The organism is Mycobacterium sp. NPDC003449 (assembly GCF_053588415.1).
Genome location: NZ_JBSFPX010000043.1, coordinates 1 through 41,235 on the forward strand (window position 1 = coordinate 1; position 41,235 = coordinate 41,235).

Annotated in this window: 37 protein-coding genes and 1 pseudogene; 16 read left to right on the plus strand and 22 right to left on the minus strand. The window is 66.1% G+C overall.

The window, feature by feature from the left end; all coding sequences use genetic code 11:
* Nucleotides 1-103: 103 nt before the first annotated feature.
* Nucleotides 104-601: an alcohol dehydrogenase catalytic domain-containing protein gene (locus ACWDTP_RS13815; RefSeq protein WP_450020514.1), complete on the minus strand. Its 498-nt coding sequence runs from the start codon at nucleotides 599-601 to the stop codon at nucleotides 104-106.
* Between the two features lie 2 nt (nucleotides 602-603).
* A complete protein-coding gene (locus ACWDTP_RS13820; protein WP_450020516.1) occupies nucleotides 604-1,002 on the minus strand; it encodes a PaaI family thioesterase in 399 nt (132 codons plus the stop codon).
* Between the two features lie 87 nt (nucleotides 1,003-1,089).
* On the opposite strand from ACWDTP_RS13820, the gene ACWDTP_RS13825 reads away from it, so the two are divergent.
* Complete coding sequence (locus ACWDTP_RS13825; RefSeq protein WP_450020518.1) at nucleotides 1,090-1,668, plus strand: TetR/AcrR family transcriptional regulator; 579 nt, start codon at nucleotides 1,090-1,092, stop codon at nucleotides 1,666-1,668.
* Between the two features lie 115 nt (nucleotides 1,669-1,783).
* The gene (locus ACWDTP_RS13830) at nucleotides 1,784-2,416 is read left to right on the plus strand and encodes a cysteine hydrolase family protein (RefSeq protein WP_450020520.1); all 633 of its coding nucleotides are present in this window, start codon (nucleotides 1,784-1,786) and stop codon (nucleotides 2,414-2,416) included.
* A 92-nt stretch (nucleotides 2,417-2,508) separates the two neighbouring features.
* Here ACWDTP_RS13830 and ACWDTP_RS13835 read toward each other — a convergent pair whose 3' ends face one another.
* From ACWDTP_RS13835 to ACWDTP_RS13860, 6 genes are read right to left on the minus strand one after another with little or no spacing between them, the layout of a single operon-like run.
* The gene (locus tag ACWDTP_RS13835; protein WP_450020522.1) at nucleotides 2,509-3,963 is read right to left on the minus strand and encodes an amidase; all 1,455 of its coding nucleotides are present in this window, start codon (nucleotides 3,961-3,963) and stop codon (nucleotides 2,509-2,511) included.
* Between the two features lie 39 nt (nucleotides 3,964-4,002).
* A complete protein-coding gene (locus ACWDTP_RS13840) occupies nucleotides 4,003-4,767 on the minus strand; it encodes an HpcH/HpaI aldolase family protein (RefSeq protein ID WP_450020524.1) in 765 nt (254 codons plus the stop codon).
* A gap of 48 nt (nucleotides 4,768-4,815) precedes the next feature.
* Nucleotides 4,816-5,619, minus strand: coding sequence for an ABC transporter ATP-binding protein (locus ACWDTP_RS13845; protein WP_450020526.1), 804 nt, complete (start codon nucleotides 5,617-5,619; stop codon nucleotides 4,816-4,818).
* A gap of 9 nt (nucleotides 5,620-5,628) precedes the next feature.
* A complete protein-coding gene (locus ACWDTP_RS13850) occupies nucleotides 5,629-6,402 on the minus strand; it encodes an ABC transporter permease (protein ID WP_450020528.1) in 774 nt (257 codons plus the stop codon).
* Nucleotides 6,399-7,199, minus strand: coding sequence for an ABC transporter permease (locus tag ACWDTP_RS13855; RefSeq protein ID WP_450020580.1), 801 nt, complete (start codon nucleotides 7,197-7,199; stop codon nucleotides 6,399-6,401). The genes ACWDTP_RS13850 and ACWDTP_RS13855 overlap by 4 nt, the downstream gene beginning before the upstream one ends.
* 19 nt (nucleotides 7,200-7,218) lie before the next feature.
* Nucleotides 7,219-8,310, minus strand: a complete 1,092-nt coding sequence (locus ACWDTP_RS13860) for an ABC transporter substrate-binding protein (RefSeq protein WP_450020530.1) — start codon at nucleotides 8,308-8,310, stop codon at nucleotides 7,219-7,221.
* A 300-nt stretch (nucleotides 8,311-8,610) separates the two neighbouring features.
* Between ACWDTP_RS13860 and ACWDTP_RS13865 the strand changes: the two genes are divergently transcribed.
* A complete protein-coding gene (locus tag ACWDTP_RS13865) occupies nucleotides 8,611-9,483 on the plus strand; it encodes a PaaX family transcriptional regulator (protein WP_450020532.1) in 873 nt (290 codons plus the stop codon).
* Between the two features lie 16 nt (nucleotides 9,484-9,499).
* Here the strand turns inward: ACWDTP_RS13865 and ACWDTP_RS13870 are convergent, their stop codons facing one another.
* From ACWDTP_RS13870 to ACWDTP_RS13900, 7 genes are all read right to left on the minus strand, one after another.
* On the minus strand, nucleotides 9,500-10,657 hold the full coding sequence (locus ACWDTP_RS13870) for an acyl-CoA dehydrogenase family protein (protein ID WP_450020534.1): 1,158 nt from the start codon (nucleotides 10,655-10,657) through the stop codon (nucleotides 9,500-9,502).
* Nucleotides 10,657-11,484, minus strand: coding sequence for an enoyl-CoA hydratase family protein (locus tag ACWDTP_RS13875; protein ID WP_450020536.1), 828 nt, complete (start codon nucleotides 11,482-11,484; stop codon nucleotides 10,657-10,659). Before ACWDTP_RS13875 ends, ACWDTP_RS13870 begins: the two co-directional genes overlap by 1 nt.
* Nucleotides 11,481-12,632, minus strand: coding sequence for an acyl-CoA dehydrogenase family protein (locus ACWDTP_RS13880; protein WP_450020537.1), 1,152 nt, complete (start codon nucleotides 12,630-12,632; stop codon nucleotides 11,481-11,483). The genes ACWDTP_RS13875 and ACWDTP_RS13880 overlap by 4 nt, the downstream gene beginning before the upstream one ends.
* Nucleotides 12,629-14,995: a bifunctional salicylyl-CoA 5-hydroxylase/oxidoreductase gene (locus tag ACWDTP_RS13885; RefSeq protein ID WP_450020539.1), complete on the minus strand. Its 2,367-nt coding sequence runs from the start codon at nucleotides 14,993-14,995 to the stop codon at nucleotides 12,629-12,631. Before ACWDTP_RS13885 ends, ACWDTP_RS13880 begins: the two co-directional genes overlap by 4 nt.
* A 97-nt stretch (nucleotides 14,996-15,092) precedes the next feature.
* Entirely contained in the window at nucleotides 15,093-16,721 is a 1,629-nt protein-coding gene (locus ACWDTP_RS13890) for an AMP-binding protein (protein ID WP_450020541.1), read from the minus strand.
* A 109-nt stretch (nucleotides 16,722-16,830) separates the two neighbouring features.
* Entirely contained in the window at nucleotides 16,831-17,229 is a 399-nt protein-coding gene (locus ACWDTP_RS13895; RefSeq protein WP_450020544.1) for a RidA family protein, read from the minus strand.
* Between the two features lie 31 nt (nucleotides 17,230-17,260).
* Nucleotides 17,261-18,007: an SDR family NAD(P)-dependent oxidoreductase gene (locus ACWDTP_RS13900; protein WP_450020546.1), complete on the minus strand. Its 747-nt coding sequence runs from the start codon at nucleotides 18,005-18,007 to the stop codon at nucleotides 17,261-17,263.
* Between the two features lie 123 nt (nucleotides 18,008-18,130).
* Between ACWDTP_RS13900 and ACWDTP_RS13905 the strand changes: the two genes are divergently transcribed.
* The 4 genes and pseudogenes from ACWDTP_RS13905 (at nucleotide 18,131) to ACWDTP_RS13920 (ending at nucleotide 19,854) form a co-directional block, all read left to right on the plus strand.
* A complete protein-coding gene (locus tag ACWDTP_RS13905; RefSeq protein ID WP_450020548.1) occupies nucleotides 18,131-18,343 on the plus strand; it encodes an enoyl-CoA hydratase-related protein in 213 nt (70 codons plus the stop codon).
* A pseudogene (locus ACWDTP_RS13910) lies at nucleotides 18,309-18,644 on the plus strand (enoyl-CoA hydratase-related protein); the annotation flags it as partial. The gene ACWDTP_RS13905 and the pseudogene ACWDTP_RS13910, both read left to right, overlap by 35 nt.
* A gap of 88 nt (nucleotides 18,645-18,732) precedes the next feature.
* A complete protein-coding gene (locus ACWDTP_RS13915; RefSeq protein WP_450020584.1) occupies nucleotides 18,733-18,921 on the plus strand; it encodes a hypothetical protein in 189 nt (62 codons plus the stop codon).
* 12 nt (nucleotides 18,922-18,933) lie between these two features.
* On the plus strand, nucleotides 18,934-19,854 hold the full coding sequence (locus tag ACWDTP_RS13920; protein ID WP_450020550.1) for a 3-hydroxyacyl-CoA dehydrogenase family protein: 921 nt from the start codon (nucleotides 18,934-18,936) through the stop codon (nucleotides 19,852-19,854).
* A gap of 115 nt (nucleotides 19,855-19,969) precedes the next feature.
* Here ACWDTP_RS13920 and ACWDTP_RS13925 read toward each other — a convergent pair whose 3' ends face one another.
* The 4 genes from ACWDTP_RS13925 to ACWDTP_RS13940 are packed head-to-tail and all read right to left on the minus strand — an operon-like array spanning nucleotide 19,970 to nucleotide 25,259.
* Nucleotides 19,970-21,142: an amidohydrolase family protein gene (locus tag ACWDTP_RS13925; protein WP_450020552.1), complete on the minus strand. Its 1,173-nt coding sequence runs from the start codon at nucleotides 21,140-21,142 to the stop codon at nucleotides 19,970-19,972.
* The gene (locus ACWDTP_RS13930; protein WP_450020554.1) at nucleotides 21,129-22,424 is read right to left on the minus strand and encodes an aspartate aminotransferase family protein; all 1,296 of its coding nucleotides are present in this window, start codon (nucleotides 22,422-22,424) and stop codon (nucleotides 21,129-21,131) included. The genes ACWDTP_RS13925 and ACWDTP_RS13930 overlap by 14 nt, the downstream gene beginning before the upstream one ends.
* Nucleotides 22,421-23,914, minus strand: a complete 1,494-nt coding sequence (locus tag ACWDTP_RS13935) for an APC family permease (protein WP_450020555.1) — start codon at nucleotides 23,912-23,914, stop codon at nucleotides 22,421-22,423. The genes ACWDTP_RS13930 and ACWDTP_RS13935 overlap by 4 nt, the downstream gene beginning before the upstream one ends.
* Before the next feature lie 25 nt (nucleotides 23,915-23,939).
* A complete protein-coding gene (locus ACWDTP_RS13940) occupies nucleotides 23,940-25,259 on the minus strand; it encodes a glutamine synthetase family protein (RefSeq protein ID WP_450020557.1) in 1,320 nt (439 codons plus the stop codon).
* 114 nt (nucleotides 25,260-25,373) lie between these two features.
* On the opposite strand from ACWDTP_RS13940, the gene ACWDTP_RS13945 reads away from it, so the two are divergent.
* From ACWDTP_RS13945 to ACWDTP_RS13960, 4 genes are read left to right on the plus strand one after another with little or no spacing between them, the layout of a single operon-like run.
* Complete coding sequence (locus tag ACWDTP_RS13945) at nucleotides 25,374-26,168, plus strand: class II glutamine amidotransferase (RefSeq protein WP_450020559.1); 795 nt, start codon at nucleotides 25,374-25,376, stop codon at nucleotides 26,166-26,168.
* Between the two features lie 5 nt (nucleotides 26,169-26,173).
* Nucleotides 26,174-27,022: a MurR/RpiR family transcriptional regulator gene (locus ACWDTP_RS13950; protein ID WP_450020561.1), complete on the plus strand. Its 849-nt coding sequence runs from the start codon at nucleotides 26,174-26,176 to the stop codon at nucleotides 27,020-27,022.
* Between the two features lie 16 nt (nucleotides 27,023-27,038).
* Nucleotides 27,039-27,662 carry a TetR/AcrR family transcriptional regulator gene (locus tag ACWDTP_RS13955; protein ID WP_450020563.1) on the plus strand — a complete coding sequence of 208 codons (624 nt, stop codon included), beginning with the start codon at nucleotides 27,039-27,041 and terminating at the stop codon, nucleotides 27,660-27,662.
* A gap of 25 nt (nucleotides 27,663-27,687) precedes the next feature.
* On the plus strand, nucleotides 27,688-29,394 hold the full coding sequence (locus tag ACWDTP_RS13960; RefSeq protein WP_450020565.1) for a VanW family protein: 1,707 nt from the start codon (nucleotides 27,688-27,690) through the stop codon (nucleotides 29,392-29,394).
* Nucleotides 29,395-29,409: 15 nt separating this feature from the next.
* Here ACWDTP_RS13960 and ACWDTP_RS13965 read toward each other — a convergent pair whose 3' ends face one another.
* Nucleotides 29,410-30,516 carry a methyltransferase gene (locus tag ACWDTP_RS13965; RefSeq protein WP_450020567.1) on the minus strand — a complete coding sequence of 369 codons (1,107 nt, stop codon included), beginning with the start codon at nucleotides 30,514-30,516 and terminating at the stop codon, nucleotides 29,410-29,412.
* Nucleotides 30,517-30,649: 133 nt separating this feature from the next.
* On the opposite strand from ACWDTP_RS13965, the gene ACWDTP_RS13970 reads away from it, so the two are divergent.
* Genes ACWDTP_RS13970 through ACWDTP_RS13980 form a run of 3 tightly spaced genes read left to right on the plus strand, consistent with a single transcriptional unit; the run spans nucleotide 30,650 to nucleotide 36,172 of the window.
* The gene (locus ACWDTP_RS13970) at nucleotides 30,650-32,122 is read left to right on the plus strand and encodes a DUF3375 domain-containing protein (protein WP_450020569.1); all 1,473 of its coding nucleotides are present in this window, start codon (nucleotides 30,650-30,652) and stop codon (nucleotides 32,120-32,122) included.
* Nucleotides 32,119-32,829, plus strand: a complete 711-nt coding sequence (locus ACWDTP_RS13975) for a DUF4194 domain-containing protein (protein ID WP_450020570.1) — start codon at nucleotides 32,119-32,121, stop codon at nucleotides 32,827-32,829. The genes ACWDTP_RS13970 and ACWDTP_RS13975 overlap by 4 nt, the downstream gene beginning before the upstream one ends.
* On the plus strand, nucleotides 32,822-36,172 hold the full coding sequence (locus ACWDTP_RS13980; RefSeq protein WP_450020572.1) for an ATP-binding protein: 3,351 nt from the start codon (nucleotides 32,822-32,824) through the stop codon (nucleotides 36,170-36,172). The genes ACWDTP_RS13975 and ACWDTP_RS13980 overlap by 8 nt, the downstream gene beginning before the upstream one ends.
* Nucleotides 36,173-36,265: 93 nt before the next feature.
* Here the strand turns inward: ACWDTP_RS13980 and ACWDTP_RS13985 are convergent, their stop codons facing one another.
* A complete protein-coding gene (locus ACWDTP_RS13985; protein ID WP_450020582.1) occupies nucleotides 36,266-37,081 on the minus strand; it encodes a MaoC/PaaZ C-terminal domain-containing protein in 816 nt (271 codons plus the stop codon).
* 12 nt (nucleotides 37,082-37,093) lie between these two features.
* Entirely contained in the window at nucleotides 37,094-38,443 is a 1,350-nt protein-coding gene (locus tag ACWDTP_RS13990; RefSeq protein ID WP_450020574.1) for a 3-oxoacyl-ACP reductase, read from the minus strand.
* A gap of 109 nt (nucleotides 38,444-38,552) precedes the next feature.
* Between ACWDTP_RS13990 and ACWDTP_RS13995 the strand changes: the two genes are divergently transcribed.
* Nucleotides 38,553-39,854, plus strand: a complete 1,302-nt coding sequence (locus tag ACWDTP_RS13995; RefSeq protein ID WP_450020576.1) for an acetyl-CoA C-acetyltransferase — start codon at nucleotides 38,553-38,555, stop codon at nucleotides 39,852-39,854.
* Between the two features lie 400 nt (nucleotides 39,855-40,254).
* Nucleotides 40,255-41,163 (plus strand): TIGR03564 family F420-dependent LLM class oxidoreductase, encoded by a 909-nt coding sequence (locus ACWDTP_RS14000; protein WP_450020578.1) that lies wholly within the window; start codon nucleotides 40,255-40,257, stop codon nucleotides 41,161-41,163.
* Nucleotides 41,164-41,235: the final 72 nt, after the last annotated feature.

Genomic DNA, 41,235 nt, shown 5'->3' on the forward strand with positions numbered 1-41,235 from the left:
CGAGGCACGAAACGCACCGCCGAAGGACGCCTCGTCGAAGGCCAGGTCACCACGAACTGGAAACAAGCCCTCGCCCAACTCGCCCTGGCCTACCCCGAACGAATCAACCCCTACCTCTAACCCAACCAGCACAACTACTTACACAAACAACTTGACAGGCTCCCGGATCAACCGTGTCTGGCACGGCGACGAGGTTGAACCGCGCCCACGGCACCCGCACCAGTTCGTCGAAAAGTCCACCCCATTGCCCACCGGCGGGCGCGCCGAACGACGCGAGATGCGGAACGTTCTCGCATGCCCCGGAAAACCCGCCCACACAGCTTGGGCAGCGGCCGCAGCTGATGTGCCATGGGACGATAACCAGGTCACCAGGTCTCAGATCTCCCGGATCGTCACCCACCGATACGATCTCGGCTACCGCTTCGTGGCCAATCGCGAACGGCGGCTGAAATGAAGATTGACCCGCGACGATGCGGCGATCCAAATCGCAGGTCGACGATACGATCGGACGCACGGTTACGTCATGGTCAGCTTTCAACTGAGGCTCGGCGACGTCTTGCCACTGCAGTTTGCGGGCGCCGGTAACGACAAGGCTCTGCATCTTTAGGCTGCCGTCCGCATCAACACGGTCTGTACGACCACCGCGCACAACTCGCCGTTGGCGTCGCTGACCGTGACCTGAACCACCACACGCCGGGGCCCGACGGCCACAGCAGTGGCCGATGCCTCAGCGTCCCCGCGCAATGCCTGCACGAAGTGGGTAGTCGAGTCGACAGTCACTGGAATCGCGCCGTGCGGTCCGTTCGCACTCGCGAAGACCGCCGCGCAGACATCAGCCAAGCCCATGATGGCACCGCCGTGCAATCCGCCACCGACAGTCGACAGGGATTGATCCTCCGGCAATCGAGCAACGACAGCCTGTGCGGCGATCTGGTTGAACTCCACGCCCAGCGTTGCGACATATGGTGCCATCGACCGCACCTGCTCGGAAGTCAACTCCATATTTGGACGCCCCTGTGAATGAATCTATCTAGATGGCTCTCTCTAGAGATGCCACTCTACAGAGAGTCGTCGGTACCGTCTATCCCCATGGCGCGAAAGCTTCATGACACCGACGGCATACTTGATGCGGCCGCACGCTTGCTTGAATCCGGTGGAATCGGTGCTGTCACTATGGTCGGCGTGATCAGGGAAGCGGACGTTCCGAGTGGGTCGGTCTATCACCGGTTTCCCGACCGACCCGCGCTGCTCGCTGCGCTGTGGAATCGCACTATCGACCGGTATCACGGTCCGGCCTACCCGCTTTTCGAGAACGACCCTGTTGATGCCGCGGTGGCGCTAGCCGGGTTCACGGTCGAATGGTGTCAGGCCCACCCGGGTGATGCCGCTGTTCTAATGACCGGGTGCGCACAGTTCGATATCCAGGCCTGGCCGGTGGAGGCGCGTACCAATCGAGACGCCGAGAATGAACGCTGGGACAACGCGATTCGCGGACTTGTCCGACGGCTTAAGGCGTGTACCAATCTGTCTGGCATGGAGATCGCATTGGTTGTAGTCGACCTCCCATATGCCGCCGTACGAAGGTTCCTGAGCAGTGGTGTGGATATTCCCGGCACGCTGGCCAAGTCCGTAGCAGGAATCGTTCGCCAATCGCTGACATCGCACTGAACGTGAGTAGCCCCGGCCACGCCTTTCGGGCCAGTTCCAGCATTATGCGCATAGTTGACGATCGTCGCAAAAGCGTGATACATATTGCCTGGAAATCGCGAAGGAGAAAGTGGCCATGGGCTATCGCATCGACAAGCTGAACCCCCGACACACGGCCCTACTGGTTATCGACATGCAGCACGACTTCCTCGCGCCCGGCGCACCATTGGAAACGCGCGCCGGGCGAGAGATGATTCCCACTCTGAACGGGATGGTCCGATTCTCGCGAGACAAACAGATTCCGGTCATCTTCACGGCCCACGTCCACCACGAAGATGGCTCAGATATGGGCCTGTTTGCGGACCTGTACCCGCCGATCGCCGAGCGTGCCGCGCTCATCGATGGAACACCGGGCGCTGAAATCTACGCTGAGGTCGACGCGTTGCCCAGCGACCGGCTCCTTCGAAAGCATCGGTATAGCGCCTTCTACGCAACAGAATTGGACATGATCCTCCGTGGTCTCGGGGTGACAGACGTAGTGGTCACGGGCGTCACCACCGAGGACTGCGTGCACGCCACAGCGCGCGACGCCATGTTTCGGAACTTCCGGACGGCCGTTGTCGCTGACGCGACCGGCACCTACGACCATCCGGACCTCGGATTTGGCGCCATGTCTGCTGAACGGGTCCATCAGGCCACACTCGTTGTACTGGCTCAATCCACGGCCGCAGTTATCGACTCGGACGAGTACTACCGGCTGTTCGATTAAGCAGTGAACTGGCAGACTATCGCACTCGACAACGGCGCCACCCCGGCCTGCCAAACCCAGGTGGGGACATTGTGCGGCAGCTTCGGGCCGCGTTACCGTGTGTTCGCACTTGGGACTTCCCGCAACACCGGCGGCACCATCCGATCTTTCCAAGGTGCGGCTTGCTCGAGTTGCATTGCGAGCGAGAGGAGTAAGGCTTCGTCGCCCATCCCACCGACGAACTGCACGCCCAGCGGCAACCCTGCGGATGTCGACCCGAGCGGCAGACTGATTGCCGGCTGCCCGGCCATGTTGAACGGCACCATGAACTGCATGTCCGCGAGGAGCCGGTCGTGATAGCTGTCGAGACTGGATGACATGTCGTACCACCCGAGAGGCCGGCCGGTGACGGGCATGACCGGGGTGATCACCGCGTCGAACGACAGTTGGTCCACGATGAGCTGCCGGCCCACCTGCCGCAACTTTTCGGTGTCGAGGGCGTAGTCGACCGCGCTGAACTGACGGCCGAGCTCGATCATCTGCCACGTCACGGGCTCGACATCTGCAGACGTGACTTGACGCCCCATCGCCTGGCCGGCGCCCTCGAACATCATCGTTGCCGTCACAGCCGAAATACGAACGAAAAACTCCCTGATATCGGACCAGTCGTAGCGCAAATTGAAGTCCACGATCTCGTGGCCGAGGGTCGCGCACAGCGCCGCTGCTGCCTCGACGGCGGCGCGGACCTCCGAATCCACTGCCTCGCCGTCCGGACGTGTGAGCATGACGCCAATACGCAAGCGGTCCCGCGGGATTGCCGCGCTCTCGAGAAAAGATACACCGGGCATTGCCAGCGCATACGGCTCCCCGGGAAGTGCGCCACCGGCCACATCGAGGTAGGCCGCCGTATCGCGCACGGTCCGGGTGACGCAGTTGAACACTGCCGATCCGGACCAGAGATCGACAACTCCGGGACCCAACGTCGTGCGTCCGCGGGAGATCTTGAGACCGACGAGTCCGTTGATTGCGGCGGGAACGCGGATCGAACCGCCGAGATCGCTCGCGTCGCCGATCGGAACCATGTGCGTAGCAACCGCAACAGCCGAACCGCCGCTCGAACCGCCGGGCACGAGAGCCTCGTCCCAAGGATTCAATGTCGGACCGTGGAAAACGGGCTCGGTTGAGTAACACCAACCGTTTTCCGGGACGTTCGACTTTCCGACCGGAATGATGCCGGCGGCCTTGACACGCCGTGCGATCTCAGAATCAGACGAGGCGACGGGACCGGCATAGAACGAGCATGAATTGGTGGTCGGCATCCCCGCCCAGTCAAGAGCAAGATCTTTCGCGACAAATGGCACTCCCGCAAGGGCGCTGCTCGCGGGAGCGACATCGCGCGCCAGCTTCCGCGCGTCGTCGTACGCCTTATGCACCACGGCGTTGAAGTGCGGGTTCAGTTTCTCGATGCGCTCGATGGCCTCCTCCAGCACTTCAGCCGCCGACACCTCGCCGGCCGCGATCAACCCGGCGATTCCGACGCCGTCTTCCTGATCGATCATCTTCGTCATGGTGTTCTCACTTTCGATGCTGGACAACGGGACCGGAGTTCAATCAACGAGAATCCCGAGGGCGCGTGTGCGTTCCGCCTCTGCGTACTCACCGAGAAACGAGACGTCGCCGCTGAGCAGGAAGAACGTCGCCCCGAGTTCCCGCCAGCGCGGCAGGTCGTGCCCGGTCAGAGAGAAGGTCCCGCTGAGCTTACCTGCGCGCTTGACCTCGCCGAGGATTTCGGCCACCGCCGCGGTGTGCCTCTCCGAACCCATGGTGATACCCATGGACACCGCAAGGTCGCCCGGTCCGACGAAGACAATGTCGACACCGTCGACACTGGCGATGTCGTATGCGTTCTTCAGACCCAGTTCGGTCTCCACCTGAACGATCAGGGCAACCGACGAGTTCGCCTCGCCGATGGAGGTGCCAATGTCCTTTCCGAACGCGGTGCTCCGACCTGGACCCGCACCGCGCTGCCCGTCGGGCGGATAGCGCACCAGATCGACACACGCTCGAGCCTGCTCTGCGGTTTCGATGCGGGGAACAACCACGCCGAGTGCTCCCGAATCCAGCGCACGTCCGATCTCCGGTCCGATGCCCGGCACCCGCACGAGTGCTGCCGCACCGAATGCGTCGGCAGCCCTGATCATGTTCTCGATGAGGTCAGGGCTGAGCGCGGTGTGCTCGGAGTCGATGCATACCGGATCGAACCCACGCCGCGCAAGGATCTCGACTGCCGCCGGGCTGCCGATACCCACGAAGGTGCCAAGGCCGACATCGCCGGCCAGGAGCCTGCGTATCGAGTCGCTTCTGCTGATCATTGTGAAAATCCTTTCGAGCGTGCCATATTCGGCTTCGCCGACGTGGAGTCAGTCGACTTTGAGCTGAGTAGTTCTGATGAGGCCGAGAATGTGCGATCGCAGCTCGCCGAACCTCGGATTCTCCCTGGTTTCGAACTGGTTTCGTTCGGGACCGAACTCGGTTGACACGATTTCCTGGACAGACGCGGGATTCTTCGACAGTACGACAACTCGATCCGACATGTAGACCGCCTCGTCGATGTCGTGGGTGACCACCACGACCGTGACGCCCTGATCTCGTTTGAGCGCGAGGGTGAGATCCTCCAGTTCGAGGCGTGTTTGAGCATCTACGGATGCGAAAGGTTCGTCCATCACCAGCACTTCGGGGTCAGTGACGAGCGCGCGAGCGATAGCGACGCGTTGTTGCATACCACCGGACAGTTGCCATGGGTATTTCTTTTCCGCCCCGGCGAGGCCGACGTCATTCAGTACGCGGGTGATCTGTTGCCGCCTGAGCTGCCGCTGCACTCCTCGCGCCCGCAGAGGAAGCTCGATGTTTCTCGAGACTGTCATCCATGGGAACAGCGACCGGGTGTAGTCCTGAAAAACAATTGAAATGCGCCCGTCGGGTCCTCGGAGTTGTTCGCCATCAAGGGAGACGGAGCCCGCGGTCGGAGGCATGAGACCGGTGAGGCATCGCAGGAGTGTCGTCTTCCCGGCCCCGGACGGCCCCACGATGCAAAGCAATTCTCCGTCGAGGATATCGACGGAGATGTCCGCAAGCACGTCAACGCGCTTGGATCCGCCGCCGTAGGACTTGCTCACGTCGTCGACGCGTAGACGGTGAATAGTGTCTTGGATGGACGCAGTCATCCCCAGCTCCTATCGGTCGCGTGCAACACGACTCATTTCGATGTGCCAGGCCAGGATGCGAGCCCGGGTGGCTTTGAAAAGCGCGGCGATCAGAAACCCGATGACGGACAGCAGCACGATGCCTGACCACACACCCACAGCGTCGAAGGTCGCCTGCGCCTGCATTGTCAGGTAGCCAATGCCGTGTGTTGCCGCGATCATCTCGCTGGCCACCATCAGCACCACGGAAATCTGTAGACCCGTCTCGAGCCCGCCGAATATCGCGGGCCCAGCAGCCGGTCCGTAGATATGCGTAATAGCATGAACGCGGCTGATTTTCAGTCCACGCGCCACATCGGTGAGCATGGGGTCGACGTTGCGAACGCCGTCCAGGGAAGCAATCAAGATCGGGAACAGCGAGCCCACGACGATGATGGCGACCTTCGATGCGTCGCCCGTACCGATGATGAGCACCAGGGGTGGGATGAGCATGATCGGCGGGGTGGATCGGAAGAAGTGCACCAGCGGCATAAGGAGTTGCTGAAGCCAGGTCACGCGACCGAGGGCCAGGCCGAGCGTCACCCCCGTCGCGGCGGCTACAGAGAAGCCGACCACAAGGTTTCTGAGGCTGGGCACCACATCCGTTGCGAAGTGCGCGAACAACCATGTGTCCTGGAATCTCGTCCAGATCTTCCCGGGTGGCGGAAAGAACGGGTTCGGCGAGCTCGACGTGTAAATGATGTACAGGGAGCACAGCACGCAGGGAAGTACCAGACCGAGGACCGCTCGCGAAACCAGCTTCATGGCTGTGTCCCTCGTCCCCAGTTGTCGCGGGTGACGATGCGCTGCGTTACAGCCAGCACAATGGTGAGCAGCACACCCAGCGCGCCCGCGCAGAGCGTCCCAGCGAAGACGGTTGAACCTTGACCACTTTGCTGAGCGATCAGGATGAGACGGCCAAGGCCAGGAGATCCCGCCAGCAAGCCAACCCCCACTGACATCATCAGCGCCGTGGCCGATCCGATGCGCAGGCCGGAAAGCAGGTAGGGAAGGATACTTGGCACTACTACCGAAAACTGCGTCCTGGCAGCGCTTAAGCGAAGCGCGCGTGCGGTGTCGAGCGCAACCGGATCAACATCGCGCGCTCCAGCCTGCACCTGAATGAGGATCGGCCACAGTGCGGCGATCGACGCAAGGAGCACGCCGAGATCACGGGTGGGACCGAGAGCCAGAAGTGCCAGCGGCAAGACTACGACCGGCGGTATCGGCTTGAGCACCTGTACTAGAGGATCGAACGCGGCCGAGATGGACGGTTTGAGACCCATTGCGAGGCCGAGCGCTGCACCGACCACCAGGGCGACGACTGTTCCGAGAGCGGCCATCACGAGGGTTTCACCGACGGTCTGCCAAAAAGTTCGGTCAGCGGACAAACGTGCTGCGGTGTGGATTGCCTCCGACGCCGTCGCGAGTCCTGCGGTGTTGCGGAGCGGACCGACAGCCACGAAGTACTGCCAGACCAGAAGCCAAACCCCAATCCCACATATACCGAGCACTGCAGGCCGGAAATTGGGCAGCTGACCTCGGGACTTCGACTTGAGCATGAACACTGGCTCAACCTGCCTACGAGTTAGGGCGATAGTTGCTCAGGTCCGGTTCCTTGCAGAGAGCTTCCGGGATGAGTAGGTCCTCCACTTCGGTCTTCTCGGAGAGAAGGTCGTACTTGAGCATCAGGTTCTGGAAGTTCTCGAGGTCACCCGTGGGCGCGCACGAGTAGAAGTAGGCGATGTTCGCGTTCTCGAACGTGCTGAACGGAACGTCCTGCGCCTGCGCGATTGCCCGCCGCACGCCGTCGTGGTTGGCGTTGGCATTGACGTTCGACTCACGCATGGCACAGTTGAAACGCGAAACCGTACCCGGGTTTTCGGCGACGTACGACTCCGAAGCAACCATCGAGGAGTTCAGGCCCTGGCGCAGTGCCTCCACCCCGACCCATGAAATGACCTGCGCACCGGCCTCGACAGCGCGGCCGAGGAACGGATCAGTGGTGTAGATGGCGTCGACCTTGCCGGCAAGGAATGCATTCAGCCCATCCGCAAGGGGCATGTTCAGGAACTTGACGGTGTCCGAGTCGCCGCCGTTGTCGTCGATCACAGCACGAGTCGCCAACTCTGACTGACCCTTGACGTCGATCAGGCCGATGGTATGGCCGCCGAGATCGCCGGGGCGGTCCAATCCGCTGTCAGTTTTGGTTACCAGCGCCGCGGCTTCGGTCTCCCACCCCGGCTCGCCAGCTTTCATCTTGTCGTAATACCCGGGGGCGATGCCTGCGAACGGTGCAACCATCTTCAGCGGGGCTCCGTTCGCATGTGCGGCGAAGAGCGAGATCGTCGGTGCGAATGCGAAGTTGCTCGTACCGCCCTGCACAGATGCCATCGCCGCAGCAATGTCAGCGACGGGCTGGATATTCACATCAAGGCCGTACTTCTCGAAGGTGCCGTCGTTGATCCCCATGTAGAGAGCGCCCGATGTCGTCAGTGGTAGCGCCGCCACAGACACCGTCGTCGTGGAGCTGGCACTCGTGGGGTCATCGCAGGAGAAGCTCTCCGTCGCGGCCCTGTCCGGCGCCGGCGAGTTGCTGGCGCCGCACGCCGACAGCAGTGCCACGGCAGCACAAGCAACGCTTAAGCCGAGCGAACCAAGTGGCGACCTCATGGGTGATCCTCCATCACAGGTGCTGAGTGCCTGACAGTCCGTCGAAACACGGTCCGACAATGACACGATTTAGTGACGTTCGTCAACAGCGCAACATAAATATTGTGGGACACACATTGCGGTTTCGGTCCCGCGTATACGAGCAGCCGATGTACGGCCGCCGTCCCGACGCTGCGGTGTGTGGGTAAATGTCGTTGACCCACGGGCGCATTCGACCGAGAGCGGCCGCGAGCCGAAGGCGATCATCGTGGAACCTCAACGGTCGTCAATTCTTCGGTATGAGAGAGGTACCTTGGTTACATGACGGTTACGACTTCTCAACAGCCACCGCGTGCCGGTGAAGGTCGCGACACCCGACTGGCCCAGCTCATCGTCTCGTTGTTCGGCCTGTATGCGCGTGCCGAGGGCAACTGGCTATCGGTGGCCTCGCTCGTGGCGATGAGCGCCGACCTGGGCGGGGACGGTCAGGCGACGCGATCGTCGATCTCGCGGATGAAGCGGCGCGATATTCTGCTGGGCGAACGCCGCGGCGGTGCAGCGGGCTATTCGGCGTCGGCGTCGACCCTTGACGTGCTCGCCGAAGGTGACGTCAGGATCTTTGAACGGCGGCGCGCGACCGTGGAGGACGGCTGGGTCCTCGTCGTCTTCTCAGTGCCCGAGGCCGAACGCGACAAGCGCCACGCACTGAGGGCCAATCTGACACGTCTGGGCTTCGGCACTGCCGCGTCTGGGGTGTGGCTGGCGCCGGGCAACCTGGCGGCCGAGACCCGTCATGCCCTTCAACGTCGAGATCTGCATCATTACGTCGATATCTTCACCAGCGATTACCTCGCATTCGGTGACCTGCGCACCAAGGTGACCGAATGGTGGGACCTCGATGAACTGGCCGCGCTCTACGCAGACTTTCTGCAGCGCTTCCGGCCGGCGTTGCACTATTGCACTGAAGGCACGCTCACTCCGCATGAGGCGTTCTGCGTCTACGTGCCCATGATCACGCAGTGGCGGCAACTGCCGTACCGTGATCCGGGCCTGCCGTTGGCGGTTCTGCCCCCCGCCTGGAACGGCGAGGCCGCCGGGGAGTTGTTCGACGCGCTGCATCGGACCCTCGCGCCCCTGGCGCAACGTCACGCGATGCGGATGATCCACGGCACCGCGACCAAGCCCTCCCGCTGAGGCACCGAACCGCGGGTCAACGGAAGGCGTGGATGCCGGTGAGCTTGCGGCCGATGCTTAACGCGTGCATCTCCTCGGTTCCTTCATACGTCGCGACCGTTTCAAGGTTGTTCATGTGGCGCATTACCGAGTGGTCCAACGTGATTCCGGCCGCACCGAGCATCCCCCGCGAGGTACGAGCGATGTCCAGGGCGGCGCGCACGTTGGCCAGCTTGCCGTGACTGACGTGTTCGGGGGTGATGGTGCCTGCGTCCTTGAGTCTGCCGAGTTGCACCGCGGTCAGGGCAGCATTGGTCAGCGTGACCGACATGTCGGCAAGTTTGCGTTGAGTCAGCTGGAAGGCCGCCAACGGCTTCCCAAACTGCTGGCGGGTCAACGTGTATTCCAGCGCCTCGCTGAAGCATGCGCGGGCAGCCCCGACGGCTCCCCAGACGATCCCGTAGCGGGCTTCATTCAGACACGACAGCGGGCCCTTGAGTCCCGCGGCTTCCGGCAACAGCGCTGACGCGGGCAGGCGCACATCGTCGAGCGACAACTCGGCGGTGACCGAGGCCCGCAGTGAGAGTTTCCGTTTGATGTCCCAGGCGGAGAAACCCGGGGTGTCAGTGGGGACGACGAATCCGCGTATACCGTCGTCGGTTTGCGCCCACACCACGGCGACGTCGGCGATCGTTCCGTTGGTGATCCACATCTTGGTCCCGTTAAGCACCCAGTCTTGGCGGTCGCGACGGGCGCGGGTCCGCATGGACCCCGGATCGCTGCCCGCGTCGGCTTCAGTCAGCCCGAAGCACCCGATCGCGTCGCCGGAGGCCATACGCGGCAACCATTCTCGGCGGTGCTCTTCGGAACCCCAGTGGTGAATGGCGAACATCGCCAACGAACCCTGCACCGATACCAGGCTCCGCAGACCAGAATCGACGGCCTCGAGTTCGCGGCAGGCCAACCCGTAGGCGGTTGCGCTGGTGCCGGCACATCCGTATCCCTGCAGATGCATGCCGAGCAGACCGAGCTTACCCAGCCCCAGGGCGACGTCGCGCGGAATGCTGCCGTGCTCATACCAATCGGAGATGTGAGGCGCCAGTTCAGATTGGGCGTAATCACGGACTGCCGCCGCGATTTGGCATTCATCTTGGCCCAGCAGATCGTCGATCTGCAGAAAGTCAACCGCATTCATCAATGCCCCCTCCATTCCGGTTGGCGCCGGTCGTTGAACGCCGCGTGGAACTCGGCGTGATCCTCGGTGGTCATCAGCAGCGCTTGAGTCATAGCGTCGAGTTCCATTGCTGCGGACATGGGCATGTCCAGTTCGCGGGTCAGCAGTGATTTCGTTTGGGCCAGTGCCAATGTCGGCCCGGTGGCAATACGGCCGGCCAGGGTCTGCACGGCGTCGTCGATTGCGGCGTCGTCGACGACCATCGAGGCCAGACCGTAGCGGTCGGCGGTGTCGGCGTCGATCGTGTCACCCAGCATCAGCAATGAAGTCGCCCGGCCCAGGCCCACCACCCGCGGAAGCAGGTAGGCCGCGCCCATGTCGCCGCCGGAGAGACCGACCTTGGTGAACAGGAACGCGAACCGACCGGACCGCCCGACGACGCGGAAATCGGCGGCCAGGGCGATCACGGCGCCGGCGCCGGCGGCCATCCCGTGAACCTTGACGATGATCGGGATCAGGCACTGCCGCATCGCGGCGATGACCTCTCCGGTCATCTTGGTGAACCCCATCAGCTCGCCGGGCTTCATCTTGATCAGCTCGCCGATGATCTCGTTGACGTCGCCGCCACCGCAGAAGGCCCGCCCGCGGCCTTGGATGACCAGCACCTTGATATCGCCGTGGTGGGGAAGCTCGGCGAGCAGATCCCGCAAATCGGCATAGGATTCGAACGTCAGCGGGTTGAACTTGTCGGGGCGGCTCAGAGTCACCGTGGCCACAGGGCCCTCGACGCTGAAGTCGAAATGTTTCCAGTCGGTGGTCAGCGGCACCGACGCTCGAAAACGGGTCATGGACGAGTCCCTTCGTTCAACAGTTGGCGTGCAATGATGGTGCGCTGGACTTCCGAAGCGCCTTCGTAGATCCGGGGCGCCCGCACGTCGCGATATAGGTGTTCCAGCAGATGCCCACGCTGCAGGGCGACTGCGCCGTGCAGTTGCACTGCTTGATCGACGATCTCCTGTGCAGCTTCGGTGGCGAAAAGTTTGGCCATCGCCGCCGAGCGGGTGATCTCACCACGGGCGGCGCCGTCGTCGTAGGTGCGTGCCGCGCTGTAGACCAGGAGCCGGGCAGCCTGCAACCTGGTCGCCAGGTCTGCCAGCTTGTGCGCAACGGCCTGTTGGTCGGCCAGCGGGCCACCGTAGACGTTTCTGGCCTTGACGTGACCCAAGGTAGCGTCGAGAGCTGCCTGCGCCATCCCCACGGCGAACGCACCGACACTGGGACGGAAGAGATCCAGCGTGCGCATCGCCACTTTGAACCCGGCGTCGACCGTGCCCAGAACGTCGCCAGGACCGACGTGCACCCCGTCAAAGTGCAGACGGCCGATGGCGTGTGGAGCGAGCAGTTCCATCGGGTGTCCCGAAAGCCCCCTGGCGGCGCCCGCGACGGCGAAGGCGGTAACGCCCCGGGCCCCCGCACCGGGGGTGGTGCGCGCGAACACGGTGTAGACGTCGGCGTCGGGCGCATTGGAGATCCACAGTTTCTCCCCCGACAGTCGCCAACCGTCGTGGTCGGGTTCGGCCCGCAGAGCCAGGGCGGCGGCGTCGGAACCCGCGTCCGGCTCAGTCAGCGCAAACGCCGCGACCGTCGTGCCGGCGACGACTCCGGGTATCCATCGCTCGACCGTCTGCGGTGCTCCTGATTGCAGAATGGGATAGCTGCCCAAACCCTGCAACGCCAATGCTGTTTCGGCCTCGGTGGATACCGCGGCCAGACTCTCCCGCAGCAGGCACAGCCGCATCGCCGCGGCATCGGTGGGCGGCTGATCGGGGTTTCCGCCGAAGAGGTCGCGTAGCAGACCCAACCGCCCCATCTCCTCGAGGAGGTCGCGGTTTACCCGTCCAGGCTCACCGGCCTCGACCAGCGAAAGTAGTCGTTGGGCGGCGTACCGGCGAACCTGCTCGGTGTAGGCGCGATCCGCGGCGCTCAGGGTGGTCATGAATCGTTCTCCGCAGTCGGCTGCCACCGGCGGTGCGATGTACCGGATTGCCCGCCGCGGATCAGCTGCAGGCGCGGCTTGGGACCGTCGCTGCGTCCGATCTGTGGTTTGCGCCGGCCCGCTCGCCACGGTTTGGGCCACTGCGCTCCCGGTCCCGCGTATTCCTGCTCGACCGCGGCGTGCAACGTCCAGCTCGGGTCGTAAAGGTGGACCCGACCGAGTGCGCACAAGTCCGCGCGACCGGCCAACAGCAGGGAATTGACGTCGTCGTGCGAGGAGATGACACCCACCGCGATGGTCGGGATGTCGACCTGATTGCGGATCTTATCGGCAAACGGTGTCTGGTAGGAGCGCCCGAACGCCGGCGTCTCATCGGGGGCCACCTGTCCCGAGGACACGTCGATCGCGGCCGCCCCCGCGTTCTTGAACGCCCGTGCGATGCGGACAGCGTCGTCCCCGCTGATACCGCCCTCCACCCAATCGGTGGCCGAGATGCGGACGGTCATCGGTTTGTGTGCCGGCCACACCGCGCGCATGGCGGTGAACACCTCCAGGGGGTAGCGGAGCCGGCCGTCGAGGTCCCCACCGTAGCGATCGGTACGGTGGTTGGTCACCGGCGAGATGAACGACGAGAGCAGATAACCGTGCGCACAATGTAATTCGATCAGGTCGAACTCGGCCCGATCCGCGCGTCGAGCAGCGTCGACGAACTCGTCGGTGATGCGTTCCAGATCGGCCTCGCCTAGCTCGCGGGGGATTTGGTTGACACCGGCGCGGTACGGAAGCGGCGACGGTGCGACAACCTCCCAGTTGCCCTTTTCGAGAGGTTGGTCGATCCCGTCCCACATCAGCCGCGTGGAGCCCTTGCGGCCGGAATGTCCGATCTGGATGCCGATTTTGGCCGGGGTCTGGTCATGGACGAAACGCGTCAACCGACGCCACTCCGAGCCTTGAGTGTCCGACCAGATGCCGGTGCACCCCGGGGTGATGCGCCCGGACTCGCTGACGCAGACCATTTCGGTCATGATCAGCCCGGCCCCGCCGAGAGCCTTGCCGCCGAGGTGGACGAGATGAAAGTCATTGGGCAGTCCGTCGACGGCGCGATACATGTCCATCGGGGACACCACAACGCGGTTAACCAGGTTGAGTCCACCCAGGGTGAAGGGTTGGAACATCGGGGGCGTATCGGCGTTGTGGTCGGGACTCTGCGCCGTGAACCACGCTGTGGTGCGTTCGACGAACTGGGGGTCACGCAACTGCAGGTTCTCGTAAGTGACGCGGCGACTTCGAGTTATGACGTTGAACGCGAACTGGACGGGGTGCTGGTCGACGTACTGGTCGAGGTTCTCGAACCACTCGAGGCTGGCCCGAGCGGCGCGTTGGGTCGACAGCACCACGGCTTTGCGTTCGGTCTCGTACTCCGCGAGCGCGTTGTCGACGGACTCGTTCTCCTGCAGGCAGGCAGCCAGCGACAGCGCGTCCTCCATGGCCAGCTTGGTACCCGATCCGATGGAGAAATGCGCGGTGTGGGCGGCGTCTCCCAGCAGAACGACGTTGTTGTGATGCCACCGTGCGTTGCTGACGGTGGTGAAGTTGATCCACTTCGAGTTGTTGGCCATCACCTCGTGGCCGTCCAGAACATCGGCGAACAACTCACGTACCCGCTGAATGGATTTCTCGTCGGATTCCCCCGGCTTGAGACCGTGTGCGGCGAACGCATCGAACCCCGCGGTGCGCCAAACGCGTTCGGTCATCTCGATGATGAAGGTGCTGCCGCTGTCGTCGTAAGGGTAGCCGTGGATCTGCATCACCCCGTACGGAGTCTCCGCGATGTAGAACTTGAACGCATCGAACACCCTGTCGGTGCCCAACCACATGTACTTGCAGGACTCGGTGCGCAGGGTGGGCTGAAAGGATTCTGCAAACGTGGAGCGCACGGCGGAGTTCACACCGTCGGCTGCGACGACGAGATCGTGAGTATCGGCCAGGCCCGCGATGTCGGGCGCCGGGGTCCGGAAGTACACCGGCACCCCGAGGGCACGGCAGCGCTGCTGGAGGATGTGCAAGAGTCGCTTGCGGCTCATCGCTGCGAAGGCGTGTCCGCCGCTGGTAATGGTCTCCCCTCGGAAATGCACGTCAATGTCATCCCATTGGGCGAACTCGCGCGCCATGCTGCGGTAGATCTCATCGTCGGCGTGCGCGATCCCGCCCAGTGTTTCGTCGGAGAACACCACTCCGAAACCGAAGGTGTCATCGGCGGCGTTGCGTTCCCAGACGGTGATGTCGTGATGCGGCCCGAGCTGTTTGGTCAGTGCCGCGAAGTACAGCCCGCCGGGCCCGCCACCGATCACAGCGATGCGCATGTCTGTCTCCTGTTCGGGGCTGGGCCCCTGTTGTGTGGTGCTGAAGTTGTGTTTCCGCCGTCGGCGCGTGCGTGCTCGGGTGCGGCACGTCTCGCGCTCAGATACCGGCTGATGAGTTCGGGGTGAGATCTTTGAGGCGGAAGCGTTGCAACTTTCCGGTCGGTGTCTTGGGTAGCGTGTCGACGAAGATCACACGCCGCGGGTATTTGTACGGCGCGATGGTTTGTTTGACGTAATCCTGTAATACGGTGACCATTTCGGCGTCGCCGATCGCGCCGTCGCGCAGGACGACGAATGCGGTGACCAGTTGGCCGCGGTCGGAGTCGGCGGTCCCGGTAACACCGCACTCGACGACGTCGGGATGTTGAACGAGCGCTTCTTCCACTTCGGGACCGGCAATGTTGTATCCCGATGAGACGATCATGTCGTCGTTGCGAGCCTGGTACCAGAAATACCCGTCAGTGTCCTGCACGAAGGTGTCGCCGGTGATGTTCCATCCATCGTGGACGTAGTCGCGTTGCCGGTCATCGGCCAGATAGCGGCACCCGGTGGGGCCTTTGACGGCCAACCGGCCGGGCGTTCCCGGGGGCACGGCGCGACCTTGGCCGTCAAGTATGGTGGCTACGTAGCCGGGGACGACATGGCCGGTGGAACCTGGTTGGATGTCACCGTCGGCGGCAGAGATGAAGATGTGCAGCATCTCGGTGGCACCGATACCGTCGATGAGCCGAACGCCGGTCGCCTCGAACACAGCTTGCCAGGTGCTGGCGGGAAGGTGCTCGCCGGCAGAGACAGCCCGCCGGAGCGTACCGAGCTTCTGCGCGTTTCCCGAAGACACCATTGCCCGGTAAGCCGTGGGCGCGGTGAAACACACCGTCACACCGTGTTCGGCGATAAAGTCAGCGAGTTGGTCCGGTGTCGCTTTCTCCAGCAGCAGCGTCGCGGCCCCGACACGGAGTGGGAACACCACCAGGCCGCCGAGACCGAAGGTGAACGCGATCGGCGGTGTGCCAGTGAAGACATCGGTGGCTGCGGGTTTGAGGATGTGGGCGGAGAAGGTGTCGGCGATCGCCAACAGGTCGCGGTGGAAGTGCATGGTGGCTTTGGCTCGCCCGGTCGTTCCCGACGTGAACGCCAGCAGCGCTACGTCATCGGCCGCCGTGTTCACGGGGACGAACAGCTCGGACTTGGTTTTCGCTGCAGCATGAAGGGCGGTGTCGGCGCCGAAAGGCACCACACGCTGGTCGGGTATTGCCGCTGTGACGAGCTCGTCGGTGAACCGTTTGTCGCACAGGGATAGGTCGATCTTGGCTACTTCGGCAATCTTGGTCAACTCGCCCGCGCGCAACATCGGCATCGTCGATACCGCGACTGCACCGGCCTTCATCACCGCGAACCAGCAGGCCACCATCCACGGGTTGTTGGGTCCGCGCAGCAGGATCCGGTTTCCCGGGACGATGCCGTAGTCCTCGACGAGGACTGCGGCGATCTGACCGGACATCGTGGAGAGTTCGCCGTAGCTCCACTGCTGCCCGCCCGGAGCAAGCAGGCAGACACGCTCGGAGCCGAGCCGCTGACTGACCTCGTCGAGTAACGCCACCGCGCAGTTGAGCCGATCGGGATAGCGCAGACCGGCCTCGTCCAGCCGCAGCTCGGGCCAGAGGTGGCGTGCCGGCAGCTGATCTCGGCAGAAGGTGTCGACGTGGGCCGAGGATGGATGTGGCATCGTGCCCTCTCGCGAAAGGAGGGTGCCGGGCGGCGACCCTTGGCTACGGTGGTGTGGGTCCTGCGGCATGCGCGTCGGCGCGGAACACGCGTGCCGTGGGCAGTACCGCTCAGGGAGGTAAGACGGCCATGCCCTGAACTTCCACGACGGCTTCCGCGTCCCATAGCCGGGCCACCCCGATGCCGGCCAACGCCGGATAGTGCTGGCCGATCAGGCGTTTCCACACCGCGCCGATGGCTCGGGAGTGCGAACGGTAGTTCTCGATGTCGACGATGTAGATGGTCATGCTGGCGAGGTCGGCGGGCTCACCGCCGGCGGCTCTCAACGCCACCAGCAGGTTGCTAAGTGCCTTGTCGAACTGTTCGACCACCGTGGTACCGACGATGCGCCCGGACGGATCTAACGCGGTCTGCCCGGCCAGGAACACGACCCGACCAATGCCCACGGCAGCGTGCGAGAAGCCCTGCGGGGCACCGAGTTCTGTGGGGTTGACCAGATCTAGACTCATCACGACTCCTCGAAACGACAGAATTCACGGTTCACGATTGGACTGCGCCTCCGTCCACGGTGAGGCCCTGGCCGTTGATCGCCGCGTTGGCAACGCACAACCAGGTGGCTTCGGCCACTTCCTCAACGGTCACCAGACGACGGTTCGGCTGTTTCGCCGCCAGTACCGCTCGGGCGTTCTCGGGGGTGCGCCCGGTCGTACGCGCGATGTCAGCCACGGTCTGATCGGTCATCGGGGTGTCGACATAGCCCGGGCACACCGCGTTGACGGTCACCCCCTTGGCCGCCAATTCCGCTGCAGCCGAGCGCACAACACCCAGCACTCCGTGCTTGCTGGCCGTGTACGCACTGATGTAGGGCTCACCGTGCTTGGCGGCTACCGAGGCGATCACCACGACGCGTCCGTGCCCTCGCGACACCATCGCCGGCACCGCGCGCCGGATGCAGCGAAACGGCGCTGTGAGGTTGACCTCGAGCATCGCCTGCCACTGCTCGTCGGTGGTCTTTGCCAGCGGGGCAGCCGCCGACACCCCAGCCGCGGCGACCACCACCTCTGCGGGCGTCTCCCATGCCGCTTCCACTGCAGAGAACAGGGCATCGATGGCCGCGGTGTCGGTTACATCGGCTGGCACCACCAATGTTTCATTCCGACACAGGCGCGCGGTCTCCTCCAGTTCGACGCGTGTGCGCGAGGCCAGTGCGACGCGGTAACCCTCGGCGCTGAGCCGTACCGCAACCGCGCGGCCGATGCCCCGGCCAGCGCCCGTGACCACCGCCACGGGACATGAACTAGTCACCTCGTCACAATGCCACGCCTATATTACGATCGTCAATATGGCGACATATGTTTGTGGTGACTCTGCCTTGCCGAGACGTATCTCATTGACGGGAAGGGCGTGCTCATGGGCGCCGAGCCCACCTACGAGACCTTCACCGTCGAGCGCGACCAAGGGGTGTGGGTGGTGACGATCAATCGACCCGAGCGCCGCAACGCCATCAATCTCACTGTTCAGAACGAACTGTGCGCTGCGCTCGACGCGATCGCCGGCGACTGGAGCGCCCACGCACTTATCGTCACCGGTGCCCGGCGACAAGGCGTTCGGGGCGGGTGCTGACGTCCATCGCTTACGCGACTACGACCGGCGCACGGCGTTGCACTCGGCTATGCAGCGGCTGTTCGAACGGGTTGAGGCACTGCCGCTTCCGATGTTCGCCGTCATCAACGGGTATGCCTTTGGTGGTGGCTGTGAGTTGGCTATGGCCTGCGACATTCCTGTGGCTGCCGAGTCGGCCCGTCTCGGGTTGCCAGAGACCAACCTTGGTATTCTCCCGGGCGCCGGTGGTACGCAACGGCTCTCACGGCTGGTCGGGATCGGACACGCCCTCGATATGGTGATCACTGGCCGCGTCGTATCCGCAGCGGAAGCGCTGGCGATGGGTCTGGTTTCACGGGTGGTCCCCGACGACGACCTTCAGATTACCAGCTCGCCGCCTCGCCGCCTCGGTGACCGCTCGTGGGCCGCAGGCGACGCGGCTGGCCAAGTTGGTGGTGCGCACTGGTGCCGACACCGACCAACGCAGCGGTCTGGTCGTCGAACGGCTGGCACAGGCACTTCTTTACGACAGCGACGACAAGCGTGAAGGTGTCGAAGCTTTCCTAGCCAAACGCTCCTCCGAGTTCACCGGCAGATAGGACATTGTCACAATGCATCTCAACCGTCTACTCGTCGTCGGCACTGGTGCGATGGGCTCGCAAATTGCGTTGGTCAGCGCGCGAGCCGGCCTGCGGGTGAGCTGTCACGATATCGACGCCACCCGATTCGACGACGCGCTGAGCGCGCTTCGCAATCGAAGTGCCCGTGACATCGCCAAGGGCAACCGTGGTGCTGCCGAGGAGGACGCCGCGTTCGCCCGGCTCGAGTTCGGCACCGACCTCCCAGCGCTGGCCTCTGGTGCGGACTTCGTTATCGAAGCTGCACTCGAAGACGTTGATGTCAAACGAGATCTGTTAGCCGCGCTTGACCGCCACACGCCTCCCCACGCCATCTTGGCCACCAACTCGTCGGGATTCATGCCGTCACAGCTCGCCGACGCCACCCGCAGGCCCGGACAGGTGTGCAACCTCCACTTCTTTAACCCCGCCCTGAGGATGCAATGTGTCGAAATCGTCGCGGGCCCAACCACCACTGCGGCAACCATCGCTACGGCCAGCGCACTGGTTCAACGGCTCGGAAAGACTCCCGTCGTCCTCGACAAGGAGATTCCTGGCTTTATTGCCAACAGGATCCTGAACGCCGTGCGCGACGAGGCAATATTCCTCTACGAGAACGGTGTCGCATCGATTGATGCCATCGATACTGCTTGCCGGACCGCGCTGGGCTACCCGATGGGGCCCTTCGAACTCATGGACCTCACCGGGATCGATATCGGTTATGACGTCAAGCAGGCCAGATTTTCGACCTCCCGGGACCCAAAAGACGCGCCGTCCCGAACCGTGATCGAATTGGTCGAGCAAGGCAATCTTGGCCGCAAGACTGGCCGCGGCTTCTACACCTACGACAACACCGGCAAGAAGGTCGCTACGGCGCTTGAGATGGTTAAACCGCAGCCTTTACTCGAAGATTGATGCTGCACAAGAACTCTGAACGGCGCGATGGTACTGCACGGCTGCGGAACGTCGGCCTCTCGCTGACACCCCGGGCGTCGACGCACCGCCTCGAACAGCGGTGCCGAAGCACGGTTCACAGCCCGTACACCCGCGTCGCGTTGTGCGCGCCGATCATGTCGACGATCCTGATCGCGTCCGGTTCGGTGCAGTCCCCGGCGCGCACCCAGCCGCCGAGTACCAGGCCCATCGCGCGCCGCCACAGCACCGAACCCAGCAGATGCAGCTCGGGCGGGCCGAACGCGTCCGACGAATACAGCTGTTTGGCGAACGGCGCGGTCTCCAGTGCCTCGGCGACCAGGCCGGTGGCCCGGGTACCCAGATAGTTGATCGCCAGGCCGACGTCGAAATTCACCTGGTCGAAGGCTTGCGCCAGGTATCCCGCCTGCCGGTGGAATGGATAGCAATGCAGCAGCAGCACCGGAACCGGGTTCATGCTGCGCAGCAAGGGGAGCAGCAGCAGCGGGTCGGTGCGGTGCAGGTCGAGATCGCGGTCGCCGAAACCGACGTGTACCTGGAGCGGCAGTCCGTGCTCGGCCGCTTCGTGTACACCGAACGCGACCAGCACCGGGCTGTCGAGCCTCTTCGAGGGCCGTGCGGCCAGCTCCCGGGCGTGTTCGATCACCTCGGCGTCCGACGGGCGCGACCAGTCGATGCCGAACGAGCAGCGGTAGGCGGCAATGGTTTTGGTGCCGACGGTTGCGGGGTCGGCCGTGGCGTCGGCCAACGCGGCCCGGAACGCGGCCGGGAAGCCCGGCGGCGATGTGCCCGACTCCAGCAGATCCTCGGCCAGCCGTTCCAGCCGCAGGATCGATGACGCCGGGCGGCCGCTGAGTTCGGTGAGCCGTTCCGGAGTGGTGATCAGGTCGCCTTTGAAGCCGGTGTCCACCACCCAGCGCTCGACCCCGGCCAGCGGCAGCATGAGCGACGCCAGTTCGTCAGGGCCGAACTCGCAGCGGCGCTTCCAGTAGCGGTCGGCGTCGGCATGTGCCGGCAGGCCGAGAACCGGTGCACACCACCGCCGAATCGCCAGGCCGAGCGGCGAGTCGAACTGCGTCATGAAATCCGGCACCGGATCGGTCGAGCCCTCGTTCAGCGACTCCTCGAAAGAGGCCCGGTCGACCGGCTTGTTGAAGGTGCCGTGGACGTGGTGATCGATCAGGCTGACCGTGCGCAGGTGCTCGGCGAGCGCCTCGGGCACCTCGTCACGGACGCCGTCGAACACGTCCGCGAGTTCACCATCCGGCATAACGTGCGACCTCCTCGGCGTCGACCTTTCCCGCGGCGGCGTCGGCGATGGCCGCACCGAGGATCTCGACGGCCCGTACCGCTTCGTCGTCGGTCAGCACCAGCGGTGGCGTGACCTCCAGGACGTTGCCACCCACGTAGTACACCACCGCGCCCAGTTCCCAGGCGCGGTAGACCACCTGCGCGGCCAGGCGGGGATCGCGCCCACCGGTGGCGGGGTCGACGAGCTCCACCCCGATCGCCAGCCCGCGGCCCCGGACTTCGCCGATCATGTCGGTATCGAGTGCGCGCAAGCCATCCTGAAGTACCGCACCGACTTTCGCGGCCCGATCGGCGAGCTGGTCGCCGACGATGGTGGTCAGTACCGCGCGCCCGGCCGCGGTGCATACCGGATTACCCGCGGTGGTCAGCAGCGCCGCGGCAGGCGGCGCGTCGAGCAGCGCGGCCGGGCCGACCGCGGCCGACAGCGGCAGCCCCCCGCCAAGCACCTTGCCGAACGTGACGATGTCGGGCACCACCCCGTCGTGGTCGAACGCGTGCAGGGTGCCGGGCCGGCCCAGGCCCATTTTGACCTCGTCGCAGATCATCGGAACGCCGTGGCGGCGGCACACCGCGTGCAGCCGGGCCAGGAAGCCGTCGGGTGGCACCACCAGACCACCGTCGGACAGGATCGGTTCGACGATCAGGCAGGCGATGGCACCGGCGGCCATATGCCGGTCGGCGAGGTCGAGACACCCGGTGACATCGGCCTCGACGTCACCGCCGGCGGGCCGGAAAGGGTTGGGGTACGGCAGGAAAACGACGTCGGCATCGGGTGCGGCGCCCGCGTCGACGTGCACGCCGGACACCCCCATCGCGACCCCGACGCCACCGTGGTAACTGTGCTCGAACGCCAGCACGGTGCGCCGCCCCGTCGCGTGCCGGCAGGCGCGCAGGGCGACGTCGTTGGCGTCCGAGCCGGCGTGGCCCAGATATACCCGGCGCTCACCGGATCCGGGAACCAGCGCCAGCAGATCCTCGGCCAACCCGACGGAATCAGGGTGGACCGCGGACAGGCCCCCGGCTCCCGGTGCACTGCGCACCGCCCGGCCGACCGCCTCGGCGACCGCGGGGTGTCCGTGCCCCAGACCGGACGCGGTCCACGTCGCCGACAGGTCGAGCAGTTCGCGGCCATCGGGCGTGATCAGCGTGCTGCCGTGGCCGGAAACCACCTCCAGTGGGAAGAACCGGAGCTTCTCGATGCCGGCGATGACGGCTTCGTCGCGGGCATAGAGGGTGCTCACCGGACCTCCACCGGCGGGGTGAGTGCCAGTTCTGCGGTCAGCGATTCACCGACCCGCTTGGCGATACCCGAGGCTGCCAGCGCGATCGCCAGGCCGATCACGCACCAGTAGAGCCCCAAAAGCGGTGCAGCCACCCAGGTTTCGGCATCCTTGACGTTGAACCACAGTACCACCGCGATCACCACGGCGCCCAGCAGCGGCAGGGTGAGCCCGAGGAGCTTGCCCCGGCCGCCGTGCACCCCGACAAACTTGGGCGCCCCGACGAACCAGGCCGCCGCGAGCTCGACCAGGAGGTAGCACACCATCAGGCATACCGAACCGGCGACCGCGAACAGGAAGTAGGTGTCGATCGCCGCGTTGCCGGTGCCCATGTCCGGCCAGCCGATCCCACCGCAGATCAGATCGACCACCAGGGCCAGGCCGACCACCAGCCAGGTGGCCCGGCGGGGGCCACCGGTTCCTTCGTGGATGTGCGCCAGCGCCTTCGGGCCGAAGCCGTCGCGGCCAAAGGCGTAGAGCATGCGGCCCGATGTCGCCGCGGTGGCCATATGACAGCCGAACGCCGCGACCGTGGCGGTGAAGATGATGAGCAGCGAGAACCACTGACCAATGTAGCTGCTACCCAAGTCGCCCAAGGTGTTTCCCGAGCCCTGGAACGCCGCCAGCCCGGCCCCGTCGGTGCCGAATCCGATGACCTGGGCGAACATCACGACGACGAACAGCACGCCGGTGAGGATCAGCGTGCCGGCCAGCGCGCGCGGAATGTTACGGCCGGGGTTGTCGGTCTCCTCACCCATCGAGGCGCAGGCCTCGAACCCGGCCCAGGACAGGAACGCCGCCACCACGCCGCTCAGCACTGCCGAAGCCGATACGCCCCCACCGGAGAACGAGAACACGCTGAAGTCGATTCCGGTCGTGTCGGCACCGCCGCGGGCGAAGATCGCGATGACCAGCACCACCATCGCCACGATGCCGATACCTTCGATGCCGAGCAGAACCTTGGCCAGCACCCGGATATCGCGACCCGCCAGCGCGAACGAGATCACCGCGCCGACCACCACCACCCAGAGCCACGGCAGCTGATAGGGGTTCTCGTTGCCCGGTTGGAGCTGCGCGATGAAAGCATTGGTGAAAGCCGCTGTCAGGGCCAGGGTTCCGATCGAGAAGCCGACGTAGGCGCCGAGCATCGCGAAACCCGAGAAGAATCCCGTCCGTGGCCCGATAGTGCCGCCCACCAGTGCATAGGCCGACCCGGCGTGATTGAGATGACGCGTCAGCCGCACGAAGCTGTAGCCGACCAACGACACCCCGACCAGGCCGATCAGGAACACCAGCGGCAGGGCCTTGCCGACCGTGGCGATCAGGCCCTGCCCGTTGCCGGACATGGCCAGGGTCGGACCTACCGTCGCAACTGACAGTGCCAGCGCAACCCAGAACGGTAGGCGGCGGTGCGGCAGTCGATCGGTGTCCGGGGCGGCGCTGGTGGTCATCGATGCTCCCTTCGGGGTGAGCGGATCAGCAACTCCAGGCCAGGCGGAGTGCCTGGGTGGTCTCGCCGGCGGGGCGGTCACCGTAGGTGGCGAGCTCGTGGCGGCGCACGGCGACGAGGCCTTCGACGATCGCGGGCGTCATGAGCTCCGCGGCGATGGCCGAGGTTTCCAGGGCCTCGATGACCGTTCGCTGGTCGGCCGGAAGGGGTGGCGCGTCGCCGGCAGCCGGGTCCTCGGTCACCTCGGTGGGCAGCTGCAGGCTCTTGTCGATGCCCCGCAGCGCACTGCCGAGCATGGCCGCCGCGGCCAGATAGGGGTTGGCGCTCGGGTCGATGATCTTCAGTTCGACGTTGGCGCCGTGCGGGTTTCCCGGCGTCGCGGCGATGAACCGCAAGGCGGCCTCGCGGTTCTCCAGGCCCCAGCATTTGGCCGCGCCCGCCCAGTTTCCCGGTTTGAGACGTGCGGCCGAGAGCACCGAACCGGCATATACCCCAAGCAGATCCGGCAGGCCGTCGTGTACACCGGCCATGGCGGACTGCCCGGCAGGCCGCAGCTGGTGCGGGCCGTCGCCGCCGGACAGCAGCGGACCCGCGTCGTCGGCCAGCGACAGGTGCAGGTGTGCCCCGTTGCCCGCCTCGCCGGCGAAGGGGACCGGAGAGAACGAGACCTTCAACCCGTACCGCGCCGCGACCCGTCCGATCAGGATTCGCGCCAGGATGACGGCGTCGGCGGCGGCCACCGGCGTCGTGGGGGCCAGTGAGATTTCGAACTGATCATGGCCGTACTCGGTGTGGAGTTGCTCGACGCCCAATCCCGCGCGGTCGGCCGCGGCCATGAGGTCGACCAGGAATCCGGACCGGTCCAGTGAGGTGCGCATGCCGTAGGGAGACCAGGGCTCCGCGGAGGCATGCCCGCCGTCGGGGGCCAGCAGCGTGCACTCCAACTCGGCTCCGACCAGGACCGTCAGGCCGCGGGCGGCCGCGGATCGCTCGCCCGCGGCCAGCAGCGACCGGGTGCACAGCGGGGCGGGGTCGCCCTGCTGGTCGTACAGGCTGCCCGGGGCCCACGCCACGCCGTCGTCGATCAGGCGCAGCTCGGCCGGGTCGATGCGGATGCGCAGGTCGCCGACCACTCCGATGGTGGGTGTGAAGGCGATTCCGCTGTCGACGCAGAACACGCTCCACGATGGTGATACCCCCATCCCGGCCTGTTGAAAGGCGGAAAGGCGGTGTACGGGAACATATTTAGCACGGGTCACGCCCGCGAGGTCGGTCAGTGATCCGGCCACGATCGCGACGCCCTCGGCGCGCAGTTCGTCGATGCGCGGCGTGATGACTGCCGACATGGGCCCTCCTGACGTCCGAGTCTTCGAGCACGGTATGTCATGAATGTTTCAAATTCTTTAATATTGGCGCGATAGGATCGATTCGTTAAATTTTGGCTGCGAGGGGGCGGGATCATGTGCCGACTGCTGGGTGTCGTGTCGACGGCACCGATATCCGTCTCGGATGCGGTCGGTGCCCACGTGCTCAAGGACTTCGTCGCGTTGACGAAGGTGCACGGCGACGGTTGGGGCGTCGCGCAGGTGGACCACCCCGGAGGTGTCCCCCGAGTCGAGGTGTCCGCGGACAGCGCGCTCGACGACCCTGCCTTCGGTGCAGCCGTCGGCTCCGCAGCTGTGGCAGGCATGGTTCACCTGCGCTGGGCCACCAACGGTCTCGCCGTCGCACCGCAGAACTCCCACCCGTTCCTGGCGGATGGAATCGCCATGGCGCACAACGGATCCATCAAGCCGGCCGGTCTGATCGACGATCTCCTCGACGCCGACACCGCCGCATCGCTGCGCGGCACCACCGACAGCGAGCGCTACTTCGGCATCATCGGCCAGCACCGCCGTACCGCGCCCGATCTGGCCGAGGCGGTCCGCCGTGCCGTCGCGCAACTTCGGCCCCTGTACCCGGCGGCCAGCCTCAACGCGCTGGTGCTCGGTGAGGGGCAGCTGATCGCCGTGCACGCGCACGCCCACAGCCGGTTACCCGAGGAGGACATCGAGGAGATCACCGCCGCGAACCTCCCCACCGAGCATCTCGAGGACTACTTCGCCCTGCGCTGGGCCCGCACCGCCGAGGGCACGCTGGTGGTGGGGTCGACCGGATTCGGGGATCTGGACTGGCAGCCACTGCCTGCCGAGAGCGTGACGGCGATCTCGATGACGGACCTGTCCATGACCTCGGTGCCGGTGATGGCGGATTGAGCACCGTGACGACGGTCGAGGCGCGCGCCACCTCGGCACTTCCGACGCTCAGCAAGGCTGAGCGCCGGGTCGGGCGGGCGCTGCTCGCGGACTATCCGAGCGCCGGGCTGGCCAGTGCCGCCCGGCTCGCCGAACGTGCGGAGGTGAGCCCGCCGACCGTACTGCGATTCGCGCAGTCTCTGGGTTACGACGGCTTCGCCGATTTGCAGGTCGCACTGCGTGCGGAGCTGTCGGCCAGGTCCAACGGCCCGATCACGCGGCTGTCGGATGCGCCGTCGGCCGGTAGTCTGCTCGACCGGCTGTTGACGCAAGGCCAGGCGCAGAGCGACCGGGCGGCCGAGACGTTGGCCCTGTTGCCAGAATCCGCGTTGGAGGCCGCGGTCACGCTGCTGGCGGACACCGGTCGCACGGTGTACCTGCACGGTGGCCGGTTCTCCCACCTGCTGGCCATGCATCTGGCGGCGCATCTCGAACAGTTGCGCCCGAACGTGCGGGTGCTGGGCGACCCGACCGGTGCCGATCTCGGCGCGCTGCTCGAACTGTCCCGCACCGACGTCGTGGTGCTGTTCGACTACCACCGCTACCAGCGCAGCGCGGCCGAACTGGCGTACCGCGTGCACCGCGCCGGCGCGACGGTGCTGCTCATCACCGATGACCTCAGTTGCCCGGTGGCGCCCGACGCTGAAGTGGTGTTGGCGGCCTCCAGCACCGTGGGGACCACCTACCAGAGCATGGCGGCCGGGTTCATGCTCACCGAACTGCTGGTACCGCTGGTCATGGATGCGGTGGGGGAGTCGGCCCGGACCCGGATGGCGCTGTGGGAGGAGCAACGGCGAGCTGAGCTGCTCGGCTGACAGTTACCCTGTTCGGATGGCGGGTGGAACGAAACGGCTGCCGCGTGCCGTGCGCGAACAGCAGATGCTCGACGCCGCGGTGCAGATCTTCTCGGTCAACGGCTACCACGAGACGTCGATGGACGCCATCGCGGCCGAGGCCGAGATCTCCAAGCCGATGCTGTACCTGTACTACGGCTCCAAGGAGGAGCTGTTCGGCGCCTGCCTGAACCGTGAGCTGACCCGGTTCGTCGATGTGGTGCGCGGCCAGATCGACTTCACCCAGAGCCCGAAGGATCTGCTCCGCACCGCGGTGCTGTCGTTCCTGACCTACATCGACACCCACCGGGCGTCGTGGATGGTGCTCTACACGCAGGCCACCAGCTCGCAGGCGTTCGCCCACACGGTGCGCGAGGGCCGCGAGCGGATCATCGATCTGGTGGCCAGGCTGCTGAGCACGGGCACGCGTAACCCTCAGCCCGACAGTGACTTCGAGATGATGGCGGTGGCTCTGGTCGGAGCGGGCGAGGCCATCGCGACCCGGGTCAGCACCAGGGACGCCGACGTCGACGAGGCCGCCGAGCTGATGATCAACCTGTTCTGGCGCGGCCTGAAGGGCACCCCGTCGGACGCGGGCACGCAGTCCGTGCAGGCCGGCTGACCGTCGGGAAGACTGCCGTCCGACGATGCCCGAGCCAACCGATGCCCGCGGGCCGAGACACCGATGGCGTCCTGGTCGGCGGCTGTACCTGACCGTCGGGTTCCCGCTCGTCCTGTTGGCGTCGCTGTACATCGCGGATCTGACGATCACCTCCGGCAAGGTTCCCCGGGGCGTCACCGCGGCCGGTGTGCCCCTCGGCGGACTGACCCGCGACGCCGCGGATCAGCGCCTGCGCGATGCGCTCGGCCCCCGTACCGGCAGACCGGTCCCGGTGCGGGTCGCGACGGTCGAGGCGGAGGTGGATCCGGGCGCGATCGGCCTGGCCGTGGACCCCCACGCCACCGTCGAGCGGGCCGGCGGGCAACCGCTGAATCCGGTCACCAGGCTCATGTCGTTCTTCGCGCAGACCCCGGTCGGCGTGGTCTCGACGGTGGATGAGCGGGCCCTGACCGCGACGCTGGAGAAACTCGGAGACACCGTCGCCGAGGATCCGGTCGAGGGCTCCGTCGATTTCGTCGACGCAAAGCCGGTGTCATCGGATCCGCAGAACGGCAGGCGACTCGACGTCGCCGCCGCCGCGCGCGTGTTCACCCGGGACTGGGTCACCGGCCGGGCCGTCGACCTGCCGATGGTGGAACTCGCGCCGGCCACCACACCCGCCGACGTCGCGATCGCCGTCCGCGACGTCGCCACACCGGCCGTGTCCGGACCGGTCACCGTCCGCGGTGACCGCGACACCCGGGCAGTCCTCTCCGAGGACGTCATCGCGGCGGCGCTGACGTTCCGTGCGGGGGACGGCCGGCTGTCACCCGAGATCGACCAGAACCTGATCGTCGACGAGCTACGCCCGCAACTCGCCGCTTCGGAGAATCCGCGCCGCGACGCCGACATCGACTTCACCGCCACGCCGGCGGTCAAGGTGCCCGAACGGGCCGGCCGCCGAGTCGATTACGACGCGACCCTGGCCGATCTGCTCACGGTCCTCACGAGCGCCGACGATCGGGAGATGACCGCCGTCTACGTCGACGAGCCGGCCCGGTTCACCTTCGCCGAACTCGACGAACTCGGCCCCGTCGAAGTCATCGGCGAGTTCCGGACGGGTGGATTCGCAGGCGATTCCGGCAGGAACATCAGGCGCGCCGCCGAGCAGGTCGACGGCATGGTGGTCGGGCCGGGGGAGATCTTCAGCCTCAACGCGGCGACCAATCCGCGCAACGCCGCCGCCGGCTATGTCGAGGCCGGGATCATCGAAAACGGCAGGCCCGCACGCGGTATCGGTGGCGGGGTGTCCCAATTGGCGACCACATTGTTCAACGCCGCCTACTTCGCAGGCATGGAGGACATCGAGCACCACGAGCACAGCTACTACATCAGCCGCTACCCGGCCGGCCGCGAAGCCACGGTTTTCGGCGACGTGCTCGACGTGAAATTCCGCAACGACGGCCCGACGTCGGTGCAGATCCGGACCGACTGGACGTCGAGTTCGATCACGGTCCGGCTGGTCGGGATCAAACGCTACGAGGTGACCTCCTCGTCGAGCCCGCGCACCCGTCCGACCAGCCCGCGGACGGTCAGGATCCCGGCCGGTGAGGCCTGCAGCGCCGGCGGCGGAGCGTCCGGGTTCACCATCACCGACACCCGCACCCTGCGGGAGATCGCCGGCGGACGAACCCGCACGGAGTCCCACACCGTCGTCTATGACCCCGTGCCCAAGGTGGTGTGCGGCGGCTGAGGACCTTCTGCCCGGCTATAGCGCCGTACCCACCACCAGGCTGAACGGCGACGGTGTCGGCACCACCTCGGTGAGCCGGAACCCGGCCCGCTCGTAGAGACTGCGGTACTCGGCCTCGGTGCGTTCCCGGGCGGCGGCCGCCATCAGCATCTCCATATCGATCCACTTGGCGAGGAACTCGCGGTCGTGCCCGGGAATGACCGCCTCGATCAGCATCAGTGTGCTGCCCGGCGCGGCCGCCGCCCGGATGTTGCGCAGGATCGCCAGCGCGGGCTCATCGGCCCAGTCGTGGATCACGTTCTTCACCACATAGGCGTCGGCGCCGGAGGGGACGGCCTCGAAGAACGAGCCGGGCACGATCCGCACCCGGTCGGCGACGCCATACTTGGCCAACAGTTGCGGCGCACCCTCGACCACCTGCGGCAGGTCGTAGAGCAACCCACGGGCCGACGGTGTGGCGTCCAGGATGGCCGAGAGCAGGCGGCCGTGTCCGCCGCCGATATCGGCCACGATGCCGAACCGGCCGAAGTCGTAGCCCGCCACCACCGGCGCGATGGCCAACTCGGAAAGGCCGGTCATCGCGTCGTTGAAGATGTCGCCGAGGCCAGGCTCGGATGACAGGTATTCGAAGGCCGTCTTGCCGCGCAGCTTCGGGATGACGGCCTCCCCGGTGCGCACCGCATCCCCGAGGTGGCTCCAATGCTCACGGTGCTGGGGGGTGCCGACCCACCGGGCCATACCGGCGAGCGAAACCGGAGCATCCTTGCGCAGGGTTTCGCCGAGCGGATTGAGTGCATACCGGCCGTCGCGGGTGCGCCGGAATATCCCCTCGCTGACCAGGGCGCGCATCAGCCGGTCCAGCGCGTCGGGATCGGCGCCGACCCGGCGGGCCAGATCGTCGGGCCGCAGCGGGCCGCCCGCCAGCGCGTCGGCGACGCCCAGGTCGGCGGCAACGGTGATGCCCTGGGCGATCCAGGCGCCCAGGATCTTGTCCAGCATCACCGCGGGTGGCGGGGCACTGCGTTGATACAGCCGGCGCAGATGGTGGCGGGCGCGTTCGACCGCGCGAACCAGGCGGGCCGGGGGCACCGCGGTGCTAGTCACCGGACGACTGTAGGTCATGGGGGTGAGTTCTGCTCACCGTCGAATGCGGATTGCCCCAGCTAACCGAACTGGCGCCGAGTCGGGTCCGCCGGGACGCCTAAAGTGGGGCGGATGTCCGTGCGATCGACCCCCGCGATTGGAAGGTTTGCAGATGCCCGACGCTGATGCCGGCCGCCCGTCGTTGCAGCGGTTGTACGACCTCAATCAGGCGGTCACCGATTCGCGCTCGGTGCGGTTGCTGGTGGCCAACAACCTGGCCGGCTACCTGACCTTGATGGAGCGCCACCTGGACCGCGGCGCGAAGCTGACCGAACCGGAACTGGTGGTCCGGCTGGAACGGGACCTGGCCGAGCTGGGCTCCGACAGCGATCAGACCGGCCTGCAGCTGATCAAGTACTGGGCCAGCCAGGGCTGGTTGCACCGGGTCTCCGAACCGAGCAGTGACGGTGACCGCAATATCTGCCACCTGACCTACGAGGCCAGGGCGGTGCTGGACTTCGCCAGGCGGATGCGCCGCGAGGACACCCTGGCCACCGGCGGTTCGATCGCAGGCATCGCGGCCGGGCTGCGGCGGGTGGCCGGCCAGGTCAGCAACGACCCGGACCGGATCCGTGCGGACCTGGAGAACGAGATCGACCGGCTGCGCGCCGAGCTCGACGCACTCGACGAGGGCCGTCGCCCCGAACCCGACCCCCTCGACGTCGAGGACGAGGCCCGTTCCATCGCGCTGCAGATGGAGCAGGTGGTTTCCGATATCGGCCAGTACGGCAGCATGCTAAACCGCATCACCACCCGGCTGCTGGACGCCTCCGCCGACACCGACCTTGGCTACCGGGAACGGCAACGCCAGATGTTCGACGACTACGAATCCCTTTTCGCCTCAAGGGAAAGCGCGTCCTACACGGCCTTCACCCGGATGATCCAGGATCCCGAGCAGCGGGCCGCCCTGGTCACCGACATCGATATGGTGACCGCGCAGCTGCCGCACCTGGATCCCGGCCTGCGCGAGGTGATGACCGGGTTCTTCTCCCTGGTGTCGGCGCAGACCGCCGAGGTGGGCCGCACCAGGCAGCGGTGCGCACGCCGGATCAAGCGGTTCGTCGCATCGGGCACGCTCGAGCAGAGCCGTGGCGTCACCCGCCAGCTCAACGACGCCCTGGCCGCCGCACACGATCTGCTCAAGGTCTCCCTGGTGGACAGCCGGATCGGCCTTGAGCTGCCGCTGGCCCGGCCGGATGTCAGCTCGATCGGGGCGGTGGCGTTCAAGATCCGCGATGCGGTGCCGCCGACCCCCGCGGAGCCGTCGGACGGCGAGGTGAACCTCTCGGCGTTCGCGGCACTCGCCTCACAGGTGGACGCCGCCGAACTCGCCGAACTGGTCAACGGGGCCATCGCGGCCGGGCCGCTGCCATTACCCGAGGCGATCGGCCGGCTCGAATCGGCCTACCTCGGGCATGTCATCGTGCTGTGGTCCTGGGCGCTCAAACAGCCGACACAGGCCGCCGACGACGCCGGATCGGTGCGGGTGCGGTTCCGTTCACTCGAAGGCACCGACCGCGAAATTGAGGTGCCACAACTGATCTTCACCGAGCCCATTCCCACCGCGAGCGAGAGCCTGCTATGAGTGACATCGACTTCGACGCCCTGCCGAGCATCGACGCCGTCGAGCGGTCCACGCCCGAGCGGCGGGCACCGCGATTCGACGGCGACGTGAGCGAATTGCCGGACCGGGCCTGCTGGGCGTTGCAGCATCTGCTGTCCCGCCGCTACATCAGCAAGGACAATCACGCCGACCTCTGGTCGTGGGTCACCCGCTACCGCACCGAGCTCACCGTCCGGCTGTCCGAACTCGACCTGCGGCTGTGCGTATCCGATGACCACGACATCGCCTACGTCGAACAGGCCGACTACGAATCGTCGTGGCGGCGCAGGCTGCTGCGCCGCGAAACCCTCAACACCTACGATTCGATCCTGGCCCTGCACCTGGCCAAGCTGATGCGCGCGGCCGGGTCCGACGAACACGTGCTGATCAGCCGCGAGGAGATCCACGAACTGTTCGCCGGGGTCAACAACGACACCGACCGCGACATCGCGTCCTTCGACCGGCGGATCGACAACGCCATCGAGCGCCTGACCGATATCGAGATGCTGGTCCGCAGCCGCGAGGACGAGGACAGCTTCACCGTCAGCCCGGTGGTCAACGCGATCATGACGGCCTCGGTGATCACCGAGCTGCAGCAGCAGTTCGAACAGCTCACCAGGGCCGCGGGTGGAGCTACCGAAAACGATGGGGAAACCGACCCGCTCGACGAAGTGGATGCCAATGGCTGAGCCGACCAACCAGTTCCACCTGTTGCGACTGCAGGTCATCAACTGGGGTGTCTTCGACGGATACCACTCGATCCCGTTCAGCCCGCACGGCACCCTGATCACCGGATCCTCCGGCACCGGGAAATCCTCACTGCTCGACGCGATCTCGCTGGCCTTCCTGCCGTCGCACCGGCGGAACTTCAACGCCTCCGGCGACACCACCGCGGCGGGTTCTGGTACCGGCAAGCGCACCGTCGACAAGTACGTCCGCGGCGCATGGGGTGAACGGCGCGAGGGCGCCAACCGCCAGATCATGTACCTGCGCGGGACGGGGCCGGCCTGGTCGGCGGTCGCGGTCACCTACGCCGACCGCACCGGGCGGGCGGTCACCGGCCTGGTGCTGAAATGGCTTGCCGCCGAGAAGACCTCCGATCCCGGCAGCCGCTACTACCTGATCGACGCCGACCGCGACATCTTCGGGCCGTGCAACCGGTGGGCGGCCAACGGCTACGACGCCGCGGTGTTCCGCGAGGACGGCTGGACCGGCGGGCGCAGCGAGAGCCAGTACCTGGCCCAGCTGTACGCCATCATTGGGATCCGGGCGTCCGAGGCCGCCCAGCAGCTGCTCGGCAAGGCGAAATCGCTGAAAAGCGTTGGCGGGCTTGAGCAGTTTGTCCGCGAATTCATGCTCGATGAGCCCGTCAGCCTGGCCGGGGTCGATGAAGCCCTTGACCAGATCAACCCGCTGGTCGAGGCCCGCGGCATGCTGGACGTGGCCCGCCGCAAACGCAACACCCTCGGCAATATCGAGGCGGTCCAGGAGCGTTACGCCGACGAGGCCGCCAAGTTCGGCGTCATCGACACCGTCGACAACGCGATGATCCGTGACTACGTCGACACGCTGCGGGCTCAGCAGGCCGGTCCCGAGATCGACAACCTCGACGACCAGATCACCCAGTTGGGCGCGCAACGTGACGAGTTCGGCGCCCAGCAACGGCAACTCAAGAATGAGCACAACTCGTTGATGGCGCAGATCAACTCCTCCACAGTGGATCTGGTGCCGCTGCAGCAGCGGCTCAGCGAGGCCGAGCGGATCAGCGAGGAGGTGACCCGGCGGCGCAGCGGTTACGAGGACAAGGTGACCGCCCTCGAATTCGAGCCCCCCGAGACCGCCGAGGATTTCTGGTCGCTGCGCGAGACCCTGATGGAGGAGGCCGATCGGCTGCACCGCGAGCTGATCTCGGGCAATCAGGTCTATGTCGAGGCCTCGGCGAAAGAGGTGAGGGCCAGGGAGTCGCGCGAGGCCGTGGAAGCCGAACTGGAACGGGTACAGCGTCTGGGATCGCCGCTGCCCCGCACCGAGTACGAGATGCGGGCCAGGGTGGCCAAAGCGCTCGGCATCCCGGAACGGGATCTGGTGTATGTGGCCGAGCTGATGGAGCTCAAACCCGATGAGACCCGGTGGCGGCTCGTGGTGGAGAAGGTGTTGCGCGGAGCCGGTTTACGGCTGCTCGTCCCCGCCGGGCACTGGGACGACGCGCTGCGGTTCGTCAACGAGAACGATATGCGTGGGCGCCTCCAACTCCAGCACGTCAAACACGACGCCCAGCTGCGGGCGCCGGCCGAGGGGACGCTCGCGACCAAGGTCCGGGTGGTCGACCCGACCCACGACAGCGCCGTCGAGGCGCTCAACGTGATCGCCTCGGTCGGCGACTATGCGTGCGTGGACCGGCCCGAGGAGTTCGCCGGGACCACCCGCGCGGTCACCGATCAGGGCCTGCGTAAGGACAGCGGCAGGCTCTCGGTGAAGGACGACCGATCCAGGCTGCGGCCCTCGGACTACATCTTCCTGGGCGACTCCGCGGCGAAAGTGCATGCGCTGGAAGAGGATCTGCGCGGTGTGCAGGAGGTCTACGGCGCGGCGCGCAGCGCAAGGGAGCGGCTGGACGAGAAACGTTCGCAGCTCCAGCACCGGGAGCGGGCCTGCCGTGCCCTGTGTGACCAGTACATGCAGTGGAGCGACATCGACGCCGACTCGGCCGACGAGGTGGTGACGCGGCTGCAGGACGAGCACGACCTGCTGGTCTCGGAGAACCCCGATGTGGAGCGGCTGCAGCAGCGCGCCGACGACTGCTGGGAACGGGTCGAGAAGGTGATTCAGCAGATCGGCTCGCTCAACGAGCGCGAGACCAACCTCGACCGCAGGCGCACCGCACTGCTGGAGCTGACCGAGCGGCTCGAACCCGGCGACGTGCCGCAGCACGCCCGCGACACCCTCGACGGCTATGCGGCCGACATCGCGCTGACGCTGGAGCTGCTGGAGTCCGACCCGTTCCGCAACGAGCTGATCCGGGTGATCGGCCGCGAGCGCGACCGGCTGCGCGCCGACCGCAACCGGTCCCACGACGAGCTCACCGGAATCATGGCCGCCTACGACAGCTCGTTCCCGGATGCGATTCCCAACGACAGCGACGATTTCGACGAACGCGTGCACGACTACGTGGAACTGTGCCGGCGCATCGACGAACGTGAACTGCCCGACGCCTACGAGCGCATGCAGCGGCTCATCACCGAACAGGCGCCCGGCGCGATCCTGAACCTGCACATGATCGCCGACAACGAGGCGCGGCGGATCACCGAGCAGATCGCGCGGGTCAACACCGGACTCGGCGCGGTCGAGTTCAACCGGGGCACCCGGCTGACCCTGCACGCCGGGACCCGCCACCTCGCCGCCGTCGAGGAACTCAACGAGAAGGCCCAGCGGATCGCCGCGCGGGTGTCGCTGGTCAGTTTCGGTGACGAGACCGCGATGTTCGAGCAGTACACCGACATCCTGCAACTGCGAAAGCTGCTGGCCGGCAACACCCCCGAGGATCGGCAGTGGACCCGCGACGCGCTCGATGTGCGTAACCGGTTCGTGCTGTACTGCGAGGAGCGGGACGCCGAGACCGGTGAGGTGATCCGGACCTACAGCAACTCCGGGGACAATTCCGGCGGTGAGCAGGAGAAGCTCATGGCGTTCTGCCTGGCAGGCGCGCTGAGCTTCAACCTGGCCAGCCCGGACAGCAATGACACCAGGCCGATGTTCGCCCAGCTCATGCTGGACGAGGCGTTCTCGAAATCCGATCCGCAGTTCGCCCAGCAGGCCCTCTCGGCGTTCCGCAAGTTCGGATTCCAGCTGGTGATCGTGGCCACGGTGCAGAACACCACGACCATCCAGCCCTACATCGACAGTGTCGTGATGATCTCCAAGGCCGACGCCGCGGTGCCGAATGCGCGCCCGGTCGCATCGGTGACGGCGGCCTCGATCTCCGAATTCACCGAGCTGCGGCGGAATTCGGGCGATGTGGTGCCGAGCGCCTGAGACAGCAATGATTCCGCGAGCAGACACGTCGGTACCCGGAAACCCGCATTTCGGGGTACCGCAGCGTCTGCTCGCGGGATAAGTCCTCGCCTCTCAGAGCGGGCTCACCGTGGCACTCAGGTGCGGATAGCCCTTGGACAGGTGGCGCAGGGCCAGCTCCCAGCCGTCGGTGTCGCGCTGCACGTAGAGCCCGGCCCTGGCGGGCAGCACCACCGGCTTGGCGAACCGCACCGAATACTTCACCGCATCCGGGAGCTGAGCCTCGATATTGGCGAGCACCGCTGCGGCACTGAACATTCCGTGAGCGATCACGGTCGGGAAGCCGAACAGCTTGGCGGCGATGCCGTTGGTGTGGATCGGGTTGTGATCGCCACCGACGGACGCGTAGTGCCGGATCTGTCCCGGCGTGATGGACAGCACCGCGTTGGGCGGTGGCAGTTTCGGCTGGCGCTGCGGCTCGGGTTTGGCTTCACCGGACAGGCTGGTGCGCTGCTGATGCAGGAAGGTCGTCACCTGATGCCAGACCAGGTCGTTGCCGACCTTGATCTCGGTGACGATGTCGACCAGCAGGCCGCGGCGGTGCTCTCGCAGGTTCTCGGCGTGCACGGCGACGTCGAGAGTGTCGGTCACCGCGATCGGCCGGTGCTGGGTGACGTGGTTCTCGATGTGCACCGAACCCATTGCGGCGAATGGGAAATCGAATCCGGTGACCAGTGACATCACGGTCGGGAAGGTCAGTGCGAACGGATAGGTCAGCGGGACCGTGTCACCGAACCGCAGCCCGGTCACCTGCGCGTACTCGGCGACATTGGCCGGGTCGATGCGCAGGTTCTCGACCGTGACGGTGCGCTCGGGCAGGGCCTGGCTGCGCGGGATGAACGGCAGCGCCCCCACGGCGGCGCGCAGCATGTTGTTCACGCCTCAGGCTCCCAACATGGCCTGGCCGCAGACCCGGATCGTGTTGCCGGTCACCGCATTCGACGCCGGGCTGGCGAAGTAGGCGATCAGCTCGGCCACGTCGACCGGCTGGCCGCCCTGGAACAGCGAGTTCAGCCTTCGGCCCACCTCGCGGGTGGCCATCGGGATGGCCTCGGTCATCTTGGTCTCGATGAAGCCGGGCGCCACCGCGTTGATGGTGATGCCCTTGTCGGCCAGCACCGGGGCCAACGTGTCGGTCAGGCCGATCATGCCGGCCTTGGTGGTGGCGTAGTTGGTCTGGCCGCGGTTGCCCGCGATGCCCGCCATCGACGACAGCCCGATCACCCGGCCGCCCTCGCCCAGCACCCCGGCCTCCACCAGGCCCTCGGTCAGCTGTTGCGGGGCGAGCAGGTTGACCGCGATCACCGAATCCCACCGGCCCTCGTCCATATTGGCCAGCAGCTTGTCGCGGGTGATGCCGGCGTTGTTGACCAGCACGTCGACCTTGCCGCCGTGCTGTGCGGTGACATGGGCGGTGATCGCCTCGACCGCATCGTCGGCGGTGACGTCCAGGGTCAGTGCGCTGCCCCCGATCTGCTCGGCCACCTTGCCGAGATCCTCGGCGGCCTGCGGAACGTCGACCGCGACGACGGTGGCGCCGTCCCGCGCGAACACCTCGGCGATCGTCGCACCGATACCCCGGGCCGCGCCGGTCACCACGGCGACCTTGCCGGCCAGCGGCTTGTCCCAGTCCGCGGGCGGCACCGAATCGGCCGCACCGACCCGGAACACCTGCCCGTCCACATACGCCGACTTGGCCGACAGGATGAACCGCATCGTCGACTCGATGCCCGTCGCGGCGGGACTGGCGTCGGCGGCCAGGTACACCAGCGACACCGTCGCGCCGCGGCGCAGTTCCTTGCCCAGCGAGCGGGTGAAGCCCTCGAGCGCGCGCTGGACGACCTGCTCGTGGGCGCTTCCGGCCTGATCCGGGGTGGTGCCGATGACGACGACGCGTGCGCACGCGCCCAGGTTGCGCAGCACCGGCGTGAAGAACTTGTAGAGCTCCTTGAGCCCGGTGGGCTCGGTGATGCCGGTGGCGTCGAGCACCACGCCGCCGAACGAGTCGGCCCACCGGCCGCCGATGTTGTTGGAGACGACGTCGTAGTCGTCGGCGAGCGCGACGCGCAGCGGTTCGGCGACGCGTCCCTCCCCGCCGATCAGCAGGGATCCGGCCAGCGGCGGATCGCCCGCCCGGTAACGGCGCAGCGTCTCGGGCTGCGGCACACCCAGCTGTTTCGCCAGGAACGAGCCCGGCCCGGAATTGACCACTTGGGATAATAGGTCGGCCACTTCAGCTGCCTTTCGCTTCGCAGTACTGCGTTGTCCATACCGAACTTACTCCAGAGTAAGAACAGTGGGTAATATGGCCCCGGATACCCCGACATTGGGAGACGAACACATGGCGAACAACACGACCCGCCGGCGCGTGGCGGTACTGGGTGGCAACCGGATTCCGTTTGCTCGATCCGACGGCGCATATGCCAACGCCTCGAATCAGGACATGTTCATCGCGGCCCTGGGTGGGCTGATCGACCGCTTCGACCTGGCCGGTGAGCGGCTCGGCGCGGTGATCGGCGGGGCGGTGCTCAAGCACAGCAGGGACTTCAACCTGATGCGCGAATGTGTGCTGGGCAGTTCGCTGTCCCCGTACACCCCGGCCTTCGACCTGCAGCAGGCCTGCGGCACCGGCCTGCAGTCGGCCATCGTGGCCGCCAACGCCATCGCCCTCGGCCAGTACGAATCGGCCGCGGTCGGCGGTGTGGACACCGCATCGGACGCCCCGATCGCCTTCGGCAACGACCTGCGCCGAGTGCTGCTGGGACTGCGCCGGGCCAAGTCGAATGTGGACCGGCTCAAACTGGTCGGCAAGCTGCCTGCCTCGCTCGGGGTGGAGATCCCGGTGAACAGTGAGCCGCGGACCGGTATGTCGATGGGCGAGCACGCCGCCGTCACCGCCAAGGAGATGGGCATCAAGCGCGTTGACCAGGACGAACTGGCCGCCGCGAGTCACCGCAACATGGCCGCCGCCTACGACAGCGGCTTCTTCGACGACCTGGTGACGCCGTTCCTCGGCCTGTACCGGGACAACAACCTGCGAGCGGACTCGTCGCCGGAGAAACTGGCCAAGCTCAAGCCCGTGTTCGGGGTCAAGGCCGGCGACGCCACCATGACGGCGGGCAACTCGACCCCGCTGACCGACGGTGCCTCGGTGGCGCTGCTGGCCGGCGAGGACTGGGCGGCCGAGCACGGCCACGAGCCGCTGGCCTACTTCGTCGACGGCGAGACCGCCGCGGTCGACTACGTCAACGGACCCGACGGCCTGCTGATGGCGCCGACCTATGCGGTGCCCAGGCTGCTCGCCCGCAACGACCTGACCCTGCAGGACTTCGACTTCTACGAGATCCACGAGGCCTTCGCCTCGGTGGTGCTGGCCACGCTGTCGGCCTGGGAGTCCGACGAGTACTGCAAGCAGCGGCTGGGGCTGGACGGTGCGCTCGGCTCGATCGACCGCACCAGGCTCAACGTGAACGGTTCCTCGCTGGCGGCCGGTCATCCGTTCGCGGCGACCGGCGGCCGGATCGTGGCGCAGCTGGCCAAGCAGCTTCACCTCAAAAAGAAGGAGACCGGTCAGCCGGTACGCGGCCTGATCTCGGTGTGCGCGGCCGGCGGGCAGGGCGTCACGGCGATTTTGGAGGCGTAGCTTGCGGAGCCGACCATCGGGCACTGAGGCCTGATCGGAGCGCTGGTCGGGGCACCGGGAAAACATTCCGAAAGTTTCTTTCGGGAGTGTGTAACGGTCTCCCGAGGAGCGTCGATACACGGGTAGCTCCGTGTTGCCGTCTGACCCCCCGACCCGACGGCAACACGGGGCACCTACTTTGAATTAGGGGTGAGCGTCGGTCGAAAATTCCTCTGGTCTGAGGGGTATCCGAGGCGTACGCTCGACCGTACGACGGGTTCGGGAGTGACTGATCCAAACAGTCGGTTCAGGGGTGAAGAGCCGGCGGCGTGCAACGAATAGAAAACGCCCCCAAGTGTCCTCCCGAACCCGCCCTTATTTTTTTCCCACCTTTTCTCGCATCGCCGCCTAGCGTGGGCGTATGCGGATCAGCATGCTCGGGTCTCTGAGCGAAACCGGCGGACAATCCCCGATCGACGCCACCGTGCGCAACCTCGCCCAACTGCGCGACGAGGGCTTCCGCCGGGTGTGGATGACACAGATGCCCAACGAACCCGATCTGCTGACCGTGCTGGCGGTGGCGCTCCGCGAGGTCGACGGCATCGAGGTCGGTACCGGGGTGATCCCGATCCAGAACCAGCATCCGATGCTGCTGGCCCAACGCGCCCTGACCTTGAGCCTGATCAGCAACGGCCGGTTCATCCTCGGCCTCGGCATGACCCACGCCGCGGTCACCGAGGGCATGTGGGGCATTCCCTGGGACAAACCGGTCCGGCGGCTGCGTGAGTACCTCGACGGACTGCAGCCCCTGCTGGCGGGCGAGCCCGCCGACGCCGCGGGGGAGACGGTCACGACCCGCGGCGCCCTGCAGATCTCCGGCGCGGCGGCCCCCGACGTCTACATCGCGGCGCTGGGTCCGCAACTGCTCAAACTGGCGGCCCGGCGCACGGCGGGCACCGTCACGTGGATGACCGGTCCCGCCACACTGGCCCAACATGTGGCACCGACGCTGCGGGAGGCGGCCGGTGACCGCCCGGTCCGGGTGGTGGCGGCGCTCCCGGTCAGCGTCACCGACGACGTCGACGCCGCGCGGGCCGCGGCGGCCAAGCAGTTCGCGGTGTACGGGCAGCTCCCGTCATACCGGGCGATGCTGGATCGCGAGGGCTACGCCGGGCCGGAGGATGCCGCCATCATCGGCGATGAAAGCACTGTGGCAGAACGGATCCGGGCCCTCAAGGAGGTCGACGAATATGTCGGGGTGGTGTTCGCCGCGGATCAGGAGACCAGGGCCCGGACCCGGGCGTTGTTGCGGACGCTCGACAATTCCTAGGCCTCCTGTCCTTTGCGCGAGCAGACGCTGGCGTACCCCGGAATGCGCATTCCCGGGTACCGCGGCGTCTGC

Excerpts from the sequence above, each read along its gene's own strand:
- ACWDTP_RS13980 (WP_450020572.1), top strand. The coding sequence starts at position 32,822 with ATGGCTGAGCCGACCAACCAGTTCCACCTGTTGCGACTGCAGGTCATC.
- ACWDTP_RS13945 (WP_450020559.1), top strand. The coding sequence starts at position 25,374 with ATGTGCCGACTGCTGGGTGTCGTGTCGACGGCACCGATATCCGTCTCG.
- ACWDTP_RS13875 (WP_450020536.1), bottom strand. The coding sequence starts at position 11,484 with ATGACCCGTTTTCGAGCGTCGGTGCCGCTGACCACCGACTGGAAACAT.
- ACWDTP_RS13965 (WP_450020567.1), bottom strand. The coding sequence starts at position 30,516 with ATGACCTACAGTCGTCCGGTGACTAGCACCGCGGTGCCCCCGGCCCGC.
- ACWDTP_RS13815 (WP_450020514.1), bottom strand. The coding sequence starts at position 601 with ATGCAGAGCCTTGTCGTTACCGGCGCCCGCAAACTGCAGTGGCAAGAC.
- ACWDTP_RS13895 (WP_450020544.1), bottom strand. The coding sequence starts at position 17,229 with ATGAGTCTAGATCTGGTCAACCCCACAGAACTCGGTGCCCCGCAGGGC.
- ACWDTP_RS13825 (WP_450020518.1), top strand. The coding sequence starts at position 1,090 with ATGGCGCGAAAGCTTCATGACACCGACGGCATACTTGATGCGGCCGCA.
- ACWDTP_RS13985 (WP_450020582.1), bottom strand. The coding sequence starts at position 37,081 with ATGCTGCGCGCCGCCGTGGGGGCGCTGCCGTTCATCCCGCGCAGCCAG.
- ACWDTP_RS13970 (WP_450020569.1), top strand. The coding sequence starts at position 30,650 with ATGCCCGACGCTGATGCCGGCCGCCCGTCGTTGCAGCGGTTGTACGAC.
- ACWDTP_RS13855 (WP_450020580.1), bottom strand. The coding sequence starts at position 7,199 with ATGCTCAAGTCGAAGTCCCGAGGTCAGCTGCCCAATTTCCGGCCTGCA.
- ACWDTP_RS13845 (WP_450020526.1), bottom strand. The coding sequence starts at position 5,619 with ATGACTGCGTCCATCCAAGACACTATTCACCGTCTACGCGTCGACGAC.
- ACWDTP_RS13935 (WP_450020555.1), bottom strand. The coding sequence starts at position 23,914 with ATGACCACCAGCGCCGCCCCGGACACCGATCGACTGCCGCACCGCCGC.
- ACWDTP_RS13995 (WP_450020576.1), top strand. The coding sequence starts at position 38,553 with ATGGCGAACAACACGACCCGCCGGCGCGTGGCGGTACTGGGTGGCAAC.
- ACWDTP_RS13850 (WP_450020528.1), bottom strand. The coding sequence starts at position 6,402 with ATGAAGCTGGTTTCGCGAGCGGTCCTCGGTCTGGTACTTCCCTGCGTG.
- ACWDTP_RS13940 (WP_450020557.1), bottom strand. The coding sequence starts at position 25,259 with ATGTCGGCAGTCATCACGCCGCGCATCGACGAACTGCGCGCCGAGGGC.
- ACWDTP_RS13925 (WP_450020552.1), bottom strand. The coding sequence starts at position 21,142 with ATGCCGGATGGTGAACTCGCGGACGTGTTCGACGGCGTCCGTGACGAG.
- ACWDTP_RS13860 (WP_450020530.1), bottom strand. The coding sequence starts at position 8,310 with ATGAGGTCGCCACTTGGTTCGCTCGGCTTAAGCGTTGCTTGTGCTGCC.
- ACWDTP_RS13960 (WP_450020565.1), top strand. The coding sequence starts at position 27,688 with ATGCCCGAGCCAACCGATGCCCGCGGGCCGAGACACCGATGGCGTCCT.
- ACWDTP_RS13905 (WP_450020548.1), top strand. The coding sequence starts at position 18,131 with ATGGGCGCCGAGCCCACCTACGAGACCTTCACCGTCGAGCGCGACCAA.
- ACWDTP_RS13835 (WP_450020522.1), bottom strand. The coding sequence starts at position 3,963 with ATGACGAAGATGATCGATCAGGAAGACGGCGTCGGAATCGCCGGGTTG.
- ACWDTP_RS13955 (WP_450020563.1), top strand. The coding sequence starts at position 27,039 with ATGGCGGGTGGAACGAAACGGCTGCCGCGTGCCGTGCGCGAACAGCAG.
- ACWDTP_RS13865 (WP_450020532.1), top strand. The coding sequence starts at position 8,611 with ATGACGGTTACGACTTCTCAACAGCCACCGCGTGCCGGTGAAGGTCGC.
- ACWDTP_RS13890 (WP_450020541.1), bottom strand. The coding sequence starts at position 16,721 with ATGCCACATCCATCCTCGGCCCACGTCGACACCTTCTGCCGAGATCAG.
- ACWDTP_RS13830 (WP_450020520.1), top strand. The coding sequence starts at position 1,784 with ATGGGCTATCGCATCGACAAGCTGAACCCCCGACACACGGCCCTACTG.
- ACWDTP_RS13880 (WP_450020537.1), bottom strand. The coding sequence starts at position 12,632 with ATGACCACCCTGAGCGCCGCGGATCGCGCCTACACCGAGCAGGTTCGC.
- ACWDTP_RS13870 (WP_450020534.1), bottom strand. The coding sequence starts at position 10,657 with ATGAATGCGGTTGACTTTCTGCAGATCGACGATCTGCTGGGCCAAGAT.
- ACWDTP_RS14000 (WP_450020578.1), top strand. The coding sequence starts at position 40,255 with ATGCGGATCAGCATGCTCGGGTCTCTGAGCGAAACCGGCGGACAATCC.
- ACWDTP_RS13820 (WP_450020516.1), bottom strand. The coding sequence starts at position 1,002 with ATGGAGTTGACTTCCGAGCAGGTGCGGTCGATGGCACCATATGTCGCA.
- ACWDTP_RS13920 (WP_450020550.1), top strand. The coding sequence starts at position 18,934 with ATGCATCTCAACCGTCTACTCGTCGTCGGCACTGGTGCGATGGGCTCG.
- ACWDTP_RS13840 (WP_450020524.1), bottom strand. The coding sequence starts at position 4,767 with ATGATCAGCAGAAGCGACTCGATACGCAGGCTCCTGGCCGGCGATGTC.
- ACWDTP_RS13885 (WP_450020539.1), bottom strand. The coding sequence starts at position 14,995 with ATGCGCATCGCTGTGATCGGTGGCGGGCCCGGCGGGCTGTACTTCGCG.
- ACWDTP_RS13975 (WP_450020570.1), top strand. The coding sequence starts at position 32,119 with ATGAGTGACATCGACTTCGACGCCCTGCCGAGCATCGACGCCGTCGAG.